We start from the raw sequence: 57,671 nt of genomic DNA on the forward strand, positions 1-57,671 counted from the left end.
AATTCAACTTTAAAGCCTAAAATTAAAGTTGAGGTTAAAGATGCGGTATATATATATACTACAGATTTAGAATATTATTCATACCTAGGTGCCTATAAGATAAAAGTTAAGGTATCTTCAGAAATATATAGTGTGACTTTAAATGGCAAAAAAATGAATTATGAAGGTGATAATATTTATAGTTTAACTACGATACTATCACAAGGAAGTAAGATTAGTATAAAGGCCTATAATATCAATAATACTTTAATTGATACAAGTGAACGAAAAATTAATTAGTTTAAGATAAGGAGGGACAAGGTATGTTAAGGAGATATTACAGCAGTGTAATAGGAAAATTTATTATAAGTTTAATCTTTCTACTATCCTTTGTAACCATTCAGGCTGTTGCTTTTTCATCAGTAGCTAAAGCAGCGGTGCCTTATACGTATACTTTGAATAAGACAAGTGATGGAAATATAATAACGCTTACTTTTGACAGTGGAATGACTGTAAATTCTGTTGAAGCTTCTCAAATTCCAATCAAAGCAGCAATAAGAACAACAGATGATGTTGAGTTAATGAAGCCGCTTGCTATTAAAAATATAGTTAAAGTAGATTCAAATACAGTTGCAATTACTGTTGGTGATTTAGATCCAAAGATGATAAATTATGAAATGAAATTAGAACCAGGAGTTATAAACTTTGCCAGCTATATACAACTTGTAACTTTTACAATCCCATTTTCATCAAGTGAATTTGGATACAGCTTTGGGGATGTATTTTTAACTCGAAGTAATGAAGACTATATTAATGACAATATACTTGAATATAATGAAACAGAGGATGTAAATGTATATATTCCTAAGAAGTATATAACTAAAATAGAGACAACTCATAAATATCAAGGAGGATTAAGTTCTGGCAAGGATAACCTCCCTGAACTTGCAGGTATAAATATACTGACAACTGTTGATGTTAAGAAGCTAATAGTAGACATAACTGATAAGGACGGAAACTCGATTATGTCAGCTAAAGTCCTAGTTCCTAGAAGTGATATTAAGGGATTCAATTTTGGACAAACTGGCTTAAATATTAAAAAATCAATAGAGTATAATGTGAATATCAAAGCATATGATTTTTATGGGAAGTTGTTAGAACAAACATCCATAATCCCTAGAGTCAAGGACAAAGATAAGGATTTTATCATAAACGATTATATAAATTCAAAGGCAACAAGCTTTAAAGCAGATAAAAGTATTGCATTATATGATCTTATGAAAAGCAAAAGTACTTTAAGCTCTATTTTAGAAAGCTTTATCGATAACCCTAATTCAATAAAGATTTTATGTAATAACACAATAGATTATCGTGTAATAAGTGTTGATGATTATGATGATACAGATGACATAAAAGGTGCATTAAATGACCTAATAGATGCATTAAATGACTATGAAGTTAAATATATTAAGTTTGAGAAAAGAGTGCCATTAGAGGCGCCATATCAAGGTTTGAACATAACAGGAAGAAATATTAAAATTGAAGGTAACGGCTCCAAAATAAAGGGCAATATAACAGTTGGCAGGGGTGCTAGTGATACAAATGTTTATGATATAAGGAATATCAAAGTAGACGGAGATTTAATTATAAGAAAATCAACTGCTGGTGGAGAGTGCAGGCTTGTAGATGTAGAAGCCACTAATATCATAATGGAAGATTAGAGGGTCAGGCACTTGGTTGGAAATTCCAGGCGCCTGCCCTCTAGGTTTATAAGGAAATTGCTTCGCTATTCACTTATAATTATGATATAATAAAACAAAATAATACATAGCGGCAAAGTGTAATATTGTTTATAGGGGGGATTACCAATGAAGAAGAAAAATTTAAGAACTATTTTAGGAGTTACTTTAGCAGGACTTATAATAGGAACTTCCTTTAACTTTTTGGGAGTAAAGGCTGCCAGCGTAGTTAGAGTAGGTGGTACCGATAGATATTCAACAGCCCAGGACTTAGCTAAGCAAACCTTTGGTACAAGCAGTAACGTAATACTTGTAAATGGAGAAGGATTTGCAGATGCAGTTAGTGCAACACCTCTTGCAAAACAGTTAAATGCTCCGGTGCTTTTAACTGAAGCAAAGACTCTATCCAGCGGAGTGCTTGATACTATAAAAACTCTGAAAGCTACGAATGTATGCATAGTAGGAGGAAATGGCGTTGTAAGTCCAGATATAGAAGATGAATTAAAAAAGCAAGGCCTTAATGTGGTTCGTTATGGCAGTGCTACAGGAACAAGATATACTACAAATGCTATTGTGGCAAAGGAAGTTATTAAAATAGCAGAAGTTAAAAAGGCGTTTCTTGTAAATGGAGCATTAGGCTATGCAGATGCTTTAAGCGTCTCTTCAATTGCTGCAACTATGAACATACCAGTACTTATAACAAGTTCATCTTCACTAGATCCTGAAGTTAAAAAGGTTATAACAGATAATAATCTTGAAATAATCGGAGTTGGAGGCAGTGGAGTACTGCCAGATGCTATATTAAAATCTGTAAATGGTACAAGAGCTGCTCAAGGGAAAAATAGGTTTGAAACAAATATAAATGTATTGACTAAATATAAATCCACAATGTCTCTTACTAAAATGTATGTAGCTGCTGGAGGCGCAGATTCAAAAGCGCAATTTGCCGATGCATTAGTATCATCAGCAGCGGCTGCAAAGGACGGATCAATGGTAGTTTTATCAGGACTTGGTGCAGGAAGTGAGGATATTACAAGAGCAAATTCATTCATAGGCAGTACAGTAGCTCAAGATACTCAAGTGAAAATAGTTGGAGGTACAGGAGTTATCACTAAGGATATCGAAACTCAAGTAAATACAGCAGTAGCAGAAGCAACAGGTGACTTAGAGGTAATTTCAATAGAGTAATGTAAAGTTTGATGAAATTATTTAAAATGTAATTGAAAATTACAAATTTTTGGAGGATTAACATGCAGGATAAAAATGCACTAGATATAAAACTTTCATTAGCACCAGAGGCGGAAATCGTAATGTCCGAAGTACAAAAGGATTACTTAGAAGAAGAAATGTCAGAAACAATTCCTCAAATAGAAAATGGGCAAGTCAATGTTTCAGGGGTGTATGCCTACAAGGATGGGGATAAGTGGGAAGTTAAATTTTATATAGTAAATGGATTAAATCAAGAAATTAATCTTGAAAAAGTGCCTTTTAAAATTATAAATTCAGCAGGAGAAGAAATAGCATATCAGGTATTTGACTTAAAAGAAATGGGGAATATTCCAGCTTGCTCAGCAAGACCAGGAAAAGTTTACTTTAATAATTGGAATGTATTTGTTGAGGAGATAAAGCATGATGATTGGAAACTTGTGTTTGACGAAAATATAAAACCTATAACTTATGAAGAATTTGAAATTGAAAATTTCTCTGAAGAGATGACAGAAAAAGATAAAAATGCATTCAATGAATTTTTAAGTAATATTCCTAAGATAAAAAAAGGACAGTTTTCAGCTGATGTATTTACAATGCTTCAATATAAAAATGGAGATATACTTATAACTTTAGTTTTTAGAAATGGAACAGACAAAGAAGCCTGTATTGAAAAACTTCCTCTTATATTAAAGGATGAAAATGGAGATATGATATTTTCAGCAGTTTATACACTGGAAGATTTCAAGGTAAGTTCACAAAAGGCAAAAATTTTAAGTATAGTAGTAAAGAAAGATATTTTATTGAAGCAAGAAATAGACTTAAAAAGGACAAAATTAATATTTGGCAATTAGTAATATATAGTTAAAAAATAGTTAATGAGTGATGAGATAATCGTAAGTATTAATGGATATTTCTAAAATTAAGATGCATCTTAAGGTAAGATGCATCCTTTTTTGGTGGCATCCGAGAAGTAAACCTATTAAATGGACCATCTATGAGGGGTTGCCATAAACTAAAAGGAGCATAAATTTATGAAAAAGTTTAAGAAGTTTTATATTGAAATTACAAATGTGTGTAATCTTGCTTGCAGTTTTTGCCCGCAAACCCAGCGTAAATCAGAGTTTATGAGTATAAAAACCTTTGAAAAGATACTAGATCAAATAAGACCATATACAGATTATATATATCTTCATGTAAAAGGAGAGCCGCTTCTTCATCCTGAAATAGATAAGTTTTTAGATTTAAGTCATGAAAAGGGACTGAAGGTGAATATAACAACAAATGGAACTATGATAAATAAAACCAAGGACAAACTCATAACAAAACCTGCACTAAGACAAATTAACTTTTCTCTTCACAGCTTTGATGGAAATGAGGGCGGGGAAGATAAGGATTCTTATATTAATAATATTATTTCATTTACAAAGGAAGCCTTAAATAGTACTAATATGTTAGTATCCCTTAGATTATGGAATTTGGATCAGGATAATGTAACCAATGTTCAAAGACAAAGAAATCGCCACATACTTCAATTGATTGAAAATGAATTTAATCTTCCATATAAAATTGAAGAAAAAATTACTCCAGGAAGAGGAGTGAAAATTGGTGATAGGTTATATTTAAATCAAGATTATGAATTTACGTGGCCAAGCTTAGATGAAGATGAAGATACCGGCAGTGGATTTTGCCATGGACTTAGAAATCAAGTAGCTGTGCTTGTAGATGGCACTGTAGTCCCATGCTGTCTTGATGGAGAAGGAGTAATCAATCTTGGCAATATAAACAACACTGATTTTTCTGAAATAATAGAAGGGGAAAGAGCAAGTAACCTTTTCGATGGATTCTCAAGGGGAAAAGTAGTAGAAGAATTATGTAGAAAGTGCGGATATAGAAAAAGGTTTAGTTAAACGGGAAATCATGAGTAAAACTATTTTGAGGACTTGACATTGGAGCGGTGACTAAAGCTTTAAAGAAGTATAACAGGTAGAGGGGAACGGGGTCAATGAAAAGTATTAAAAAAATAAAGAAACTTTTATCAGCGATACTTATTTTTTCGTTTGTAATTTTTAATTCAAATACAATTTACGCTGCAGAAACCATAAGGGATTTAACGAACTATAAAATATTAGAAACTCAATATGATGTGCCGCTTCAAAAGGCTTGGACGGTAAAAGTTACATATCCTTTAGATGGGACTTCGGTAAATAGCACAAATATAGAGCTTGTAAGCAAATCTACCAAGGAAGCTATACCTTTAACTTTTGAATATAGTACAAATGATAAGTTTTTTAAGGTAACTCCAAACTATACAAAGATTAAGTATGGAGAAACCTACACATTATACATTCATGATTTGAAAACTAATAAAGGTACGGCTTTAAATATTCCAGCTAAGATGGATTTTGTAGTAGAAAATGCTCCAGGTGCTGCTCAGAATGTCTTTAATGCAATAGAGCAGGCAACCTATGAGCTTACATATGATATTAGGTTTAAATATAACTCCCTTTCCACTATACGTAATGATTATAGAGTAGCAATTAACTTAGGAAAAATTAATGGAACCTTCCAAAAGTATATAAGCTCGAGGTCTACAGATTTTAAGTTAAAAGAAGATGATACAAGCATAACTTCATTGGCTTTAGGTACAGTTAATGGGGGAGTGCAAAAATCCTTTAAAGTATCAAAAACCTACACTGTAAATAATATAAAGGCCACATTGGATTTATCAAAGACCAAGGGTGATTACTCAAAAATAACAAGTGATATAAGTTATTATTTAAAGCCAACCTATCATGTGGAAAGCAATGAAAAGGAAATTATAAATTTGGCAAACAGTCTTTTTAAAGGGATAACAAATCCTTATTTAAAAGCAAAGAAGGCCTTTGAGTATGTGGTTCTAAATATGAAATATGACTTAAATAGCCCTAACGCTAATCAAGGGGCATTATCTGCTGTTAGAACTAAAGTAGGAGTATGCGAAGATTATGCTGCACTTATGACAGCACTTTTAAGAGCTGGAAACGTGCCAGCTAGAGTAAATACAGGATTTTGTTTTTATGACAGTGAACTTATAGCTGCAAATAATGATGGGAATTACTTCAGACATGCTTGGGTGGAATTTTATCTTCCGGAATACGGATGGATTCCAGCAGATCCAACCCATGAGTATACAAGAAATGGTGTAAAGTACGTAGATTATGATTTCTTTACAAGATTCCCACAGGGAAGAAGATATCTTAAAATTCAAGAAAGCATAGAGCAATATGATGACGACAGCATGGTACTTCAAACCTTCTCAAAATACTCGCCTCAATTTAATATAGATGCAAGAATCGTTAGAAAATAGGGGAGGGTTAACAACTATTTGAGCAAAGGCAAAGAGTTGTTAACCATTTTAAGATTTCATTATCTTAACAAATATATCTACTATTTCTGGATCGAACTGGGTACCTTTATGGGAGCATATCTCCTGAAGAGCATCTTTTTCAGACATAAGCTCTCGGTATACTCTTTTTACTGTCATGGCAGAAAAGGCATCTGCAATTTGAAGTATTTTTGCTTCAATGGGGGTATCTTGTCCTTTTATTTCAAAGGGGTAGCCCTTTCCATCATATCTTGCATGATGATATTTTATTGCATTTATTACTACATCGGATAGCGGAAACCTTTCAAGTATATTTAGTCCATCCAGTACATGCCTTTTTATTAGATTGTATTCTTCATTTGTTAAGGTGCTCTTCTTTCTCAAAATATCATTTGGAATTAAAATTTTTCCAATATCATGAAACCAACCAGCTAAGGATATTTCTTCAATGGTGTTACTTGGAAGATTTAAAGCCTTTGCAAGGGTTACTGCATAATAAACAACATATTGTGAATGCACATAGCTATACATATCCTTTTCAGCTAGTGAAATGAGAAGACTTTTATATTTATCCTGAACTAAGTCAGTAGAGGTCAATTTCACTGAAGGACCGCAACTCTTTTGTTTATTGTAGTACATATTCATATCTGCTAAATGCAAAAGCTCCTGAAGCCTTATAATAGAGCCCTTTTCTGCATAAGACATTCCAACGGAACAGGAAATAGTAATAGGGCCTAGTGCAGGATCGCACTTAAACTCTTTACTTATCAAAGATTTATTTAGTTTTAAAAACATATCATGGGCTTCATCTTTGCATAAATCTTCAACCAGCGCCACGTATTCATCTCCACCAAGACGGCCTACAATTCCCTGGACATCCATCAATTCATCCTCAAGTGTTCTCCCCATTTGTACTAAAACATTATTTCCAACGAGATGACCGTAGGTATCATTAAATTGCTTGAAATTATCTATATCTATAATGAAAATAGTGATGCTGGAATGTCTGTTATACATTTTTTCCCCTAAGTTAATAAGATAACTTAAATTTGGAAGACCTGTTAGAGAATCAATAATACTGAGCTCCTTATATTTGTCGCGTTCTTTAACAAGTTGTCTTATGAGATAGCCAATTGTTGTAAAAAGTATTGAACATAAAACAAGTGCAAGCATAATTTTATATATCATTATATCTAAAAAAGGTCGCAGGCTTTGTGATGACTCAAAATATCTGTACCTAAAAAATAATAGGCTAAGCACTACGCCGGCAAAGTTTGGGAATATTACACTTGGCACGATATAAACATAAATAATTGGTACATAAAATATAATTGAAGCATAATTTGTAAAGCTTATGCCGAACAAAACTACTTGGGTGACTAAAACTATAAGGGAAATTACGCATAAAATATATTTAAAAGTGATTTCCTCGATATATATTGCTGTGATTAATGCAACAGCAAAGGCTAAAGAACATATAAGTGAAGGAAACACCACTTCAGATAAAAGCCCAGTAGCTAAAGAAAGTACAAAAATAAATAAAGAAAATATGAAGGTAGCAGGAAACTTTTTTAAGTTTTCTAGCACAAATATCACCTCAATTCAATATATGAGAAAATTACAATTGGGGTGAAAGGAAAAAATGTAAGTACCCTAGGGATACGGCACTAGGGAAAATTAAATTTTGGTAAAGTCTTTTATTATGGTAAAAAGTTGAATATAATAGATAATGTATTTAAAAAGGAGTGATAACATGGATTTTTATTCGTTGCTGTTAATTGCACTAGCATTATCACTAGATGCCTTTGGGGTAACACTTTGTGTAGGGCTTAATAGAGGGGCAAACGTAAAATATAAGATGCTGTGTGTAATATCTTCGGCATTTTTTCAATTTTTATTTGCACTAATTGGAGCTTATGCGGGATTTTTATTTAATACATATATAGCATCAATTCCTGAAATACTAGGCGGAATCATAATTGGTATAGTGGGAATTTTAATGCTTAAAGAAGGTATGGAAGAAAAGGAAGAGTGTGCGCTATTAAGACCGGGGACTGCAATAGTACTTGGAATCTCCGTAAGTATAGATGCTATGGTAGTAGGCTTTACTGCCCTCCATGAGGTACAGGGCCTTGCAGCAATATTTGAAAGCACATTGCTTGTAGGAGTTGTAACCTTAATTATGTGTTTTATAGCTCTTGCCATAGCAAAGTATTTAAGTAAAATAGAGATTATAAGTAAATATGCAGATTATATAGGTGGAATAATACTTATATTATTTGGACTTAAGATGATTTTTTTATAAGGAAGAACCTGATAGAGTATATGAATACAGTAATAAAAAATGTTAATGAAGTAAATATAAAGGTTGGCAGGTATGGCCAATCTTTTTGATTTTTTTGGACATTATCTCTTATAACCTTTGATTTATTTAAGCTTAAATTACCTATATATTATAAGGCAGTAAAGCAAATGATAGCCATAAATTACCTAAGGAATATATGGATTCTATATAGTATAATAATCTAAGTATAAATGGGAGAGACTGATTATACGAACTTTAAAGTTAAATTATATTTTTGATAATTAACCATATAATTCCACAAAATATAATTTGATTAAGTGCTAACATAAGTCATAAGGGAGGTCTTTAAATGAAGAAAACAATAAGTAAGGCATTAGCAAGTGCTGCGCTTACTGCACTTATTGCTGGAATTGTTTCAGTAGGGCAAGTATCAGCGGCAATAGTAAATCCCGATAGTGAAAGACTATCTGGTAAGGATAGATACCTAACAGCTGTAGAGGTTTCTAAGATTGGATGGACAAACAGTGCAGACTACGCTGTAATTGTAAATGGAGAGGATTATGCAGATGCATTGTCTGCAGCACCTTTTGCAAAGAAAAATAATGCACCAATACTTTTAACCAGTTCAAAGGGAATCACGAATGAAACTTTAAATGAGCTAAAAAGGCTGAAGCCTAAAAAAGTATACGTTATTGGAGGAATTGGTGTAGCTCCAAATAGCATATTAGAAACAATTAAAAAGAATGTAACAGCTGACGTAGAAAGAATAGGTGGACAAGATAGATATGCTACTTCCACAAAGATAGCTGAAAAGCTTGGAACAGTTAATGAAGCTATGCTTGCTTCAGGAGAGGGGTATGCAGATGCATTATCTGCAGCACCGGTAGCGGCAGTAAAAGGAATACCTGTACTTTTAACTAAGGCAGGAGAACTTCCAAAGGCAACTTCTGATTACATAAAAGCTCAAGGAATAAAGAAAACTTTTGTAGTTGGTGGAGCAGCTTCCATAAGTGATAAGGTTAAAACAGTAGTTCCTAATGCTATAAGAATTGGTGGGAAAAATAGATGGGAAACTAACTCGGAAATAATAAGGAACTTTGCTCTTGATTTCAACTTTGACGGAGCATATATGGCGTTAGCAAATGGAATGACAGGAAAGGAATTTGCAGATGCTTTAACAGCTTCAGCTATAGCTGCTAAAGATGGACGTCCTGTAATAATATCAAACAAAACAGCAGATGTTGCTACAAATGCCATTATATCAGAAAAATTATCTCCAACAGCTAAAATAACAGCTATTGGTGGAACAGCTAACCTATCTGATGCATTGATAAAAACATATCAGCTAAAGGGAGAAGTTATAGAAGCTTCCAAGGATGTAACTGGAAATGCTGTGGTTTCAAAAGATAACTTAAGCTTAAGCAACATGAAAGTTAAAGGAAATCTTTACATAGAAGGAAATAATGCTGCAGTTACTAATGTAGAAGTTTCTGGAACAGTATTTGTAAATCCAGGAAAAGAAGGAAATGCAGTATTAAACAATGTTACTGCAGACAAAATAATAGTATTGTCTGGAGCTAATAATGGTATAAGTTTTAAAAACGTAAATTGTAATACTTTATATGTTACAAGCAAAATTCAAACAAGAGTTGTTTTAGAAGGAACAAATATTAAAAATGTAGAAATATTTTCATCAGCAATATTAGATGTCAAAGACGAATTTAAAGGAGTAATTACAGTACTTAATAATTTATACATGAAGAATGTTGAATTTTTAGGAAAATACTCAGGAACTATTACTGTGAAAAGTGACAATGATAACATAAAAATGCCAGGAGATGATGCTCAACATCAGTATAGTTTAAGTATAGCTAGTAAAATACCTGGATTTCCAGTGCGTACTATATCATTAGGTTCAAATGATACTCTTGCAAATGTATATGATGAAGTTATATATGCTATGAAGCCTCAAGACAATGCTTATGAAGCATTAGTAACACTTGGGAATATTGCATTAAATAAGATGGAAAATACTACAGCAGGAGAGTATACAGTTAGAGAATATATAGCTAATAAATTATTAGCTAAGAATTCCAACAGTATAATAGGACATATCTTAAAAACTGGCGGAGATACAGAAATGCCAGATAGCAATGAAATTGCAAATTACATTGCAAGTAAAGATTTTAATACAGCATATAATCTTTTAAATGATAAAACAGGCGGAACTATAACTATTCCTAAATTAATGGGTGATACTAGAACAGTAGATAATATAACCATAACTATTGATGGTAAAGAAAATATAATTGATAACGAAGCCAATATATCAGAAATTTTATCTTTACTCGGAATAAATCCTCTAGAAACAACATTAAGTGAAATACAGAAAAAAGATTTTACAATACATATTAATTTTGGGGATACAAATCCATATATAATAACTGCTGAAGATGGAATTTTAACAATTGACTTAAATAGCACATATACCATAACGCTTCAGTAATTGAAACAAGGCTCGGGTGATAGCATCACCTGAGTCTTGTTTTGTAGTAGCAAAGAATTAATTGGATAAATAGCAATACATTAATATTAAGTAATTTATAGAATTGAAATGTGTAATTAAAAATTTTACAATAACAACAATTACCTTTGTAAAATTCGACAAATTATACTAAAAAAGATTGCAAGTATAATGTATAATACATACTGTATGTAGTAAATTTTTAAGCGGATATAGAATTTTGATTAAAGTTTTGAATATTAGTAATTAAAACTAATAATTAAAAATGGATAACTAAAGGTGGGATGTAATGATGAAAAAGACACTAAAAACCTTGTTTTTAACATTGATAATAATAATGCTATTAATTGCAGGGTCTACGATTCTTGCTTTTAATAAACAAGGATATACTCTAACAAATTCTCCAACAGAAAATATTTTAAATAAAATAACTACTGCTGAAAAGGATGGCAAAACTATAAGTTTAACAAGTGAAGAAATAAATTCTCTGCTTTCAGTGGTCTATAAAAATCCTAAGCAAAAGGGAAATATAATAGTAAAAACTCCTCAAATAGAGTTGGAAGGGGACAAGGTGATAGCAAAGGTACCTGTAACTTACAATTCTATTCAAGTGGTATTATGGACAAAAGGAAGTATAGAACAAAATGGAGATCATATCATTTACTCGCCAGATAGCTTTAAGATTGGAAAACTTCCAATTCCTAAATCTATGGGACTAAATAAGCTTGAAGCTTATACTACTGACGAGAGATTTACAATAGAAAATTCTAAAATACTTATGCCCCAAAAATTAGTACCTTTTTCTATAAGTGATATAAATGTAAAAGGTAACATAATGGTTATAAAAATTAGTAAAGTTACCATAAATTCATTGTTTGATGGGGAAAAAGGTGTTAAAATTGAATTGGACAAATTAAAGGAACAATTAAGTTCATTAAGGCAAAAGGGATTAACAGCGGAGCAAGACCGAAAAATACAGGAAATAATGAGTAAAATTGACAAAAATTCAAACTTTAATTCCCGGGAAATGTTGCAGAATATTGTAAAGGAAATAGATAATATATCGAAAAATATACAAGATAGTAATACAAAAAAAGAAGTAGAAAAAATAAAGGAAGAAGCAAACAAAAAGCAAGAAGAAGTAAGCAAAAATGAGCAGCAGGCAAAAGCTTCACTTGTAAGACTTAGTGGGCAGTTATCAGCGGCCCAATCATCTGTAAGTTCACCAAAAGGAAAGCAAGTTATAGGTGCAATGGTATCTACCATAAGCAAAATGGCTTCAAACCCGAGTTACAATTATGAAGGAGATACAGCAGCTGCAAGAAGTTTATACAACAAATTAATTACAAGAGAAAAAAATGAAGTGAAAACGGCCATATTTTCAAATATAAATATGAGTGATGTAGGTCAAATAAGGCAGTTACTAGGAATATAATAAGATCAATGGGAGGTTTAGGATGAACAGCAGAAAAATATCTCTAGCACTAGCAGTATCGTTACTACTTATGCCAATATCGGCAAAAGCTGCGGGAGATGGAGAGGATTTCAAGAGACTAAGCGGAAGTAATAGATATGGAACTGCAAAGGCAATTTCAAATTATGGATGGACAACTTCAGATTATGTAATAATAGCACAAGGAGATAACTTCCCAGATGCACTTTGTTCAGTGCCCCTTGCAAAAAGATATGATGCACCAATACTCTTAACTTCAAAGGACGCTTTAACCAAAGAAGCAGAAGAGGAAATAATAAGATTAAGTCCTAAAAATATAATACTTATAGGTGGAGAAGGATCCATATCTTCGAAAGCTGAAAAATATATGCAAGATAAATTTAACGGTGCAGCAATAGAAAGAATAGGTGGGAAAGATAGATTCGAAACCTCTGCTAAAATTGCAGAAAAACTAGGATTTAATGGAGAAGTGGCGCTGACTTCCTCAGTAAGCTTTGCAGATGCACTTTCTCTGGCTCCAATAGCTGCAGTTAAAGAAATGCCTATACTTTTAACTCCAAAAGATAATTTATCTAGTCACACATCAAACTACCTTAAAGGAAAGACAATAGACAAGGCATATATAATAGGTGGAACTGGAGTTGTAAGTGACAACTTAAAAAGTTCCATATCAAATTCTAAAAGAATATACGGACAAAATAGATTTGCAACCAACGTAGCAATTTTAAAAGAATTTAGCAATGAATTAAATGAAGAAAATGTATTTACGGCTTTAGGAGTAGGACCTAAAGGAAACGAATTTGCAGATGCGTTATCAGGAGCAGCGCTGGCTGCAAAGATGAATGCACCTATGATTTTAACAGATAAAACTTTACCTTCAGAAATAAAGAACTATGTTTTATCTGATCTCTCAAAGGAAGCAGGAGTATTTGTACTTGGAGGGGAAGCTGTAGTATCCAATAGTATTGCAAATTATGTAAACATAAATAAGGGACAAGGGACGGAAGTACCATCCCAAGCAATAAAGGTTGAGTCTGCTTATTTAAAAACTAGTGACGGAAAAGTCGTAAATGGAACAATAGAAAGTGGGAAAATAACACTAGAACTTCCAAAAGGTTTTACTGGAAAGTTTACTGAAGTAATTATATCTTGCTCGAAGGATATAAGTAGTGCAGTGGTTGCTGGTAAAACAATAGACAACAGTATCATAGAAGAACTTTATGGGGATAACAAAAAAGATATGGACTTAATAAAATATTTAAGAAGCTATGGCTTGGATCCAGAAAATGATGGATTGTCAGCTGAAAGTGTTAAATATCTTAATGGTAATTCTGTAACATTAAAAGATGATAGTAATAGCAGTGTAACTTATACTTTAATAATAAAGTAATTTAAACTGAATGTGCTGGATTATCCGGCTTTATTTAAGGAGGAATAAATTAATGGAAGAGGAAATAACCTTAGATCTTAGGGATTTCTACATAATACTTAGAAAAAGACTTAAATTAATAGCATCTATAACCATAGCGTGTACTTTTCTTGCTGCTATAATAAGCTTTTTTATAATAAAACCTACATATGAAGCAAGAACAAGTATAATAGTTGGGAAACCACAAGCAGCAGAAGGAAATCTACAAAATAGTGATATTACCATGTACCAAAATCTTATAAAAACCTATGCGGAAATTGCAAAATCTGAAAGAGTTGCTCAAAATGCATCAGATAAACTAAATTTAAAATATACTCCAAAGCAAATTGTAAACATGATAAGCGTAACACCAAAGCAAGGAACACAAATTCTTGAAATAAAAGCAGAAAATAAGGATTCAAAAGAAGCCGCAGCACTAATTGATGCAGTAACTTCAGCCTTTGTACAAGAATCTAAAGCAGCTTTCCCAACTGGAGGAACTATCGAAGTATTAGATAGAGCAAGAGTGCCGGAAAAACCAATAGCTCCAAACAAATCTCTTAATGTGGCAATAGCTTTAATTTTAGGACTTATGATATCAGTAGGACTTGCTTTTATACTTGAATATATGGATAAAACTATAAAAACAGAGGAAGATGTTGAAAAATATTTAGGGCTTCCTGTTATAGGGCTGATTCCAAACCAGATGCAAGAAAATGAAAAGAAGCAATCCACTGTTAGAATGGGAAAAATCATATCAAAGCAGGTAGAAGGCTAAAAGAGGTGATACTCTATGTTTGATATACATAGCCATATAATCCATGGCGTAGATGATGGAGCAAAAACTTTAGAGGAATCATTGGGGATGTTAGAGATAGCAGAAAAGGAAGGGCATGAGTATATCGTTGCAACTCCTCACTATGCTAGAGAATATTATGAAAATCCCTATGAAACCATAGTAGAAAAGGTAAAAGAACTTAATACTATTGTAAAAGAAAAAAATATAAATATAAAGATACTGCCTGGTCAGGAAGTATACTTAGATGATCAAACATTAAGAGATCATAAAAACGGACTTTTAGGCACAATCAATAATACAAGCTATATGCTTGTGGAATTTCCTATGAATACCTTACCTAAGAACATTCTAGATATCCTATATGAGTTAAGAGTTAGAGGAGTAAATCCTATTATAGCTCATCCTGAAAGGTATAAGTATTTTATAGAAAAGCCTTCCTTAATAAATAGTTTTTTAGAAGAAGAATATCTTTTTCAAATAAATTCAGCTAGCTTAAAGGGAGTGTTTGGAAAGAAAACTCAGGAGACTGCAGTAAGGCTTGTACAACATGGAGTAGTAAACTTTATAGGCTCAGACTGTCATAGTTTAAACAAGAGATGTCCAGGTATAGCAAAAGCAATTAATACAATAAATGAAATTTCACCTAGTATTGTAGAAGATATAAAAGAAAATTGCAAATGTTTACTAGACGATAAACCTATAGAAGTTAATTATAGTTTAATTAAAGAAAAGAAAAGTATATTTAGTTTTTTTATAAAAAGCAAGACTTAAATTAATTGGAGTGAAGAAGATGAAAGTTTCAGAACTTATTACTATAACAAAGCCGCTATCACCTATGTCAGAAACATATAGAACTCTTAGAACTAACATAAAATTCTCTTCTGTAGATAAGGATATAAAAGTAATAATGGTTACAAGCTCAGGACCTGGAGAAGGAAAATCTACTACAGCATCAAATCTTGCTGTAGTTATGGCGCAGGCAGGTAATAAAACTGTAATTATAGATTGCGACCAAAGAAAGCCGAGACTTCATAAAGTGTTTGGATTATCCAATGAAAAAGGAATATCAGATATTTTAGCAAAGGAAATAAAGTTTGAAGCTGCAGTTCAAAATACTGATCAGGAAAACTTAAGTATAATAACATCAGGAACAAAGCCTCCAAACCCTGCAGAACTGCTATCTTCTATAACTATGAAGGAGTTTTTAGACTTTATTAAAAAGGAGTATGACTGTATTATAATAGATACTCCTCCAATAGTTGCAGTAACAGATGCTCAATTATTATCAAGACATGCAGATGGATGTATACTTGTTGTTGCATCAGGTCAGGCAGACAGAGATGCAGCTATGAAAGCAAAGGAACTTTTAGAAAAGGTTGATGCCCATATGCTTGGAGTAGTACTAAATAAAGTAGATGTAAGCAGCAAGGGATATTATGGAGCTTATTACAGCTACTATGAAGAAGAAGATAACAATCATAAAAAATAAAATAAAAGGCATTTAAGAAATTCTGCAAGATGCATTTTAAAGTTCTTGCAGAATTTTTATTAAAGTATTATTTTGCAGAAAAATGTCGTACGATTTTTTTAAAATTTGTAAGTTTTATATTTCGTGAGTAGTATTATTATATAATAATGTAAATATTATGGATTATTTTGGTAAATTAATTTTTTTAGAAGAAATATGGAATTAAATATAAACTTAATATACCAAATTACGATACTATTAATATAATGATAAATAAATTCTTCTGTGTTTGTACATATAGAAAATAAAAATATCTATATATCTTTAATCTTATCTTCAATGATATTAAATAAAACCTATAAACGCTTTTTTTAGGAAATAGTGGAAGTCAAGTGGAGAATATGGAAGATATTTTAAGATAAAGAGAGTATTTTAAACGTATCTCTAGAAGAGTATAAAAAATGACATTTAAAAGGTAATAGCAAATTGTTATATAATAACTATGCTGTTAACTATTTATTAATGAATCGTTAACAAATTTAAATGTATAATAAGGTGGGGGAGTAAGAATGCAGGAGGTAAGGTTAGAAAACAAGGTTGAAGCAAATCAAGACATAGTGTTTCCCAAAGAAATAGAACTAGTACAAGATTATTTAAAGAAATACAACAAAAGTAAAACTTATTTTTTTACAAAAAGAATAATAGACATAATTGGTGCCTTAGCTGGATTAGTTCTTATGTCTCCTATAATGCTAATTATTGCAATTTGTATCAAGGTTGAATCCAAAGGGCCTATAATATTTTCTCAAGAAAGAGTAGGGGAAAAGGGCAAAATATTTAAAATGTACAAGTTTCGCTCTATGGTCACAAATGCGGAGAAACTTTTGGACAATCTTCAAGAAAAAAATGAAATGACAGGGCCAATGTTTAAAATTAAAGAAGATCCAAGAATTACAAAAATGGGAAGGTTTATAAGAAAAACAAGCATAGACGAGCTTCCTCAGCTATTTAACATATTAAAAGGGGACATGTCTTTAGTGGGTCCAAGACCAAGCCTTCCAAAGGAAGTTATGGAGTTTACTGGCCGCCAAAGGCTGAGGCTTATAGCTAAGCCGGGATTAACCTGTTACTGGCAGGTCAGTGGAAGAAACAAAATAGGATTTGAAGAATGGATGGAACTAGATATTAAATACATAGAAGAAAGAAACACCTTAACTGATGTTAAGTTGATACTTAAAACTTTTGGGGTGCTGTTTGGAGATGAAAATGCAAGCTAGGGAGGAAATTATGCTTTATCCATTGAAATTTAAACCTATATATAAGGATTATATATGGGGAGGAAGAAACTTAGAAAAATTGAATAAGAAACTTCCAGATGGCAATATAGCAGAAAGCTGGGAAATAAGCTGTCATAAAGATGGGATGAGCATAGTTGAAAATGGAGAACTTGCAGGAAAAACTCTTGAAGAAATTATTAAAGAGTATGGTGAAAAAATACTTGGTACATCCATTAAAAAAAGATTTGGAGATAACTTTCCATTACTTATAAAATTAATTGATGCTAATAAGGATTTATCAGTGCAAGTTCATCCAAATGATGAATATGCAAGAATTTATGAAAATGGTGAAAATGGTAAAAATGAAATCTGGTATATAATATCTAGCAGACCTGGTGCTAAGATAGTTTATGGATTGAAAAAAGATATAACTAAAGAAGAATTTTTAAACAGTATTAAAGAAAATAAAATTAAAGATTGTTTAAATTACAGAGAAGTATCAGCAGGAGATTTTATATATATTCCAGCAGGAACAATTCATGCCATAGGAGAAGGGATTGTAATAGCAGAAATTCAACAAAGTTCTAATTTAACTTATAGAATTTATGATTATGATAGAGTAGATAAGAATGGCAATAAAAGAGAACTTCATATAGATAAAGCTATGGAAGTTATAAATTTTAATCCTATAAAAAGTGATGAACAAGAAGAAGGTAAAATACATATAGGGAAAAGTTCTACAAAACAATGTAAGATTAAAAGTGAATATTTTAATGTAGATTTATATGACATTAATGAAGAAATAAATGAAGTGTCGGATGAAAATACATTATATATATATGTAGTAATAGAAGGTAAGGGGAAAATTAGCTATGCTGATAAATCCATAAATATAGCTGTTGGAGAGAGTGTGCTACTTCCAGCAGGACTTGGAAAGTATAGTATAGAGGGGCAAGCTAGAATTTTAAAAACATACGTGGCATAGTTATTGAGTTATATATGGTATTAGAGATAGGAGAGATTTTAAGTGTTATGTGCGCTAATCATGGCAGGTGGAAAAGGAACTAGATTTTGGCCTCTTTCCACAGAAGAAAAACCAAAGCAATTTTTAAAACTTTTAAGCGAAGATACAATGATACAGATGACAGTAAAAAGGCTAGAAAAATTAATGCCAATTGAAAGAATATTTGTGGTAACAGCAAAGCAATATGTAAGTTTAGTGAAAGATCAGTTACCAAGTCTTCCAAAGAGAAATATAATAGTAGAGCCTGTAGGGAAAAATACAGCTCCATGTATTGCACTTTCAGCTTTTATAATAGATAAATACTATAAAGATGCTACTATTGCAGTACTTCCTTCAGATCATTTAATACCTAATGAAGATAAATTTAGGGAAACACTTAAGTCTGGTTATGAGTTTGTTAAGAATCAAGAAGATGCTATAGTAACATTAGGTATGAAGCCGGATAGACCTGAAACAGGTTATGGGTATATAAAATGCATAGATAAGGTTTGTGATGTAAGTGGTTTTGAAATAAGAAGTGTGGAGCAGTTTGTAGAAAAGCCTAATTTAGAAAGAGCAGAGCATTACTTAAAGCAGGGTAACTATCTTTGGAATGGTGGAATGTTTATATGGAAAACAAGTACTGTATTAAAACTTACAAATGAATATTTAAATAATACATATAACGTGCTAAGTGAAATTGCAACTACTAGTGAGGAAGAGTTTGATGCGGTATTAGAAGAAAAATATCCCGAAGTAGATAGTGTATCTGTAGATTATGGAATAATGGAAAATGCAAAAAATATATATGTTATTCCAAGTGATTTTGGCTGGGATGATGTGGGAACTTGGTATGCATTAGAAAGATATAGGGAAAAGGACGAAAATAACAATATATGTGTTGGCGATGTAAAACAAATTGACAGCACTAATAATATTGTAGTAGGAAATAATAAGCCTATAATCATTACTGGAATGAAAGATGTCTTTGTAGTTGAAAGTGATGATGTGATTTTTATTGGAAAGAAAGAAAATATTGAGAATATAAAAGAGATTAGAAGTAAATTTTGTTAAAAGGAAAGGTGAATATATAGTGAAAAAAGCGCTTATAACAGGAATAACAGGACAAGATGGTTCATATTTAACGGAATTATTATTAGAAAAGGGCTACGAAGTACATGGAATTATAAGAAGATCAAGCAGTTTTAATACTGGCAGAATAGATCATTTGTTTGAAAATCCTAAAATAGGAAATAAAACATTATTTCTTCACCATGGAGATTTAACAGATTCAAGTAATTTAAATAGATTAATAGAAAAAATTCAACCAGATGAAATATATAATTTAGCAGCACAAAGTCATGTCCAAGTATCCTTTGAAGTACCTGAATATACTGCTGATGTTACAGGAGTAGGTACATTAAGATTACTAGATGCTATAAGAGAGTCAGGAATAAAGTGTAAGTTCTATCAAGCATCTACTTCAGAGCTATTTGGAGGATTACCAGGAACAGCACCACAAAGTGAAAAGACTCCTTTTTACCCAAAGAGCCCATATGGAGTGGCAAAATTATATTCTTATTGGATAACAGTAAATTATAGAGAATCCTATGATTTGTTTGCATGTAACGGAATATTATTTAATCACGAATCCCCAAGAAGAGGAGAAACTTTCGTTACTAGAAAAATTACAAGAGCTGTAGCTAGCATAATGGCAGGAAAGCAAGAAAAGCTATCTCTTGGTAATTTAGATGCTAAAAGAGACTGGGGTTTTGCAGGAGATTATGTAGAAGGAATGTGGAGAATACTTCAGCAGGATAAACCAGGAGATTATGTTTTAGCAACTAATGAAACTCATACAGTAAGAGAATTTGTTGAACTTTCATTTAAAGAAGTCGGTATAGAAATTCAGTGGAAAGGTACTGGAGTTGATAAAAAGGGATATAATAAAGCTAATGGAAAACTTCTTGTAGATGTAAATCCTAGATACTTCAGACCAGCAGAAGTTGAGCTTTTATGGGGGGATTCTTCAAAAGCTGAAAAAGAACTAGGATGGGAAAGAAAAGTTGATTTCCCTGGCTTAGTAAAAATGATGGTAGATGGGGATATGAGAGGAATTGCGGGAATAAGTACTGAAGAATTTTTATCACAAAATGAAGCTGCCATATCAGAATAATGAAGACTATAGCATTTTATATATCTAATCATGGTTTTGGGCATGCATCTAGAAATATACCAATTATAGAGTCATTATTAACTAAATGTAAAGATATAAAGGTTATTATAAAATGTGGTAAAAATCAAATAGATTTTATGAAACAGCTTTTGGGGAAGTATTTTCCAAGAGTTGCTTTCTATGAAGAAGATATAGATTTAGGACTAGTATTAAAACAAGGTAGAATAGAAGTAGATAAGAGTAGACTTCAGCAAAAATTAGAGAAGTTTATAAGTTCATGGGATGAAAAAATAAAAAAGGGAAATAGTTTTCTATTAGAAAATAGAGTGGATTTAGTAATTTCTGATATAGTTCCTTGGATATTTAAGTGTTGTAAAGAACAAAGTATTAAATCTATACTTATATCTAACTTTACCTGGGTGGAAATATATAACGAACTATTTAATAATGATATATATAATACATATTTACAATGTTATAAGATGGCTGAACAAGTTTGGTTTTATCCTTTATATGGATATATAAGGGATTATATAAAGAATCCCAAATATATAGGATTATGCTGCAGAAAATTTAATGATGAAAATGTGGAATCTATAAAAGAAGCACATAAGCAGCCTATAGTTTTTGTAAGTGTGGGTAGATCAGTAAACTTAAAAGATGATATAAATGTAGAAGAATTACCCTATGATTTTATTTATACAGAAGGTATAAATTTAAAAGGGGAAAATACATATAAGCTGCCCATAGATACATTAAATACACAAGATTATATTAAGGCAGCAGATTATGTCATAACTAAAGCAGGATGGACAACAGCCTCAGAAGCTATTTGTGCTAAGAAACTAATGCTCGTTATAGAAAGAAATGAAATTGCTGAGGATAGAGCAACATTAGAAAATTTGATAAAACTGGACATAGCTTTGCCTATTAAACATGATGAATTCAATAACGATAATATCAGTAGGTTACTTATAAAGCTGAAAGAAAAAGCTTCAAGTTATAATAATTTACCTAGTATATATAATAATTCAGTAGATGAAATAGCTAACGATATATTAAAGTCCTTGACTTATTTTAAGGAGTGAAGAAAGTGAATAAAGACAGTAAAATATATGTAGCAGGGCATAAAGGATTGGTTGGTTCTGCTATAGTTAGAAAATTAAAAAAAAAGGGTTATACAAATATAATTGGAAAAACTCACAGTGAACTTGATTTAACAAATCAAAAAGCAGTAAGAAGATTTTTTGAAGAAGAAAACCCAGAGTATGTATTTTTAGCAGCAGCAAAGGTTGGTGGAATACATGCTAATAATACATATCCGGCAGATTTTATATATGAAAACTTACAAATACAAAACAATGTTATAGGAATGGCATATAAATACGAAGTTAAAAAATTAATGTTTCTTGGAAGTTCATGTATTTATCCTAAAATGTGTTCTCAACCAATAAAGGAAGAATACTTGCTTTCTGGATATTTGGAAGAAACAAATGAAGCATATGCATTAGCTAAAATATCTGGACTTAAAATGTGTCAATTTTTTAATAAGCAATATGGGACAAACTATATAAGTGTAATGCCTACTAATCTTTATGGGCCTTATGATAATTTTCATCCAGAAAATTCTCATGTAATGCCAGCATTAATTAGAAGATTTCATGAAGCAAAGGTTAATAATGCACCTGAGGTTGTAGTATGGGGAAGCGGAACTCCACTTAGAGAATTCTTATATTCTGAGGATATGGCAGATGCTTGCATTTACTTAATGGAAGCATATGAGGGAAATGATTTCTTTAACATAGGTACAGGTAAAGAAATCACTATAAGAGGGCTTGCAGAACTTGTTAAAGAAGTTGTAGGATATGAAGGGAAATTGGTATTTGATACTACTAAACCAGATGGAACACCTAGAAAGCTTCTTGATGTAAGTAGACTTGAAAAGGCGGGATGGTCTTATAAGACTAAACTTAGAGATGGAATTGAAAAGGCTTATGAATGGTTTGAAAATAATTATATCGTATAATTTTCTTGTATATATAGATTAATTCACTGTATGTTAAAGAGAGTGGTATTAAAAGCTAATCTAAAGAAATTAAAATGAAGTTAAGTATAATTAAATAGGAGGTTTATTGAGTAGCAATAGTAATAGTAATAATTAATTACAGAAGGGATTTTTATATGAGAGTAGCAATTGATTGTTATGAATTAGTTAAGGGACATGGTAAAAGTATAGGTATTTATAATTATTCTAAAAATTTGCTTGATGAGCTTTCAAAAAAGTTAAGTGATAAACATGAAGTTATTATTTTTGCAAATAAGTTTAATAAAGTTGATTTTGAATACGAAAATGTGAATACAGTTATAATACAGCGATCTCCATTAAAAACTAGTAATAAAGTTATATGGGAGATGTTGTTAATAAATACATATATAAAAAAATATAATATAGATGTGTTATTTTCTCCAAGAGGATATGTGCCACCCATTAACTCATGCAAGACATGTATAACCGTGCATGACTTAATTCCATTTTATTATTATGAAAATTATAAGGACAGTATAAAGTATTTGGAAAACCTCTATATACGCTTTAGATTGAAACAATCAGTATTAAAATCTGATAAGATTATTACAATATCACAGTATTCCAAAAATGATATTATTAAGAGATTCAATATTAAACACAATAATATAACTGTTATTCATAATGGAATTAAAAAAAAGCTAAAAAAGCATAATCAGGCAATTAAAATATGTGATAACTATATTTTTGCGATTTCATCTGATCTGCCTCATAAAAACTATATAGGTCTTTTAAAAAGTTATGCTATATATTATAAAAATTCAAAACACCCATTAAAATTAGTTGTTTGTGGAGTGAAAAAATATAGAGATTTTAGTAATCTCATAGAGAAAAATATATTTGAAAATATATTGCACCTAGAATACATTAGTGATGAAGAATTACAAAACTATTATGAAAAATGCTCCTTTTTTGTATTTTTATCTAAGATTGAAGGGTTTGGATTTCCGCCTTTAGAAGCTTTAATGTATAATAAGAATGTTATTTGTTCTAACACAAGTTGTTTTACAGAAGTATTAGGGGATTCAGTAGTTTATGTAAATCCCGATGATTATAGGGAAATATCAAAAGAGATGATAAATGTTGAAAATAATATTTATAATATTGACAATTCGTACAAAGAAGCGATTATTAAAAAATACGACTGGGAATCCTGTGCAAATGAGGTTTTTAATGTATTAAATACTTTTTTAAGTGAGGATAAATAATGAACAAATGTGATATATTAGGTGTTAAGATAAATGCACTAAGTTTACAGGAAGTTTTAGAACGTATAGAACAAAATCTTAATAACATTAAAGGAAAATATATATGTGTTTGCAACGTACATACTACGGTAATGTCATATGAGAACGTGTCATATAAGAATATACAAAGTAATTCTTATATATCGGTGCCAGATGGTAAGCCCTTAGCTCTAATATGTAAAAGAAAGTTTAAATATACAGATAGGATTACCGGTCCGGATTTAATGGATGAAGTATTTAAGATATCAGAAGAAAAGGGGTATACCCATTATTTTTATGGAAGTACCGAACAAACTCTTAAAAAACTTAAAGATAATTTAATCAAGAAATATCCAAAACTGAAAATAGTGGGTATGTACTCTCCGCCATTTAGAGAACTTAAAAATCATGAGGATGCTGATATTGTTAATAATATTAATAACTTAAGGCCTGATTTTTTATGGGTTGGATTAGGTGCACCTAAACAAGAAATATGGATGTATAATCATAGAATAATTATTAAGTCTTTAATGATTGGAGTAGGTGCTGGATTTGATTATTTTGCAGGGAATATAAAAAGGGCACCTAAATGGATGCAAAAATTTTCTTTAGAATGGCTATATAGATTATTGCAGGATCCTAAAAGATTATGGAGAAGATATTTAATTACTAACTCTAAATTTATTTACTATATGATTAGATCAAATAAGAGAAATACCTCCGTGTGATAGAATTGTGTTAAATTATATAAAGCATTTACAAAGTTTTCAAAGTGTCTAAATAATAAAATATCTATGAAAATATGTATTATAAAAAGAACATAACAAGCAATGATTTTATACTAACCTTTATGAAAGGATTAAGTTTATGAAGTTTTCAAAAAGTAATTTTTTATATGCTATCCTATTTGTTGCTATATTTTTGAGCAGAATTTTTGAGCATGGAATAGGTAAGTATATAATATTGGGATTTGCTTCAATATTTTTTATAATTATTAGTATTAAAAATAAAAGAATAGTTGACAATAGATTTTTCATTAAAACAATGTTAGTACCGCTATTTTGTATCGGATATTCCTTATTTATTGCTATATTTAATGGACTTGAACATGGGATGTATATGATAAAGTATTTTATATTTTTATTATATCCAGTTGTTATAGGATATTTATTTTCATATAGTTTAATCGATAAAAGAAAAATGATTAATATAACATTTATATCATTACTTTTATATACATTTATTGAAGATTCCCAAGTTTTATTAAACATGATACTTAATAGAAATTTTAAATTTTTAATGTTAGATACACATTTCAGTGTACTGGAATCATATAGTTCACATGTGTTTGGACTATATTTCATATATTTCTTAATAAATAAGGAAAAAAAGTCATATGTACTCGTATCGCTTTTGCTTATGATAATAGGAAATAAAAGGATAGTTGTCGCAGCTGCATTACTAAGCGTATTTTTATACTACTTCTTAAAGAGAATTAAAACACATAAGAAATTATATATTCTTATAATAATTACGTGCTTAGTAATCAGTCAGCTAATATTTGTTTATTTAATATATAGTAATAAGTTAGACATTATAATGAGTCATTATAATATTAATGGTATGGGAAGAATGAGTATATATAGAAATTTGGATGGATATTATAATTTCTCTTTAGCATATACAGGAAGAGGACTAGGTTTTTCTATGTATGTTTTAGATCAACATGAATACTTTACTAATAATTTGCATAGCGATATATTACTATATTATATTGAATTAGGATTTATGGGACTAATAATATATAATATTTTATTATATAACTTAACATATTATATAAGCAAAAGATATAAGAATATTACATTATTAAGTTTTATACTTATAACTTTCACTATGCTAATCAACTATTTTGATTTTATATCAATTAATATAAATTATACTGTAATTTTATATTCTATATTATTTAGTGAAGTTAATGATAATAGACGAAAGATAATAACTTCTAATTTATAATTGTTAAAAGATTGTTTAATACAAATAGCATATAAATTTTATGACATTAAATTTATAAATAGGGTTATTATAAATTATCACGTAATACTATGTATTGTTATAGAATATTTATAATGTAGTATTTTTCAATAGTTTATGATTATAACGGGTTATGTAATAGCAACATTATTATACTTATATATCACATGACTATAGTATCAAACAACAAAAGTAAATTAAGTAAATATTTAAAATGTAATATCATACATAGGTATTTTCTTATTATTAATAATTAAAGAATGTACTAAAAAAGCTTTTATTTAACATAAATACAAATTTTAATTTATAGGGTGAATATATATGAAAATTTTAATTATAAATGATTTGCTCATTTATGGCGGAGCAGAGATGCAAGGAAGAAGAGAAAAAGAAATATTAGAAAAAAATGGGCATGAGGTCTATTTACTAACTTTTGATGAAAAGTTCCCTGTTAATCATGAACTCTACAATTGTGAAAATAAATTTATAAATATAAAAATAAAAAATAAGGGTTTAATTGCAATATATAGAAAAATATTCAAAGATTATCAATTAATTAACAAGATAAAGCAAGTTATTGAAAAAATTGAGCCAAATATAATTCATATTAATAATTTATATTTGGCTCCATTTTCTCAATATAATGCTTTAGAACAATATAAGTGTGTACAAACTATAAGAGATTATTCAGCAGTATGTCCATTAGGAACTTGTATTTATAATAACTATAAAATTTGTAAAGGTATTAAATTTAATAAATGCAATATTAGTTGTAATTTTAGTCTTAAATCTAAGCTAAAGCTTTATAGATATAAGCAGGTGGACAAATTGAGGAAAAGTGTAGTAAATAAATTTATATGCCCTAGTGAAATGCTTACTGAATATTGTGAACAGCATGATTTTAATATTCAATGTATAAATAATTCTTTTGATTCAAATAAGATTAAGAGATTTAATAAAAAAGTTGATTTAAATAAGAAGAAGTATCTATATTTCGGTGTTATAAATGAAAATAAAGGAGTTTTTAAATTATTAGAGGCTTTTGAAGAGTTTTCAAAAGATAAAAATGTAGAGTTATTATTAGCAGGAAAAGTTGAAGATGAATTTAAAGATAAATTTAATAGCTATCTGAAAAACAATAAAAGATTAAGGTATTTAGGATATCAAGATTATGAAAAAATGTTATCAGTCTTAGAAGAAGTATATTCAGTAGTTATACCATCTCTATGGATGGAGAATTACCCCAATACTGTTTTAGAGGGAATGGTGACTGAATGTTTAGTACTAGGAAGTAATAGGGGTGGAATTCCAGGTATGTTGTCATATGATAGAGGGGTTTTATTTGATGTTATGAATAAAGATGATATTATAGACAAATTAAATATAAGCTATAATTTATCAAAAGAAAAGTATTTAGATATAGTTAATAGAGCTAAAGAATATGTTATAAGTAATAATAATACTGAAAAATATTATGAAAGGTTAATAAAAGTATTTAACAAAGTATTAATAGACCAATAAATTTATATTTTAAATTCATAATTTACAGATTTAAATGATCATAATTTTTAAATTTATTAGGAGTTTAGTAAAATGAAAGAACGTATAGACATAATTATAAATGTTTTACACGGAGGAGGTGCAGAGAAAGTATGTGTTAATTTGTCTAATAAGCTAATTGAAAAGAAATATGATGTAAGATTAATAGTAATGGATTTAAGTGATGCTGTATATAAAGATTACTTGGATAAAAATATAAAAGTTATTCATTTAAATAAAAAAAGTATCAAAAAATCAATTAGGTCTATTTTAACTTATTTAATAAGAGAAAAGCCTAAAAGGATATTAACATTTAATTATAGTTTTGCAATAATATTAGTTATTTTAAGGAAGATATTTCATTTGGAGTTTCAAATAATAGCAAGGAATATGAATACCCTCTCTAAGCAAGGTAATAGAAGTAGGATAGCTGAATTTCTTATAAAAAGGTTATATAAAAATGTGGATTTATTAATTTCTCAATCACAAAACATGGCTGAAGATTTAATCAAAAATTACGGGTTTGCAGGTAATCAAATAAAGGTAATAAATAATCCTATATCCTTAATTATTGAAGAAAAGGTTAAATCTCTTAATTATTCAAAGAAAATGCCTAAGAATAATAAAGAAGTTTTGTATATGGGAAGATTGGTACCACAAAAAGGTTTGGAATTTTTATTGAGTGCATTTAATATGTGTCTAAAAATCAAATCAGATTTGAAATTAAAAATCGTAGGGGAAGGTCCCTTAAGGAAAGAACTAGAAAAAAAGGCTAAGGAGCTTGGTATATCGGATAGAGTTATTTTTAAAAATTTTACTCATGATGTAGTCGAATGTTATAAAGATGCTAGTGTTACAGTTCTTAGTTCATATTATGAGGGTTTTCCCAATGTACTAATTGAATCTATTGCAGTAGGAACACCCATAGTAGCGTTTGATTGTCCATCTGGTCCACGAGAAATTATTGAAAATGGTATTAATGGATTTTTAGTTGAATATCAGAATATAGAAGATTTATGTAAAAAAATTTTAATGGCTTTAGATTATGAATGGGATTTAAAATTAATTCAAAAAACTTCACAAAGATTTACAAGTGAAAAAATAATTGATGAATACATAGATGCTATTTTTGGTTTATAAATATGAATGTCATAAAAAGTATGTTGACAAAAATATTTATAAATAAGGATAATGGTAAAGTTTATTTAGTATATCTATATAAAGATTAGCAAAGCCATTATAAAAAGTTTAACGAGAGGTGAAAAATGAGTTCTTCAATTAAGAATCTACTGAAAAAAAGTAATAGTACAGTTAGTTTATATAATTTGTTAATGCAAATATATTATAAACATTGCGTTAGCGATATTGATTTTATTAAAAAAATGTATAAAAAAAAGTTCAATAAAGAGTTCAACTTAGAAAACCCACAAACTTTTAATGAAAAACTTCAGTGGTTAAAATTATACGATAGAAATCCATTATACACTAAATTGGTAGACAAGCATGAAGTTCGAAAATACATAGCTAAAACTATAGGTAAAGAATATCTTATTCCTTTAATAGGAGTGTGGGATAGATTTAATGATATTGATTTTTCTAAATTGCCAAATCAGTTTGTATTGAAATGCACTCATGACTCAGGTGGACTTATAATATGTAAGGATAAAAACAAACTAAACATCGATGTAGCAAAAGAGAAAATAAACAAAAGTTTAAGAAGAAACTATTATTATCATTCTAGAGAATGGCCATATAAAAATGTAAAGCCGAGAATTATATGTGAGAAGTATATGGTAGATGAATCATGTGTAGAGCTTAAAGATTATAAATTCATGTGTTTTAATGGTGAAGTAAAATGCTCATTTGTCTGTTTAAATAGAAATTCACCAAATGGATTAAATGTTGATTTTTATGATATGAATTGGAAGCCTATGCCTTTTGAAAGGCATTATTCAAGTAGTGGAGTTTTAATACCTAAGCCAAAGAATTTTAATAAGATGGTTCAATTTGCAGAAAGATTATCTAAAGACATACCATTTGTAAGAGTAGATTTTTATGAAACAAATGGGCTATTGTACTTTGGAGAATTAACTTTTTATCCTGGTGCAGGATTTGAAGAATTTACTCCAGAGTTCTATGATTACTTATTAGGTAGTTGGATAGAACTACCTGATAAATATTTAGATATAAATAATAAAAGAGGTTTATAAAGATGTTTGATTTTAATAGGATATATGAAAAAGCAATATATAAAAACCTTAAAAGATATAAAAGAGGAAAATTAAATAGAATACTATCAAAAATATGGGGATTTATATTACGTTTTATATTTAATTGTGATATTTGTTTGGGAGCTATTATTGAAGAAAATGTTAAAATTCCACATGCTGTAGGAATTGTAATTGGCAGTACTGCTGTTATTGAAGAAGGAGTAGTTATAATGCCTAATGTTGTTATAGGGGCTAGTAAGTTTCCACCTGAAAAAAATGGTGAAGGAAAACGTCATGCTACAATCAAGAGGAATTGTTTGATAGGAGCAAATGCTGTTATTATAGGGAATATTGTAATTGATCAAAATTCAACTATTGCTGCTGGAGCGGTTATAACAAAGGATATCCCACCCAATTCAATTGTAATTGGAAACAATAATATTTTACAAAAATATAAGTGAATCTTATTATACTAAGTTAGATAAAAGTACATGAATAATATAATAGTTGGCTAAATGATATTTTATGAGTGATTATTACTAAAATATATATGCATAATAAAGTAATCTTATAGAAATGTAGGTGTTTATTATTAATATAAAATTACATGGAATGTTAAGAATATAGGAAACTAGTTTTCAATAGCTTAAAGGAGAAAATCACAGTGAAAGAAGAGAATCTTAAAAGTAAATTTGTAAATGCAACTAAATGGTCAACCGTTACAGAAATAGCTGCAAAATTAGTTAGTCCTATTACAAATATGATTTTAGCTAGAATTATTTCACCAGAAGCCTTTGGTGTAGTTGCCACTGTAACTATGATTATGAGCTTTGCAGATATGTTTACCGATGCAGGGTTTCAAAAATATTTAGTGCAAAATGAATTTAAGGATGAAAGTGAAAAATTTAAAAATGCCAATGTAGCATTTTGGACTAACTTGGGAATATCAATTTTTTTATGGATAATTATTATAATATTTCGTGAAAAAATCGCAATATCAGTTGGAAATCCTGGATTAGGTAATGTTATTGCTATAGCTTGTGTTCAGTTATTACTTACATCTTTTTCAAGTATACAGATGGCACTTTATAGGAGAGATTTTGATTTTAAAACTCTCTTTTTAGTCAGAATGGTTTCAGTTTGTATACCTTTTATTATAACAATACCACTAGCTTTTTTAGGATTAAGTTATTGGGCACTTATTATTGGGACTATTTTCATTCAGATTTCAAACGCCATTATATTAACTATTAAATCAAAATGGAAGCCATACTTATTTTATAATGTCGAAATATTAAAAGAAATGCTGACATTTAGTATTTGGTCATTGATTGAAGCTATTTCAATTTGGTTTGCTACTTGGGTAGATATGTTTATTATCGGAACTTCTTTGAGTCAGTATTATTTAGGAATATATAAGACATCAATTGCCATGGTAAATACTCTTATGTCATTGATAACTGCATCAATAGTACCTGTGCTTTTTTCAGCTTTATCTCGTTTACAAAATGATACTACAAAATTTAATAAAATGTATTTTGATACTCAAAAAATCGTGTCTATTTTTATATTTCCACTTGGTATAGGAGTTTATTTATATAGCGATTTAGCTACCAAAATACTTCTAGGAGGCAAATGGGAAGAAGCTAGGGAAGTAATAGGTATATGGGCTTTAACAAGTGCAATAGCTATAGTTTTTGGACACTTTTGTAGTGAAGTATATAGAGCTAAAGGTAGGCCTAAACTATCATTTTTAGCTCAAATATTACATTTAGTTATTCTTGTTCCAGTTTGTATAATAAGTTCTAAGTACGGATTTTGGGTACTAGTTTATGCAAGATCGTGGATACGTATAGAGGGGATTTTAGTTCATTTTATTATAATGAAGTTTGTAATAGGAATTTCAGTAGTAAACACCTTTAGAAATGTAATGCCAACAGCAATTTCATCAGTCGTTATGGGAGTATTAGGTTGTTTTTTACAACAAATAAGTAAAGATTTGTTATGGAGCTTTATATCAATTATAATATGTTCTATATTTTATTTTGGAGTTTTATATTTATTCTCAGATATGCGAAAAGAAATAAATAGAGTAATAATAACATTAAAAGGAAAATTGATGAGAGATAAATATAAGGTTGCTTGTAATAAAGAGAATTAAAATACAGTTTATATACAACAAATTATGATGTTAAGGATTGATTGTAACTTAAGTAATTTTGAGGAGGGACATGCTGGTGAGTGCAGCAGTAAATAGCAAAAGGGCTTATGTTAATAAGTATATAAATAACAAGACAGAGCTTAAAGAATTTTTAGAATATGAAAGTATCAAATATGGTAGAAAAAATACTAGAATGCCTTTTATATGTTTGACTGAACAATCATATCTTTATAAATATAACGTATTTTTACGTAAGACTGAATACTATATAAATACTGGGAAAAAATTTAGAGGACTTTTGTACAAAGCATTATTGTATAGATATGGAAATGATCATCAGATACATATTCCAATTAATACATTTGATAGAGGATTAAAATTAATGCATTTAGGTCCAATTCTAGTAAATGGAAGAGTTAAAGGTGGGAAGGATATATCTTTGCATATAAATACAAGTATAGTTGCAGGAGGAACTAATGATGGTACACCTATATTAGAAGATGGTGTGATAGTAGGTGTGGGAGCTGTAATTGTTGGCGATATTAAGCTTGCAAAGAATATCGCAGTAGGCGCTAATTCAGTAGTTAATAAAACCTTTGAAGAAGAAAATATTGCTATAGCAGGTGTGCCTGCTAAGAAAATAAGCAATAATGGAAGATTAGAGTGGAATAAAAAATAAGTATTTAATAATAAGTAGTATTGTAATTGCAAAGAATATGAAGATTTCACCAAGAGATTATTTGTAATTTTAAAATATATTATTTTGTATACCATTAAATAATTGAAATTAAGTTAGCTATAAATTTCAAAAAATATAACTAAAGGAAGGTAATGCATTATGTACAAAATAGCAGTAGCAGGAACAGGTTATGTAGGCCTTGTGGCAGGGGTTTGTTTTGCTGAAGTAGGCCATCAAGTTACTTGCGTAGATATTGATGAGAATAAAGTGGAATTAATGGAGAGTGGAGTATCTCCAATTTATGAAGCAGATTTAGAAGGACTAATGAAAAAAAATTATGCAGAAGGTAGACTTCATTATACCACTGACTATAAATCAGCTTATAGAGATGCAGATGCTGTATTTATAGGGGTTGGAACTCCAGAGCAGCCAGACGGTTCTGCAAATTTAAGCTACATAGCAACTGTTGCAAGACAAATTGCTGAAACTATAGAGAAAGATTGCCTTGTGGTAGTAAAATCTACAGTACCTGTAGGAACAAATGATAAGGTAGAGCAGTTTATTAAGGACTTCTTAGTTAATGATGTAAAGGTAGAAGTAGCTTCTAATCCAGAGTTCTTAGCTCAAGGAACAGCAGTGCATGATACCCTTAAAGCAGCAAGAATTATCATTGGGACAGAAAGTAAATGGGCTAAAGATATTTTAATGAAAATATATGAGCCATTTAGCCTTCCTATAGTATCTGTAAGCAGAAGATCAGCGGAGATGATAAAATATGCATCCAATGATTTCTTAGCATTAAAGATATCCTATATGAATGATATAGCTAACCTTTGTGAACTTGTAGGAGCTAATATTCAAGATGTAGCTAAAGGTATGAGTTTTGATGAGCGTATTGGAAGTAAGTTTTTAAATGCTGGTATTGGTTATGGCGGTTTATGTTTCCCTAAGGATACAAAAGCTCTTGAATATTTAGCAAGACAAAATGGCTATGAGCTTAGAACCATAAAAGCAGCTATTGATGTTAATAAAGATCAAAAGACTATGTTATATAAAAAGGCTTCTAGACGTCTTATCACATTTAACGGACTTAAGGTGGCAGTACTTGGTCTTACATTTAAGCCAGGGACAGATGACTTAAGAGAAGCGCCATCCCTTGAAAATGTACCGCTACTATTACAATGTGGAGCAGAAATTTATGCTTATGATCCTGTAGGTGAAGATAACTTTAAAAAGGTATATTCAGAAGGAAAACATGGACAAGGTTCTATAAGATATGTGCATAGTGCTGAAGAAGCTTTAAAAAATGCTAATGTATGCTTTATCTTTACTGAATGGGGAGAAATTAAAGCTGTAAAACCAGAGGATTATAAAAAGCTTATGAGAACACCTTTGGTATATGATGGAAGAAATATCCATAGTGGCGAAAAAATGAGACAATCAGGAGTGGAATACTATTCCATAGGAAGACCAAATATGGAAGCTTCTCAGGCTATTGTTGAAGCAGCGGCAACTAAGAACTAATATTATATAACTTAAGAATTATGTGATTTGTAACAAATAAATAAATTTAGATAAGTGTGCTATTTATGATAAAATAGTACACTTATTTTTAAGGAGGAAGAAATATGAACTATAAAACCTTAGATACAAGCAAAACATACCTTGTAACTGGAACTGCAGGTTTTATTGGATTTTACTTATCTAAAAAGCTTTTAGAACAAGGCTGTACAGTAATTGGTGTTGACAATATAAATGACTATTATGATGTAAATCTTAAATATGCAAGATTAGAAAAACTTAAACCTTTTGAAAAGTTTACATTCATCAAAGGAGACATCTCAGATAAGGCTATGATAATGAAAACATTTGAAGAGCATAAGCCTAATATTGTAGTAAATTTAGCTGCACAAGCTGGAGTTAGATATTCCATCGAGAATCCAGATGTATACATTGGAAGTAATATAATAGGCTTTTTTAACATTCTTGAAGCCTGTAGATATAATCCGGTAGATCACCTTGTATATGCATCTTCAAGTTCTGTATATGGCTCTAATAAAAAAGTACCTTTTGAAGAATCAGACTTTGTAGATCATCCTGTATCTTTATATGCTGCTACAAAGAAATCAAATGAATTAATGGCTCATACTTATAGCCATCTATATAACATACCAGCTACAGGATTAAGATTCTTTACGGTCTATGGGCCGATGGGAAGACCTGATATGGCTTACTTTGGATTTGCAGATAAGTATTTTAAAGGAGAGCCTATTAAGATATTTAACAACGGTGATTTTGAAAATGACTTATATAGAGACTTTACATATGTAGATGATATTGTAGAAGGAATAGAAAGACTTCTTAGCAATCCTCCTACTACTATAGCAGATGGGAAGGGTATTAAGGAAGCTGTACACAGAGTATTTAATATCGGAAACAATAGCCCTGAAAAACTAATGGCATTTATAAGGGCTTTAGAGAAAGCTTTAAGCAATACATTAGGTAGAGCAGTAGAATTTGAAAAAATATTTGAACCTTTAAAAGCTGGGGATGTACCTGCAACCTATGCTTCTACAGATAAACTTCAGGAAGCTGTAGGATTTAAACCATCTACATCTATTGATGAAGGACTAAAAAGATTTGCGGATTGGTATGTAGAGTATTATGGGGTAAATTAAATATATTTGTGCATTATATCTTAATTTAATTATAAGAGAACTTATGAGGGGGAGTTACACATGAAAATTAGAAAAGCCGTCATTCCAGCCGCAGGTCTAGGTACTAGATTCCTGCCTGCAACTAAAGCCCAACCAAAGGAGATGCTTCCTATAGTAGACAAGCCTACTATTCAATACATTATAGAGGAAGCAGTGGAGTCTGGAATAGAGGAAATACTTATAATTACAGGTAGAAACAAAAGAAGTATCGAAGATCATTTTGACAAATCTGTGGAATTAGAATTAGAACTTGAGCAAAAAAATAAACAGGATTTGCTTAAGCTTGTTCAAGATATAAGTAACTTAGTAAACATACATTTCATAAGACAAAAGGAACCTAAAGGTCTTGGTCATGCCATACACTGTGCTAAGAGCTTTGTAGGCAATGAGCCCTTTGCTGTAATGCTTGGAGATGATGTGGTGGATAATGAAGTACCTTGCTTAAAGCAGCTTATAGATTGTTTTAGTGAATATAAGACATCAGTGCTTGGAGTTCAGCGTGTGGCACAAAGTGAAGTTTCTAAATATGGTATTGTTAAAGATTTAAAAATAGAAGATAGAGTTTGCAAGGTTAAAGACTTAATAGAAAAGCCAAGCATAGAAGAAGCTCCATCAAACATAGCAATTCTAGGAAGATATATACTAATGCCAGAGATATTTAGTATATTAGAAGACACAAAGCCAGGTAAGGGTGGAGAAATTCAGTTAACAGATGCATTAAAAACACTTCTATCCCTTCAAGCAATTTATGCCTATGAATTTGAAGGCAGAAGACATGATGTTGGTGATAAATTAGGATACCTTCAAGCAACAGTAGAAATGGCTTTAAAGAGAGAAGACTTAAGAAAGCCTTTTATGGAATACTTACTAAATATAATTAAATCAGAGGAAATTAAAACCTTTACTGAAGCTTCTAACGAAGCAGCGGCAACCGAATAAATTACAGTTAAACTCAGGGGTCAGGCACCTGGATTTAACTTTAAGAAAGTGTAACTCAGTAGAATTAAGAGATATGGCATATTCTTGATTCTACTGGTTTTTTTTATTATTGTAAATCATCATAATACCTACAAAATTAATTTTCACCATTAACCCTATAGTTATTCTCCTTTCCTTGTATTTCTATGGTGTTGCCCCTGCACATTTCAAGTATTCGGCTTCCTACTGCTTCGTCAAGTTCTAGAAGCTTTTCCATGGTGTATTCGCTAGATATTATCATGGGAAGGTTATTTAAATATCTGTAATTAATTATTTCAAACATAATGTTTATATCTGATTCGGTGATTTTGCCTTTAAATAAGTCATCTATTACTATAAGCTCTGAGGTTTTGTATTTTCCAAGAATTAAGCTGTAGCATTCACCATCCAGCATATTTTGCTTGATTTTAGTTATAACATCCCTATAGGGCATGTAAATAACCTTTACTCCCTTGTCTATTAAATTAAGGGCTATAGCAGTGCACAGGTGAGTTTTCCCACTTCCAACTTGTCCAAGAAAAGTTATGCTGTTATTTTTTGTGTGTTTTATTTCATTAAAACTTTTAAGGTAGTTTAAAGCTGCCATTTTGCATTTTCTGCTTACAGCATTATATATCTTATAGTTTTTTAAATTAAGCTGTGAGCTATCCACATTTAGCCCTGCAAGTTTCCATTTTGACTTAATATTACTTTTCATGGTGCAGCTGCAGGGAGTAATAATATCTTGATATCTGTCATCACTTTTTACAATAAAGCCAACCCCTCTGCATATAGGACAAACATCATAAAAATTCTGCGAAGTCCTCATCTGTAAACTCTGGAAGCTCTGGTTCATCTGGTCTAAATCCTGCATATTTTCCTTGGACTTCTCCCTGAGTCTTTTTATTATAGTTTGAATGTTGTCTGGCTCCCCAGTTTGAACATTTCTTTGTTCCATGATTATCATCCTTTCCTTCTTTTATTGCCTTAGGGGCAGAACCTTTACTTTCTAGGTGTATCTTCTGATTTTTATGGGATTCTTTATAGTTTTGCATATATTCCTCAGCTTCACTTAAGGTATGCAAATTAAGATCTATCCAGTTATACAAGATAGACTCTATGTATCTAAAGGTTCTAACCCTGTTTTCCACAGCAATTTCCATGGCTTTTATAATTAAATCTCCGCCTTTTAAATCCTCATACAAAAGCCTTAATTTTTCACGCTCATGGGGAGTTGGCAGGTGAATGTTTGAGCTGAAAAAGTTAATAACAGCATCAAGGTCCCTAGGGTTGAAACAAGCATTCTTGTCATTATTCCCATGGACATTTGGTCTTACAATTTTCCCTGTCTTCTCTGCTTTGTAATCTGCGCTCAGGGGCCTATTCTCAACTTCTACTACAACATCCTTGAGGTTAGTCTCTGGAGTAATCTCTGGTATTGGTTTAGTGAAATTAACTTCATCCACTGCTAAGTTTGAGCAGCTGGTCTCGTGAGTGGGTTCATCCATTTGCTCTTTATTAGCATAGATTAAGCTATCACTTTTTTCTTGAAGCTTGTCTAAGGCATCATAATCTATGCTGTACCACTTAGTTTTATCCATCTTACATTTGTTGAAATTTCCAGATAGGATTATTCCCATGTCTTCAAGTTTTTTTATAAGTCTTCTTATGGTGCTTTCACAAAAGAAGGGCAGCTGTTTTTGCCAATTTGTATAGCTGTTAAATATCCAGGGTCTTTCCTCTATGATATGAGTGGATTTTTCAAGCCAATAACTCATTTGCTGAAGGATTATACTCTCAGACACTCCAAGTACTACTGCTAGATTTACATCAATAACAACACATTTTTTATCCATTATACTTTTCTCCTTTGTTTTTTCTTCTTTTGGGGCCAGACCCCTGGGGTTAAATTCCAGGGGTCTGGCCCCAAAGAAATCCTCTCTCTATACATAAACAAATCATCTTCCTCAAAAAAGACAGGAAAGTAAAAAAACTTTTTTTACTTTCCTGTCTTTTTTGGAGAGACTTATTTGTTTTATATAATATACAGGGATAAATTATCCTAATGTGTAAATATAAGTATTATACAAGGGGGAGTGTTATAAGATGACAGATTATGAAGCTAAAAGATTATTAGATGAAATGAAGTATGTGTTTGGGGAAGAAACATCACAGCACTGGAATGATATTGAAAGATGTATAATTTCATATGCTAAAGGATGCTGTAATAGCAAATATTTTGCTTGGCAGGACTTAGAGGAGCTTATTTCGCAATCAATTATGGCTCTTTTTGAACTGCATAAAAAAATTGAAAAGGAAAATAAAAAAGTAAATCAGTATTATGTTATAAAAGCAATGAAAAACTTTTTTATAAATATGTTTAGAAAAAGAGAGAAAAGGAGAAAAATCAGGAAGGAAGATAAATATTTAAGAGAAACCTATGGCGAAGATGGGTACCTTGATATGCTTGCTGAAGAATCTAGTCAAGTAATGCTTCACACTGTAGAAGATGAACTTGTATATAGTCCTTTAATTAGTACTATTGAAGATAGGTTAAGTGATCAAAGTAAAGATGTGCTGGAATTTATTTTAAAAAATCAAGATATTACTGCTGAGGCCTATGCAAGGTATAGAGGGTTAACATATCATACAGCTTTAAAAAGGATTGAAAGGTTTCAAAGACAAGCAAAGGAGCAAATGTATATGTGGGGGAAAGAACATAAAGATGAGGCACAGCTTATGGCGGAGGTATTTAAGTATATATCTGCTTAATTTTAATATCCACTGACAGTACTATTGGAAGGAGAAACTTTTTGAATATGAATGACTTTAAGAAAGAAAACTCTATGCATTTAGAAGAATTAGCTCTTAAAGCTCAAAGTGGAGATAAAAAATCTTTAGAAGACTTAATTAAGTATTTTAAGCCCTATATAGTAAAGCAAGCTCGCTGTACCTATGTAAAGGGCCATGAAATTCAGGATTTAGTTCAAATGGGATATGTAAGCCTTATAAAAGCAATAAAAATGTACAAGCCTAGTAATAAGAATTTTAATTATTATGCGCTGGCATCAATTAAGAGAAACTTTTACTACCTTATAAGGCAGGAATCCCGGCACAATGGGGAATACAGCATGGAATTTGAAACAGGGGAAGGACTGACACTGCAAGACGGACTAGAGGGTAACTCTGATTTAGAGGAGGAGTATTTAAAGAAGGAGACTTATAAAAGACTTAGACAGGGCATTGAAAAATTAAGTAAAGAAGAAAAGGAAATGATTAAATGGGTGTATATTGATAGGAAAAGGCTTAAGGAATACGCAGTGATGAAGGGGGTTAGTTATAATCAGGGGCGGTATAGGATGCAGCAGATACTAAAAAAACTTAGAGAGGGCCTTGAGTAACCAGCTGTTATAGTTCCTAGTACATAATCCCTTAATCTTAATAAAAATTATCTCTCAAATTTTCGTCACTTTCCTTTTTATTGCATATTAAATAGTGAAACATCTTAATGAATTGGGATGTGATAATGAAAGGAGTTGATAGTATGGCTGTTACAGCTGACATGGTTAAAAAGTCTTTAATTCTTGAATATGTGGTGGGAACAGATGATGAGGGCAAAGACGTTCTTGGAAGTCAAAGATTCTCCAAAATCAAGACTGCTGCAACTGATGATGCCTTAAATGCTGTGGCACAGGCAATTGCACCTGTACTTAAAAATGGACTTTTGTATGTTAAAAAAGAAGAAGATAGCGTGCTTGGTTAATTAAAAAGGAGGAATGATTTATGGCTAAGAGTTTAGTTTTATCCTTTGTGAATGTTGGAGGAAAAAAAACAAGCATCACTGTAAATAATATAAAGGATGCAGTAACTGCTGCAGAAGCTAATAACCTTATGGACACCATAGTTGATCAAAATGTATTTGAAACTAAGAATGGGGATTTAGTAAGCAAGAGCGGTGCTTATATGGTAGATAGAGAAAAAACTGAAATAGAAATATAGAGGCTGGGGCCAGGCCAATGGGAATAAATCTCGGGGCCCTGACCATTTGGATAAGTTTTAAGCAAGTTTTGTTTAAATGTGATATAATATAAATTGAGGCAAATTTAGTTGGGGACCATAATGCTAATAGAAGTCATTATGGTCTCTATATTATTTGATTAAAAACTTTTATTTATAGAAACTATAAACCTTTAAAGGAGTTGATTTTTATTATGAAAAAGCCAAATAAGGGTAAGGCATTAACCCAGGAACAGGCAGAGCAGAGAATACTAGAGATTATGTCAGAACCACAAGCAGTACCTGCATCAAAAGGAGCAGGAAAGGTAAACAAGCCTCTAAATTAAGAATGGCAATGTTTTATGTCACGTAAGATCAGGCTATTATCTTCAGGCACAGCCTGAATTCTAACACTCTTGTAATAAGGAAGATCCTAGATAATTTCTAGTTTAATAAAAACTGCCCTTATCATTAAAAGTAAGGGCAGTTTCTTATTTACTCATAATACTTTTGCACTAATAACAGATAGGTTCTTCCCACCATCCAAAAGCAACTCTACCTGAAGCTGATAGCTGCGGCATTTCTGGATTAGATAAGAAAATGAGAAAGGAGCCGCCAGGTGGGAAAATAAATTTTCCTTGTTCATCATCTACCAAAGTGGTCTCTGGCTGACCTCTTCTTACGAAAGCTTTAATTCCTCCAGTAGGTTCTCCCTCCACATTATTTGCATATTGAAGTTTTACTCTAGGCTCTGGCAATGGACAAAGCGCTTGGTTAGAAGGAGTTACCAATGATGATGTCTGAGGTGTTCCAGGTGGCTCAGCGTTAAACCAAATTTGAGCTCTAAATGGAGACTCAGATACATCACTTACAGTCCAAACAGTTACATGCAAGTTTACTCCTGAATTAATTGGATTATATAATCTAGCCCAAGCACTTGTCCCCATACCAAAGGAAAGATTATCGGCATAACCTACAAAATACTTTCCTTCTAGAGACTTGGCCAAGTTAATGGGAACCGAAACAGTGTATTCTAAAGATGGTTTATATATAGATGGCCTTGGACAATTACAATATGGATAACATCCATAGTATTGCTGAGGATAGTTCATCATATTGTAGCAAGGACAGCTAGATTCATTTTGACATTGTCCAGGGTAATTAGCATTAGGATAGTTATTCATAACTTACAACTCCTTTTAAATAGGGTTCAATTTATTATATGAGTCAAAATGTAAGTGGTGAATAACTTGAATGGGGCCAGACCTTGGATATTTTCACCCAGGGGTCTCGCTCCTAGGAAAAAATGTATTTTTATCTTAAATGATTTGATATAATAATATCAACAGAATACACATTAATATCATTAGATATGTGATATACGGGGGAGAACTTTATGAAGTTATTTAACATGAAAAAAACAAAAACTAAAACCATAGGAATTATTGCATCTTTAGTAATATTTATAAGCGGCTTTAATTATTCATATGTCAATGCAGCAGAAGGAAGTGTTTTATCAGAAGCTAGAAATATAATTCAAAATTATTATTTAAATGATGTTTCTGATGAGGTTTTAAATTCTACTTCTATAGAAGACATGGTAAAGCAGCTTAATGACCCTTACTCTAGTTATTTTACCAAAGAAGAATATGAAAGCTTCACCGGTAGTATAGATAATAAGTTTACGGGTATTGGGATACAGGTACTTACGGATGAAGAGGGAATAAAGATAACGAGTGTTTTTAACACTTCTCCAGCTGAAGAAGCAGGATTAAAGGCAGGAGATATTATTATAAAAGCAGATGATGTTACTTTAAAGGGATTGTCTTCAGAACAGGCTATAAGTTACATAAAGGGAGAAGAAGGAACAAGTGTACATCTTGTTATACAAAGAGGTATAAGCACTTTTGAGGTTAATGTAATAAGAAAGCAAATATCTCTTCCTACAGTAGAGGGTGAGGTTTTAAATAATCATATAGGATACATAGAAATTAATTCATTTGGAGAAAATACCCCAGATGAATTTAGACAAAACCTAGATAAGTTGGAAAAGGCTAATGTAGAGTCATATATAGTAGATTTAAGATATAATTCAGGTGGATATGTAGAGGCAGCTAGAGATATTGGGGGATATTTTATAGGAGACAAATCTCTTATGGTAATAAAAAATAGAACAGGAGCTTCAGCAAGTTTTAAAGCTTATAAGCATGACATGATAATAGAAAAACCTGTGATTTTTTTAATCAATCAGTATAGTGCCAGTGCCTCTGAACTTTTATCAGCAGCGGTAAAGGATTATAAGAAAGCTATTTTTATTGGGAAAACTACTTATGGAAAGGGAGTTGCTCAAGGTATATTTCCTTTAAGTGATGGAAGTTTTATTAAGCTCACTACCTATGAATTTTTATCTCCATATAAAAATACTATTAATCACGTGGGAGTAAGTCCAGATTTTCAGGTGGATGATAAGGATATTGATTCATTATATTTATCAGATCTTCTTTTAAGTGAAGCAGATAATAGTAAGAATATAGAGTCATTAGATAATAAACAAGGCTATATAAAGGTTTTAATTAATAATAAAAGCTTTTATATAAATATTAATGAAGCTAGAAAAGATGAAAATTGGGAAACTTATAAATATCTTATAGAGAATACAGATACTGATAACTTGTTCTTAGGTAAGGGAAGTGGATGGACAAGTTTTGCTAGTGAAGGTTTAGATGGAAACTTGGAAGATAAAACAAATCTTTTATATCCTAACGATAAGGTTTTAAAAAGCTTAACTAAAAATAGTAAAGATAAAACATTTACCATAAAGTTTAATAAGGCAGTAGACCCTAAAACTGCAAATAATGAAACTATTGAACTAATAAATGGAGATACTGGACAGCGTATATCAGCAAATATAGAAGTAACACAGGGTAGTAAAGCTACCATAAGCTTAAAAGATGAATTACAACAGGGCTCGTACTATCTTGTAGTAAGTGACAAGGTAAAGGATGAAGAGGGCAAGAAGTTAAGAAAGGAAACAGTAACAAAGGTTCAAGTAATAAATTAGGGGCCAGACCCCCGGGTAATTTAACCAGGGGTCTGGCTCTTATTGTAGACAGCAACATTTCCATTAATAATTATGATATACTTAAATTGTTGTTGTATAATTTTAAGAGAATTGAAATAAAGGATGGGGAAGTTTTATTATGAAATGGAATAAAACATATTTTAAATGGATATTGGTACTAGCTTGGATGATAGTCATATTTTTATTTTCCAATGATCCTGCAGCTGTATCAGATGAAAAAAGTGGATTTGTATTAAGAACCTTAAATGCTTTAGGCATAGATTTAAACAGTTACTTTGGAGAGCTGGCTAATTTTATAGTTAGAAAAGCTGGTCACTTTACGGAATATTTTATATTATATGCATTATTATTTAATGCTCTACAAGACACATCTTCTTTAAAGCAAAGCTTAATTATATCTTTGGGAATAACATTTTTATATGCATGCTCAGATGAGTTTCATCAAATTTTCATTCCAGGAAGGGAAGGAAGATTTAAAGACGTTTTAATTGATACTTCAGGTGGAATTTTTGCAGGCATACTGATGAAAATTAAAAGTGCCACCCACGTGGCAAGTGGCAAGTTGATGTAAAAAAGGGTCCAGACTCCTGGGGGCAAATCCCAGGGGTCTGGCCCCTTTTTTAGTAAATTTATATTTCACAGGCTACTGTAAATCCTTCTTCCACAGCATCCATGATTCTTCTTGCTTTCTTTGCATCACCTATAGTATATACTTCTTTGAAGTTATTTTTAATGTCCTCAGCAATTTCATCATTAGGCTTATATCCAGCGGCAATAATTACATTGTCAGCTTTGATTTCACCATCTTCAAGAATAACTCCGCTTTCAGTTATTTCTTTTACTTTAGCATTAACGTGCTGCTCAACACCATTTTTATTTAAAACTTCAAATAAGTGTCCTACAAAGGTAGCACCGATATCCTTTGCTATTGCATCCATCATTTCTATAATGTGAACTTTAATGCCTTGAGTAGCAAGGTATTTTGCAGTTTCAGTTCCTACAAGTCCTCCGCCTATGATTGCAACGGTGGAGCCAACCTTAGCATCTCCATTTAGCACATCTTCAGCAAGCACTACATTTTTAGATTCGATTCCCTTTATTGGAGGAACAGTTTGTGAAGCACCAGTTGCTATAATTACTGCATCTGGGTTTAAGTCTTTTATATCCTCATGGGATTTAACATCTTGCTGTACAAATTTAATTCCAAGTCTTACATATTGATTATATAAGTAATCTCTAAAGAATAGGAATGTATCTTTTTCAGGTGGAGTAGATAATATTTCCATCTTACCGCCAACCTTATTTACTTTATCTACAATTGTTACATTGTGGCCTCTAAGTCTTGATACTCTAGCAGCTTCAAGTCCAGCAGGGCCTGCACCAATGATTATGACGTTCTTAACTTCAGATGATTTTTCAATTTTTCTTTCTCTATCGTATCCAGCACGAGCATTAACTAAGCAGTTTATGCCTTGACCTAAAAATACTTTGTCAATGCATCCTTGGTTACAAGCAACGCAGTAACGTATGTCTTCATAATCTTTATTTTTCATCTTAACTACAAGTTCTTCATCTGCAATAAGTCCTCTTCCAATGGCAACCATGTCAGCTTTGTCTTCTTCAACTATGCTTTCAATTAACTCTGCACTGTTAAGTCTTCCAGCTACTATAATTGGAACATTAACTTCTTTTTTAAGCTGCTCACCAAATGGTATTAAAAATCCTTGATTAATAAACATTGGCTGAATTGTATATTCAACAGCATCATAGCTTCCAGCAGTTAAGCTTATAGCATCAATTCCAGCATTTACAGCTTCTTTACATATTGTTTTTACTTCTTCAAATTTTAAGCCGTCTTCTAGATACTCATCAGCACTTATTCTTATGATTACAGGGACTTTTCCTTTAGAAACTTCTACAACTTCATTTAAAACTTCCATAGGAAAACGCATTCTATTTTCTAAAGAGCCGCCGTATTCATCATCTCTCTTATTGCTGTGAGGGGATAGGAAGCTGTGAAGTAAGTAGCCATGAGCAAAGTGAACTTCTATTAAGTCAAAGCCAGCTTCTATAGATCTTTCTGCAGCCTTTTTAAATTTTTCTTTTATTTCTATAATATCTTCATTAGTCATTTCACGAGGGTTATTTCCAAGTATTGCACATGGAATAGCGCTAGGGGCTATTGGCTGGATTCCGGTTACAGCTTCACTAGCCTGTCTGCCAGCGTGATATATTTGAGCGCCTATCTTAGCACAAGCTTCATGTACTGCATCAGTCATTTTTTTAAGTCCTGGAATGAATTTGTCATCATATATGCTTAATTGAGTAGGAAGTCCTCGTCCTTCAGGAGAGATTCCAACAGATCCTGAGATTATGATAGCAACTTCATTTTTAGCTCTTTCAACAAAGAAATCAATTATTCTTTGATTAACTTCTCCGCCAAGGTCTGCTAAACCATTTTCCATAGGGGCAAGCATAAATCTGTTTTTTAATTCTAGGTTACCAATTTTAATAGGTGTAAAAAGTTTTGACATGATAAATACCTCCTAATTTCTATGATAGTATGACAAATTTAATATTTTTTTATGATCAGCATTAAGACAGTGACATTCGTTGACGAATTTTGTTGATAAAAAAATAAAAAGCTCGTTTAAGATGTTAGGTTTAATAAAATGGTGTTAAGTTTACAAGAAATATAGTGTAAATTAATAACATTTGCGCACGAATTTTATCTCTATATGTAATATTATATAGAGATAAATAAAAAAATCAAGAGAGATATGTTATTTTTCTAACAGTTTTTCTGAGGAAGATTCTAGAAACTTCTGAAAATCAGTTAAGTCCCAAGTGCCAACCATGTCGGAAATTTTTTGCAGGGTTTTTAGAAAGGACTCAATTTCGTCATGTTCAAAATGCTCAAAAAGTCCCATAAATTGAAAAGCAGACTTAGTTCCTACACTTTTTTCTAGAGCTTCTTTGCCTGTTTCAGTTATGTAAATTTTGATAGTTCTGCTGTTATTTAAAAACTTTTGCTTTTCTATATAACCTTTTTTTTCCAATCTGCTTATGAGGGCAGATGTGGTGGATTTATTCCAAAGGGCAATATTTCCAAGCTCCTCTAAAGTTAAACCATCATCAAGATGTAATATCCAAAGGGCATGCATTTGTGCATGGGTTAGACCAGCTTCCACTGCGAGGTTTTCCCAATCCTTTTCTAAATTCATGTAGGTAGCTCTAATTAGGTTTAAAAATATATTAAAATAATAATCTTTAAGTGGTTTATCCATAAATATGCTCCTTTAAGAGGGCTAAGCCCTGTAATAAACAATAGTATTATAACAGAAATATTCTGTCTAGACCAGACCCTATGGTGTTTTTTTCCAGGGGTCTAGCTCGGGTTTAAAATTTGGTTATATGTTAATAATCATAGATAAAAATGAAAAATGATGTGAGAAATAAGGGATTTGTTGAAAGTGTGATATAATTGAATAAAGGGGCCAGACCCCTGGGAATATCATCCAGGGGTCTGGCCCTTAAGGAAAATGGAGGTAAAAATTTGAAGAAGATTATATCTATAATATTATGCTTAGCATGGATGGGATTTATATTTTACAATTCCTCTCAAAATGGAGTGGAGTCAAATGCAAGAAGTGAAGAATTTTTAAAGAGTATAAAAAAATATTATATAGAGATGAAGAATACTGTGAAAAAACCTAAGAGAGTGGAAAGTTTTAATGTAGACAAGGAAGCTAAGAAAGCAGAAGCTTCTGGAGACAAAAATAATAATATTGTAAATAAGAATAATAATACTGAAATCACTAAAAAAAATACCAATACATCTATAAAAAGTAATAATTCAAGTACTGTAAAAAAAGCTAACAATGCAGCAAAGGATAAAAAGCTTAAGTTTCAAAACTACCTGGTAAGAAGAGGTGCGCATGCACTTGAGTATATAGTACTTGCCATTTTAATTGCAAATGTATTTTGGCAGTTTGGTATAAGAAACAAAAATGTTATAATATATGTTTTATTTATAGCCTTATTTTATGCGGTATTAGATGAGTTTCATCAAAGTTTTGTGAAAGGTAGAACCTCTGAGGTAGGTGACGTGCTGTTAGATTTTTCGGGAGCCATTTTTGGAACAATCACCTGGTGTTTTTGGGAAAAACTTAAAACCACCATTAAAAGACGATTTTCTAAAACTCAAAACAATGGAATATAAGGGGCCAGACCCCTGGGTGTTTTTCCCAGGGGTCTGGCCCCTATAATAAAATCTATTTTAACCATTTTTCTAACTGTTTGCAGTTATCTTTTTCCATTGCCGCAACGCCATCCAGATTATACGGAATTCCAAGCTTTTTGTATTTATTTACTCCCAAAGTGTGGTAGGGTAGAAGTTCTACTTTTTCTATGTTTTTAAACTGAGATATAAACTTTTTAAGCTCAGTCATGTGTTCCTGACTATCAGTAATTCCAGGAACTACTACATGTCTAATCCAAAGAGGAACATTTGCTTTAATGACACTTTCAGCAAATTCATTAAATTTGTCCATGCTATGCTTAGTGATTTGTTCATAACCGTCCCTAGCATAATGTTTCACATCTAAAAGAACAAGATCCACATATTTAAGAATTTCATCGTAATTTCCTAGGCCAACTCCTGAAGTATCAAGGGTTGTGTGAATATTATTTTCCTTGCAAAGCTTCAAAAATTCCAGTAAAAACTTTGGCTGCATTAGGGGGTCTCCCCCAGAGCATGTAACGCCGCCACCGGATTTTTCAAAGTAGGGCCTAAAGCGAAGAACCTTCTTTAAAAGCTCCTCAGGGGATATTTCCTGTCCGCCTTCAAAGCTCCATGTGTCAGGATTATGACAATAAGCACATCTAAGTGCACATCCCTGAAAAAACACCACAGTTCTAATGCCTGGTCCATCAACTAAGCCCATAGTTTCAGTAGAGTGAATATATCCTTTTATCATATTGAATTCTCATCTCCTGTATCTAAATCTCTAATCACTAATTACATAAATTTAGAGGAACTTTCGCCAAAGCGAAAGTTATCCTTACAGCAGTTCGCATGAATACATTTTTCAATGTTGAACATAGCATGAGATTTGCATCGTAGAAATCATTGAATAAACTTTAGAACGGCTTTATTTCCAACTTTAAAGAACCGTTAAGAGCCTTCTACTGTTTGAGCGATAGCGAGTTTAGAAGGCTTAGGTGCTTTAAAAGGAAGAAATACTAGCCGTTCTTAGTGAGATGAACGATTTCCTAGATGCAAATCTCAGGCTTCTAGTTCAACATTAAAAATACGTATTACACTCTTTCGTGGAAAGTTCTCTTAATAACTTCTAGCTGATGCTCCTTTGAAAGTTTCACAAAGTTTACTGCATAACCAGATACTCTTATAGTAAGAGTAGGATAATTATGAGGATTTTCCATAGCATCCAGTAGAGTTTCACGATTAAGCACATTTACATTTAAATGATGAGATCCTTGTGCAAAATATCCATCAAGTATGGAAACTAAATTATCAATTCTTGCGTTCTCATCTTTTCCTAATGCATCAGGAATTATAGAGAAGGTATTTGATACACCGTCCTGGCAAACATCTCTATAAGGTATTTTTGCTACAGAATTAAGTGATGCAAGAGCTCCATTTACATCTCTTCCATGCATAGGGTTTGCACCAGGAGCAAGAGCTTCACCTACTTTTCTTCCATCTGGAGTTGAACCAGTCTTTTTACCATACATAACATTTGAAGTTATAGTAAGAGCAGATAATGTGTGTTCTGCATTTCTATAAGTAGGATTTTTTCTAAGTTCCTTTATAAATCTCTTAACTATTTCTACAGCAATGTCATCAACTCTATCATCATCATTTCCGTATTTAGGGAAATCTCCTTCTGTTTCAAAATCTACAGCTATTCCATCTTTTCTTATAGGTTTAACTTTAGCATGTTTTATAGCACTTAATGAATCTGCTGCAACGGATAATCCAGCTACGCCACAGGCTAAAAATCTATGAACTACTGTATCGTGAAGGGCCATAAGTCCTGCTTCATAAGCATATTTATCATGCATAAAGTGAATTATATTTAAAGCATCTATATAAATAGTGGCCACATATTCTAATACTTTAAAGTAGTTTTCTTTAACTTTTTCATAATCGAGTATTTCATCCTCTATCTTAGAAATTCCAGGTACAACTAATGTGCCTTTCTTTTCATCTACACCGCCATTTATAGCGTAAAGTAGGGATTTTGCCAAGTTACATCTTGCTCCAAAGAATTGCATTTGCTTTCCAAGCTGCATAGCAGATACGCAGCAAGCTATAGCATAATCATCTCCATATAAAGGGCGCATAATATCGTCATTTTCATATTGAAGTGAGTCTGTTTCTATAGACATCTTTGCACAATATTTTTTAAATCCTTCAGGAAGCTTTTCTGACCATAAAACTGTGATATTTGGTTCTGGTGCTGGGCTTAAATTTGTAAGAGTATTTATGAATCTGAAGGCAGTCTTTGTAACTAAAGTTTTTCCGTTTAGTCCCATTCCGCCTATGGATTCTGTTACCCAGTTTGGATCTCCTGCAAATATCTGATTATACTCAGGAGTTCTTAAGTGTCTTACAAGTCTAAGCTTTAGTACAAACTGATCTATAAGCTCTTGAGCTTCAATTTCAGTTAATAGTCCATTTTTTAAATCTCTCTCAATATATATATCTATAAATGTAGTATTTCTTCCAATGGACATAGCTGCACCATTATTTTCTTTTACGCCTGCAAGATATCCCAAGTATAAAAATTGAATTGCTTCTTTAGCATCTTTAGCAGGATTAGATATATCAATGCCATAGGACATGGCCATGTTTTTCATTTCTTCTAGGGCTTTAATTTGTTCACTTACTTCTTCTCTAAGTCTTATTGTTTCCTCAACTAGTGGACCCTTAATTTTGGATAAGTCAATCTTCTTTTGTCCAATTAAGAAATCTATTCCATAAAGAGCTATTCTTCTGAAATCACCTATGATACGTCCTCTGCCGTAAGCATCAGGAAGTCCAGTTAAAAGTCCTGCACTACGAGCTTTTTTAATTTCATCTGTATAAGCATCAAAAACTCCTTGATTGTGAGTTCTTCTATACTGCGTAAATGTCTCATGCATTTCAGGGTCAACTTCATAACCGTATTCATTTAAAGATTGTTCGGCCATTCTTATTCCACCAAAAGGGTTAACCATTCTCTTAAGTGGAGCATCAGTTTGAAGACCTACAATAAGTTCATTTTCTTTATCAATGTATCCAGGGGCAAAATTATTTATTCCAGCTACGGTTTTTGTGTCTACATCTAATAGTCCCTTTTCGATTTCTTCTATTAATAGCTTTTCAACTTTTGACCAAAGCTCTTTTGTTCTATCTGTTGGATTAGCTAAAAAGCTATCATCTCCAGCATAGGCCTTATAGTTCTTTTGAATGAAGTTTCTAACATTTATTTCGCCTGTCCATAATCCTTCATTAAATCCCATCCATTCATTTTTCAATAACAACAACCTCCTAACGATATATATAAAATTTATGATCAATGTACGTTATATTACAAACAATATATGTTAAATATAAATTAATGTACTGAAGTATTACTACAATATAAAACTACCATATAAAAATATATATGTCAATTTTAAAAATATAAATAAAATGGGAGATATGAGCAGTTGATGAAGCTTATTTATTGAATTTAGACTAAAATGGTATAAAATACTTGAGAATTAAATATGTGTAAGTAACAAATAATATATATAATTATGAATTAGTGAGGGGTTTTAAAATGATAGAAATAATAGCTCAATATGCTATAATTATAATTTCAATAATTGTATATGGATTGAAAAGAAGCAAATTTAAGAAGTGTATATATATGAAGTATTTCGTCATAGTATATTCAGGAACCTGGGCTTGGACAGCAAAGACTCTTAATTTATGGACTTATTCAGCACGAATAATAAATATGCCAATTATTTCAGTAGCATTTAACTTTTTCTTAATACCAGTTTTAGCTTTATTATGGCTTGGATATTCACCAAAAGGGTTAAAGGCAAAGGCTATTAAGGCACTGAAGTGGACTACTATTTTAATAGTATTTGAATTTTTTGCAGAGAGGTATACTAATTTGATAAGTTATGGGCCCAGATATAATATATTTTATTCGTATATTATTTGGTATATCAGTTGGTTTATTTGGTCGGGATATTATTATTGGTTTCATCTGCAAGCCAAGGATGAACCAAAGTATATTGAGAAGCTAGTTATAAAGCCTGATACTTGTATTATAAGACCTAATAGCGGGGGTAAGGTTAAAGCTCAAATTATATCTTCATTAATTGGTTTTGGAGCTGGGTACATTTATAAAAGTTTACATTTACGAGATAGGATTTAATAAAGGCCCATCTTTAAGTTTTATATGAAATTATTTAATTGAATAGCATGATATAATAAAAAGTATCGTATTAATAAAGTGAAAATATATGTACAGAGGTGGTACTAATGAAACGTATAATAAAAGTTATCTTTTCAATTATTTTAATATTAATTTTAGCAGTAGGGATATCTATAGGCTTAGCTTTTAATAAATCAGGATATACTTTAGAGGAACCTTCCTTTAAGGCACTAGATAGAGTTATAGCTGCAGAAAAAACAGGAGGAACAGCTGCATTTACTGAAAAAGAGGTAAATGAACTTCTTGCAGCAGTGTATAAGTCTCCGGAGGAAGTAGGAAGTATTACAATAAAAACTCCTCAATTTAAATTTAATGATGATAAATTAACTGTGGGGATACCTGGAATATATAAAGGGGTAAGTGTAGTAGTTTGGAGTACCGGGAGCATAGGGTATGATGAAGGGAATATAATATATAATCCTACAAATTTCAAAGTAGGTAAATTTCCTATTCCTAAAGCTGTGGTTTTAAATAGACTTAAGAGTAATAAAGCTCAGGGCTTAGAGGTAAGGAATGAGAAGATATATATAAATAAGGATATAGTACCTGTGGACATAAGCTCTGTTGTGCTACATAATAGCATATTAACTCTTAAAATAGATAAATTTGATCCATCAAAGTTATTTAATAATAATGAAATAAAAAGCCAGCTGGAAGCTTTGAAAAATAAGCTTAATGATTTAAGAAAAAAGGCCTTAAGCAGCGAAGAGAAAAAACAAATTGAGGAACTTTTAAATAGGCTTCAACAAGGAATTAAAAACCCATCGCAAAATATATTAAATGAGATATCAAATGGATTAAAAGATATTTCAAAAAATATTAAAAGTACAGAGGGTAAAAAGCAAGCAGAAGATATAGCAAGTGGTATAGATAAAACAATTGAAGATAATAAAAATAATCAGGGAAATAATAATGCAGATCAAGAAAAAATAAATCTTCTTACAAAGGCAAGAAATCAACTTTCAGGAGTTAAAAATAATACAGGATCTGAAGAAGGAAATAAAGTAATATCACTTATGATACAGACATTAAATAAGCTTATAGCTAATCCATCCTATAATTATAGTAATGATGCCGCAGTGGTAAAGGGAATATATAGGGGGCTTAGTCAAAATGAAAAGAATGCTTTAATAAATGCAATAATGACAAATACGGACACAGCTGTGTTAATGCAAATTGCAAACATATTTAATTTGCTCTAAACTTAACTTGCGGGTTAAAAAATATCTGCTATTATGTTAACTAATAATAAGAAGTATATTTGTCCATAATAATAGTAGGAAACTGGGAAGTAAAATCAGTAGCCAGTAGTCAGTAACCAGTAAATTTAGTTTTTGTCTTGCAAAACATCCATACTGACTACTGGTAACTAGCATGCTGGTTACTAAAAAAGAAGGATGTGATACATATGAAAAGTGTTTTTATAAAGGACATAGCCCCAGGAAAAACTATAGAATCTACATTTATGATAAAAAAGATAGTCAGCAAAGGAGAAACAAGCATCACCGCATATGTAGGAGATATTACAGGGGATATTAAAGTTACTTTGCTTGATGGGAAGCAAAAGCTAAAGGTAGGGGATGTATTAAATATTAAAGGTACTCAAGGAAATTTTTTTGATGTACAAAGTGCAAATAGGGTAGATTCCTATGATATTTATGATTATATTCCTAAAGTGCAGCGTCCTATAGAGGATATTATGAAGGATATAGAGGATATATCGAAAGAGGAATTTTTAAGCAGAGAAACCAAAGCTTTAGATGATTATTTCTTTAAGAATGAGAAGTTTTTAGATAAGTTTAAAAGAGGAATAGGTGGAGTAAGCCAACATCATAATTACTTAGGTGGGTTAGCAGAACATACTCTAAATGTTATGTATCTTGCTAGGGTATTTGCCCATAGGTATGATATTAGAAATAAGGAAATTGCAATTTTAGCAGCAAAGCTTCATGATATAGGAAAAACAGAGGAGCTATATTATGATGGACCTTTTTCCTATACTTTAAGAGGTGATATGGAAGGTCATATTGTAATTGGGGTATCCATGCTTGAAGAGGCTTTTAATGCAGATCCTAAATGCTATAGTGAGGATTTTAAAACTAGGATGAAAGCTTGTATAATTCAGCATCATGGAAAGCAGGAATATGGTTCTCCAAAATCACCAAACACACAGGAGGCCTATGTAGTACACTTAGCTGATTATACGGATGCAATTTTTAATAAGTTAGATATAATTACAAAGGATTTAGAACCTAATACATGGACTGCTTATGAAAGAAGAATAGAGGGAAGACTTTACTTTTAACATCATTGAAAATTATACTATTTAATGATAAAATTAATTAAAGATTTTATGATTAAATTGAAAGCAGTGAAATGATTATGGAGAAAATTTTAAAAGAGCATAAAATAAAGATAACTCAAGGAAGGCTAATCTTAATAAGTATTTTAAGCAATAGTGAAAATGCTCTCTCTGTGGACGAGATAAATGAACAGCTTAAAAATAGAGGAGAGTCTTTAGACCTTTCTACAATATATAGAAACCTTGAACTTTTCACGAACAAAGGAATAATAAACAAGTTTGATCTAGGTGATGGCAGGTATAATTATGTAATTAATCATGAAGAACATAAGCATATTTTAGAGTGTGCTGTATGCCATAAGGAAGTAGAAATAGATTGTCCAATGCAGCAAGTAGAGCAGCTTATAAGAAATAAAACTGGATTTACTTTAACTGAAGACACACATTTGGATTTAAAATTTCAAGGTGTTTGTAAGGATTGCACTGTAAAAAAGCATAAATAATCAAAACCGCTAGTTTCTAAAAGTGTAGGTACTAGCGGTTTTTTAGTATTATTCCAGTATAGGATATAGTTTTTTAACTTTCCATACTCCTCTCGAGGTTCTTTCAAGAAATACATTATAAAGTGCTTTTCGATGTGATTTGTTTTTTTCAACCCCTTCAACTCTTACTACTGCAATGTTACCATCTGAATAAGACATTTCAAGATTGTTTACACTGTAAAGTTTATAGCGATTAAATATTCCATGGGTAAGGTTATACTCTACTGCATAGTTAATTTCTTGAGATTTGTAGCTAATAATTCGAGTACGTAATACTATAGAAAGAATTGAAACCACCGATAATAAAATTACATACTTTAAAATCTTTTTATTTCTCAATAACATCACCTTTAAGCTTTTTACTATAAATATATTATATATTAATCAAGATTATAATTAAATATTAGAAAAGGATATGAAAGAATATAAAATTTTTTCAATTTTCAAGTTAAACTTAAGTTTTACTTGAAACTACTAAGCTGTTTATTGAACTTTGCTGAAAATTCAATAAAATAGAGAGGAAAGTATTCTATTTATTTGACACCTGTGGTATTATTTACTTGAGATAGCATAAAATATGAGGAAAATTAAGGAGTATTGCTATGAGACTGGAGTTTATTAATAGAGTTAAAGAGCAAGAAGTTTTAGGTAAAAGTATTTTATCAAGTGATGGAAAAATTCTTTTACGTGCAGGTATGAAGCTCACTGACTCGTATATAAAGAAGCTTAGGGAACTAGGAGTATTTTATATTTATGTGGAAGATGAAAGATTAGATGATGTACAAGTAGAAGATGAACATTTATCAGAACTTAAGCAAATTACCATGAAAACTATGGGCAGTCTTATAAAGAATGTAAATAACGTAAATAAGAAAGAGTTAAAAGAATGTTTAAATGTTGTAGAAAATCTAATCGAATACATTATAGACCTAGGCGATGTAAATAAAAGCTTAAATGATATAAAAACTTTTGATAACTATACATATGTACATTCATTAGACACTTGCATTATGACTTCATTTTTAGGCCTTAGCTCAGGATTTAATGAGGCAGGTTTAAAGAATTTAGGAATAGGTGCAATTTTACATGATGTAGGAAAAACTAAAATTCCTAGCAAGATATTAAATAAAGAAGGAAAGCTTACAGATGAAGAATTTAAAGAAATAAAGAAGCACCCTGTGTATGGGGCCGAAATTTTAAAGAAAAATATAAGTATTCCAGATTCCATAGTAAATATGGTAGAGCAGCACCATGAAAGAGTAGATGGAAAAGGATACCCGTACGGGCTTTCTGGTAATGGGATATCTAAGTCAGCTAAGATAATTTGCATTTGTGATGTGTACGATGCTATAAGTAATGATAGATGCTATAGAAGAAAGTTTAGTCCAAATGATGCATATGAACTTATACTTTCAGGTGCAGGAACAAGTTTTGATATGAACGTTGTTCAAAAGTTTAAAGATACTTTTGCTATATATCCTTTAGGATGTAGAGTGAGAATTTCTAATGGTGAGGAAGGATATGTTATAAGACAAAATAGGGGATTTCCAGATAGACCTGTAATTAGAATGTTTTATGACGTAGAACAGAATTCACCAATACCTTTTTATGAAATAGATTTGCTGAAAAATCCTAGTTTGGTTGTTGAAATGGTTATTTAAATCTGATTTAGGACATAGAGACTATAAGTTAGGAAAACATTAACTATGAACTAGTAAAAAGTTATAGATTATAAATTAATAAGTTACTAGCCTCTAATTTTTAATCACCGCGTAGTGTTATAACTTTAACGCGGTGATTAGATATAGGGGCTAGTGTTTTTTATTATCTGACACTAATTCCGTTTGGTTCAGCACCAACCTTTATTGTCTTAGTTACATCATCTTTATTTATATCAATTACGCTAACTGTATCTTCATACATATTTGTTACAAGTATGTATTTGTTATCTGCACTAGTAACGATTCCATGAGCACCTTTACCAACTTCAATGTTAGCAATTACTTTTTTCTGTTCTAAATCGACTTTAGATACGGTATTTGAAGGCTTTCCTTCGGTACCTTGATTTGCAACAAAAGCAATTTTATCATTAGGATCAATATAAAGCTGTGCAGGACCATCTCCCACAGCTACTTTATCCACTTTATCAGTATCTAAATTTACAATAGCAACTGCATCCTCAGCATTTAAAGTAACAGCTAAAATCGAACCATCTCTAGTTATGCCAGTAGTTACTGGATTTTTTCCAACTTTAATCTTTTTAAGTTCCTTGGCATTTGCAATATCTATAACGCTTACTGTATCTTCAGCCATGTTAGCAATATAAGCATACTTGCTATCTGCTGATATTCTAAAGCCATGAGGACCTTTTCCAGTTGAAACGTTTTTCACTAATTTATAATCCTTAGTATCTATTATAGATACGTTATTATCGTCATTATTTGTAACCAATACATACTTACCATCTTCAGTAAATACTATATGAGCTGGGTGTACACCCACTTCAACTTTTTTTATTAATTTGTCAGTTTCTACATCATAAAATAATGCGGAACCTTTCATGTTCATAGAGCCATGCTCTGTTTTACCTTCTTCCATTTTCACCGCAGAAGTAAAGGCTACAACTCTTCCATCTGGAGAAATTTGAACGTTATGAGGAGAACCTTCATTTTTAATTGTACTAAGTACTTCATAGGTGGTGCCATCTATTTTAGATACAGTTCCACCTTCGTTAGCGGTATAAACAACAGGAGATAGCTTTTTTTCTACCTGTGATTGTTTTTGATCATTATTTGGAGTTTGCTCCTTAGTTTCTTTAACTGTGCTGCCGCAAGCTGTTAGTGATAAAGTAAGCAGTGTTGATAGGGTGATGAATTTTAAATATTTTAGTTTTTTCATTGATGAAACCTCCTAATAAATATAAAGTATACCTGAATGG

At 31.2% G+C, this 57,671-nt stretch carries 54 protein-coding genes (1 of these 54 cut by a window edge); 44 read left to right on the forward strand and 10 right to left on the reverse strand.

Annotated elements, in window-relative coordinates:
- The 6 genes from BSD9I1_RS18250 to BSD9I1_RS18275 form a co-directional block, all read left to right on the forward strand.
- Positions 1 to 279 carry the final stretch of an Ig-like domain-containing protein gene (locus BSD9I1_RS18250; RefSeq protein ID WP_186431519.1) on the forward strand. Its footprint begins 588 nt before the window's first position, so 279 of the gene's 867 nt are visible here — the last part of the coding sequence; the start codon falls outside the window, past its left edge; the stop codon is at positions 277 to 279.
- A gap of 23 nt (positions 280 to 302) precedes the next feature.
- On the forward strand, positions 303 to 1,700 hold the full coding sequence (locus BSD9I1_RS18255; RefSeq protein WP_186431520.1) for a hypothetical protein: 1,398 nt from the start codon (positions 303 to 305) through the stop codon (positions 1,698 to 1,700).
- Positions 1,701 to 1,847: 147 nt separating this feature from the next.
- Positions 1,848 to 2,906 (forward strand): cell wall-binding repeat-containing protein, encoded by a 1,059-nt coding sequence (locus tag BSD9I1_RS18260; protein WP_186431521.1) that lies wholly within the window; start codon positions 1,848 to 1,850, stop codon positions 2,904 to 2,906.
- A 62-nt stretch (positions 2,907 to 2,968) separates the two neighbouring features.
- Positions 2,969 to 3,778, forward strand: a complete 810-nt coding sequence (locus tag BSD9I1_RS18265; protein WP_186431522.1) for an SLAP domain-containing protein — start codon at positions 2,969 to 2,971, stop codon at positions 3,776 to 3,778.
- 180 nt (positions 3,779 to 3,958) lie between these two features.
- Positions 3,959 to 4,834, forward strand: coding sequence for a radical SAM/SPASM domain-containing protein (locus BSD9I1_RS18270; protein WP_186431523.1), 876 nt, complete (start codon positions 3,959 to 3,961; stop codon positions 4,832 to 4,834).
- A 95-nt stretch (positions 4,835 to 4,929) separates the two neighbouring features.
- A complete protein-coding gene (locus tag BSD9I1_RS18275) occupies positions 4,930 to 6,273 on the forward strand; it encodes a transglutaminase family protein (protein WP_186431524.1) in 1,344 nt (447 codons plus the stop codon).
- Between the two features lie 48 nt (positions 6,274 to 6,321).
- Here the strand turns inward: BSD9I1_RS18275 and BSD9I1_RS18280 are convergent, their stop codons facing one another.
- Entirely contained in the window at positions 6,322 to 7,878 is a 1,557-nt protein-coding gene (locus BSD9I1_RS18280; RefSeq protein WP_186431525.1) for an HD domain-containing phosphohydrolase, read from the reverse strand.
- Between the two features lie 166 nt (positions 7,879 to 8,044).
- Here BSD9I1_RS18280 and BSD9I1_RS18285 point away from each other — a divergent pair, with 166 nt between their 5' ends.
- The 25 genes from BSD9I1_RS18285 (at position 8,045) to galU (ending at position 36,292) form a co-directional block, all read left to right on the forward strand.
- Entirely contained in the window at positions 8,045 to 8,596 is a 552-nt protein-coding gene (locus tag BSD9I1_RS18285; protein WP_186431526.1) for a manganese efflux pump, read from the forward strand.
- Positions 8,597 to 8,945: 349 nt separating this feature from the next.
- Positions 8,946 to 11,102 carry a cell wall-binding repeat-containing protein gene (locus tag BSD9I1_RS18290; protein ID WP_186431527.1) on the forward strand — a complete coding sequence of 719 codons (2,157 nt, stop codon included), beginning with the start codon at positions 8,946 to 8,948 and terminating at the stop codon, positions 11,100 to 11,102.
- Positions 11,103 to 11,409: 307 nt separating this feature from the next.
- Positions 11,410 to 12,555 carry a hypothetical protein gene (locus BSD9I1_RS18295; protein ID WP_186431528.1) on the forward strand — a complete coding sequence of 382 codons (1,146 nt, stop codon included), beginning with the start codon at positions 11,410 to 11,412 and terminating at the stop codon, positions 12,553 to 12,555.
- Between the two features lie 22 nt (positions 12,556 to 12,577).
- Positions 12,578 to 13,963, forward strand: coding sequence for a cell wall-binding repeat-containing protein (locus BSD9I1_RS18300; protein WP_186431529.1), 1,386 nt, complete (start codon positions 12,578 to 12,580; stop codon positions 13,961 to 13,963).
- Between the two features lie 52 nt (positions 13,964 to 14,015).
- Complete coding sequence (locus BSD9I1_RS18305; RefSeq protein ID WP_186431530.1) at positions 14,016 to 14,759, forward strand: YveK family protein; 744 nt, start codon at positions 14,016 to 14,018, stop codon at positions 14,757 to 14,759.
- Between the two features lie 15 nt (positions 14,760 to 14,774).
- The gene (locus BSD9I1_RS18310) at positions 14,775 to 15,551 is read left to right on the forward strand and encodes a tyrosine-protein phosphatase (protein WP_186431531.1); all 777 of its coding nucleotides are present in this window, start codon (positions 14,775 to 14,777) and stop codon (positions 15,549 to 15,551) included.
- Positions 15,552 to 15,570: 19 nt separating this feature from the next.
- On the forward strand, positions 15,571 to 16,269 hold the full coding sequence (locus tag BSD9I1_RS18315) for a CpsD/CapB family tyrosine-protein kinase (RefSeq protein WP_186431532.1): 699 nt from the start codon (positions 15,571 to 15,573) through the stop codon (positions 16,267 to 16,269).
- 548 nt (positions 16,270 to 16,817) lie between these two features.
- On the forward strand, positions 16,818 to 17,525 hold the full coding sequence (locus BSD9I1_RS18320; protein ID WP_186431533.1) for a sugar transferase: 708 nt from the start codon (positions 16,818 to 16,820) through the stop codon (positions 17,523 to 17,525).
- A gap of 10 nt (positions 17,526 to 17,535) precedes the next feature.
- Complete coding sequence (gene manA / locus BSD9I1_RS18325) at positions 17,536 to 18,510, forward strand: mannose-6-phosphate isomerase, class I (RefSeq protein WP_186431534.1); 975 nt, start codon at positions 17,536 to 17,538, stop codon at positions 18,508 to 18,510.
- Positions 18,511 to 18,552: 42 nt separating this feature from the next.
- Positions 18,553 to 19,602 carry a mannose-1-phosphate guanylyltransferase gene (locus BSD9I1_RS18330; RefSeq protein WP_186431535.1) on the forward strand — a complete coding sequence of 350 codons (1,050 nt, stop codon included), beginning with the start codon at positions 18,553 to 18,555 and terminating at the stop codon, positions 19,600 to 19,602.
- Positions 19,603 to 19,618: 16 nt separating this feature from the next.
- Positions 19,619 to 20,704: a GDP-mannose 4,6-dehydratase gene (gmd, locus tag BSD9I1_RS18335; RefSeq protein WP_186431631.1), complete on the forward strand. Its 1,086-nt coding sequence runs from the start codon at positions 19,619 to 19,621 to the stop codon at positions 20,702 to 20,704.
- A complete protein-coding gene (locus BSD9I1_RS18340; protein ID WP_186431536.1) occupies positions 20,704 to 21,792 on the forward strand; it encodes a glycosyltransferase family protein in 1,089 nt (362 codons plus the stop codon). Before gmd ends, BSD9I1_RS18340 begins: the two co-directional genes overlap by 1 nt.
- A 5-nt stretch (positions 21,793 to 21,797) precedes the next feature.
- A complete protein-coding gene (locus BSD9I1_RS18345) occupies positions 21,798 to 22,730 on the forward strand; it encodes a GDP-L-fucose synthase (RefSeq protein ID WP_186431537.1) in 933 nt (310 codons plus the stop codon).
- A gap of 155 nt (positions 22,731 to 22,885) precedes the next feature.
- A complete protein-coding gene (locus tag BSD9I1_RS18350) occupies positions 22,886 to 23,998 on the forward strand; it encodes a glycosyltransferase family 1 protein (RefSeq protein ID WP_186431538.1) in 1,113 nt (370 codons plus the stop codon).
- Entirely contained in the window at positions 23,998 to 24,744 is a 747-nt protein-coding gene (locus BSD9I1_RS18355; RefSeq protein ID WP_186431539.1) for a WecB/TagA/CpsF family glycosyltransferase, read from the forward strand. The genes BSD9I1_RS18350 and BSD9I1_RS18355 overlap by 1 nt, the downstream gene beginning before the upstream one ends.
- 139 nt (positions 24,745 to 24,883) lie before the next feature.
- Positions 24,884 to 26,029 (forward strand): hypothetical protein, encoded by a 1,146-nt coding sequence (locus BSD9I1_RS18360; RefSeq protein WP_186431540.1) that lies wholly within the window; start codon positions 24,884 to 24,886, stop codon positions 26,027 to 26,029.
- 339 nt (positions 26,030 to 26,368) lie between these two features.
- Positions 26,369 to 27,568, forward strand: coding sequence for a glycosyltransferase (locus BSD9I1_RS18365; RefSeq protein WP_186431541.1), 1,200 nt, complete (start codon positions 26,369 to 26,371; stop codon positions 27,566 to 27,568).
- Positions 27,569 to 27,640: 72 nt separating this feature from the next.
- Positions 27,641 to 28,726 (forward strand): glycosyltransferase, encoded by a 1,086-nt coding sequence (locus tag BSD9I1_RS18370; RefSeq protein WP_186431542.1) that lies wholly within the window; start codon positions 27,641 to 27,643, stop codon positions 28,724 to 28,726.
- Between the two features lie 125 nt (positions 28,727 to 28,851).
- Positions 28,852 to 29,796: an ATP-grasp fold amidoligase family protein gene (locus BSD9I1_RS18375; protein WP_186431543.1), complete on the forward strand. Its 945-nt coding sequence runs from the start codon at positions 28,852 to 28,854 to the stop codon at positions 29,794 to 29,796.
- Between the two features lie 2 nt (positions 29,797 to 29,798).
- Positions 29,799 to 30,257 carry a serine O-acetyltransferase gene (locus tag BSD9I1_RS18380; protein WP_186431544.1) on the forward strand — a complete coding sequence of 153 codons (459 nt, stop codon included), beginning with the start codon at positions 29,799 to 29,801 and terminating at the stop codon, positions 30,255 to 30,257.
- Positions 30,258 to 30,460: 203 nt separating this feature from the next.
- The gene (locus BSD9I1_RS18385) at positions 30,461 to 31,957 is read left to right on the forward strand and encodes a lipopolysaccharide biosynthesis protein (protein ID WP_186431545.1); all 1,497 of its coding nucleotides are present in this window, start codon (positions 30,461 to 30,463) and stop codon (positions 31,955 to 31,957) included.
- Positions 31,958 to 32,033: 76 nt separating this feature from the next.
- On the forward strand, positions 32,034 to 32,636 hold the full coding sequence (locus BSD9I1_RS18390) for a serine acetyltransferase (RefSeq protein ID WP_186431546.1): 603 nt from the start codon (positions 32,034 to 32,036) through the stop codon (positions 32,634 to 32,636).
- 159 nt (positions 32,637 to 32,795) lie between these two features.
- Positions 32,796 to 34,160, forward strand: a complete 1,365-nt coding sequence (locus BSD9I1_RS18395) for a UDP-glucose/GDP-mannose dehydrogenase family protein (RefSeq protein ID WP_186431547.1) — start codon at positions 32,796 to 32,798, stop codon at positions 34,158 to 34,160.
- A gap of 104 nt (positions 34,161 to 34,264) precedes the next feature.
- On the forward strand, positions 34,265 to 35,314 hold the full coding sequence (locus tag BSD9I1_RS18400) for a GDP-mannose 4,6-dehydratase (RefSeq protein WP_186431548.1): 1,050 nt from the start codon (positions 34,265 to 34,267) through the stop codon (positions 35,312 to 35,314).
- A gap of 60 nt (positions 35,315 to 35,374) precedes the next feature.
- Positions 35,375 to 36,292, forward strand: coding sequence for a UTP--glucose-1-phosphate uridylyltransferase GalU (gene galU / locus BSD9I1_RS18405; RefSeq protein WP_186431549.1), 918 nt, complete (start codon positions 35,375 to 35,377; stop codon positions 36,290 to 36,292).
- 136 nt (positions 36,293 to 36,428) lie between these two features.
- On the opposite strand, the gene BSD9I1_RS18410 is transcribed toward galU, so the two are convergent.
- Positions 36,429 to 37,139 (reverse strand): ATP-binding protein, encoded by a 711-nt coding sequence (locus BSD9I1_RS18410; protein ID WP_242966556.1) that lies wholly within the window; start codon positions 37,137 to 37,139, stop codon positions 36,429 to 36,431.
- Complete coding sequence (locus BSD9I1_RS18415) at positions 37,114 to 38,166, reverse strand: DnaD domain-containing protein (RefSeq protein WP_186431551.1); 1,053 nt, start codon at positions 38,164 to 38,166, stop codon at positions 37,114 to 37,116. Before BSD9I1_RS18415 ends, BSD9I1_RS18410 begins: the two co-directional genes overlap by 26 nt.
- A gap of 250 nt (positions 38,167 to 38,416) precedes the next feature.
- Here BSD9I1_RS18415 and BSD9I1_RS18420 point away from each other — a divergent pair, with 250 nt between their 5' ends.
- The 5 genes from BSD9I1_RS18420 (at position 38,417) to BSD9I1_RS19055 (ending at position 40,653) form a co-directional block, all read left to right on the forward strand.
- Entirely contained in the window at positions 38,417 to 39,082 is a 666-nt protein-coding gene (locus BSD9I1_RS18420; RefSeq protein ID WP_186431552.1) for a hypothetical protein, read from the forward strand.
- A 47-nt stretch (positions 39,083 to 39,129) separates the two neighbouring features.
- Entirely contained in the window at positions 39,130 to 39,711 is a 582-nt protein-coding gene (locus tag BSD9I1_RS18425) for a sigma-70 family RNA polymerase sigma factor (RefSeq protein ID WP_186431553.1), read from the forward strand.
- Positions 39,712 to 39,836: 125 nt separating this feature from the next.
- A complete protein-coding gene (locus BSD9I1_RS18430) occupies positions 39,837 to 40,073 on the forward strand; it encodes a DUF1659 domain-containing protein (protein ID WP_186431554.1) in 237 nt (78 codons plus the stop codon).
- A 20-nt stretch (positions 40,074 to 40,093) separates the two neighbouring features.
- Positions 40,094 to 40,309, forward strand: coding sequence for a DUF2922 domain-containing protein (locus BSD9I1_RS18435; protein WP_186431555.1), 216 nt, complete (start codon positions 40,094 to 40,096; stop codon positions 40,307 to 40,309).
- Positions 40,310 to 40,521: 212 nt separating this feature from the next.
- On the forward strand, positions 40,522 to 40,653 hold the full coding sequence (locus tag BSD9I1_RS19055; protein ID WP_278281265.1) for a hypothetical protein: 132 nt from the start codon (positions 40,522 to 40,524) through the stop codon (positions 40,651 to 40,653).
- Positions 40,654 to 40,821: 168 nt separating this feature from the next.
- Here BSD9I1_RS19055 and BSD9I1_RS18440 read toward each other — a convergent pair whose 3' ends face one another.
- Positions 40,822 to 41,490, reverse strand: a complete 669-nt coding sequence (locus tag BSD9I1_RS18440) for a DUF6143 family protein (protein WP_242966557.1) — start codon at positions 41,488 to 41,490, stop codon at positions 40,822 to 40,824.
- 212 nt (positions 41,491 to 41,702) lie between these two features.
- On the opposite strand from BSD9I1_RS18440, the gene BSD9I1_RS18445 reads away from it, so the two are divergent.
- Both BSD9I1_RS18445 and BSD9I1_RS18450 read left to right on the forward strand, forming a co-directional pair.
- Positions 41,703 to 43,367 (forward strand): S41 family peptidase, encoded by a 1,665-nt coding sequence (locus BSD9I1_RS18445; protein WP_186431556.1) that lies wholly within the window; start codon positions 41,703 to 41,705, stop codon positions 43,365 to 43,367.
- A gap of 139 nt (positions 43,368 to 43,506) precedes the next feature.
- Positions 43,507 to 43,959 (forward strand): VanZ family protein, encoded by a 453-nt coding sequence (locus BSD9I1_RS18450; protein WP_186431557.1) that lies wholly within the window; start codon positions 43,507 to 43,509, stop codon positions 43,957 to 43,959.
- A 58-nt stretch (positions 43,960 to 44,017) separates the two neighbouring features.
- Here the strand turns inward: BSD9I1_RS18450 and BSD9I1_RS18455 are convergent, their stop codons facing one another.
- Positions 44,018 to 45,922, reverse strand: coding sequence for an NAD(P)/FAD-dependent oxidoreductase (locus BSD9I1_RS18455; RefSeq protein WP_186431558.1), 1,905 nt, complete (start codon positions 45,920 to 45,922; stop codon positions 44,018 to 44,020).
- Positions 45,923 to 46,171: 249 nt separating this feature from the next.
- On the reverse strand, positions 46,172 to 46,675 hold the full coding sequence (locus BSD9I1_RS18460) for a MarR family winged helix-turn-helix transcriptional regulator (RefSeq protein ID WP_186431559.1): 504 nt from the start codon (positions 46,673 to 46,675) through the stop codon (positions 46,172 to 46,174).
- A gap of 269 nt (positions 46,676 to 46,944) precedes the next feature.
- Between BSD9I1_RS18460 and BSD9I1_RS18465 the strand changes: the two genes are divergently transcribed.
- On the forward strand, positions 46,945 to 47,610 hold the full coding sequence (locus BSD9I1_RS18465) for a VanZ family protein (protein ID WP_186431560.1): 666 nt from the start codon (positions 46,945 to 46,947) through the stop codon (positions 47,608 to 47,610).
- 52 nt (positions 47,611 to 47,662) lie between these two features.
- On the opposite strand, the gene pflA is transcribed toward BSD9I1_RS18465, so the two are convergent.
- Both pflA and pflB read right to left on the reverse strand, forming a co-directional pair.
- Positions 47,663 to 48,367 carry a pyruvate formate-lyase-activating protein gene (gene pflA, locus BSD9I1_RS18470; RefSeq protein WP_186431561.1) on the reverse strand — a complete coding sequence of 235 codons (705 nt, stop codon included), beginning with the start codon at positions 48,365 to 48,367 and terminating at the stop codon, positions 47,663 to 47,665.
- A gap of 340 nt (positions 48,368 to 48,707) precedes the next feature.
- Positions 48,708 to 50,918, reverse strand: coding sequence for a formate C-acetyltransferase (gene pflB, locus BSD9I1_RS18475; RefSeq protein WP_373419362.1), 2,211 nt, complete (start codon positions 50,916 to 50,918; stop codon positions 48,708 to 48,710).
- Positions 50,919 to 51,220: 302 nt separating this feature from the next.
- Between pflB and BSD9I1_RS18480 the strand changes: the two genes are divergently transcribed.
- The 4 genes from BSD9I1_RS18480 to BSD9I1_RS18495 all read left to right on the forward strand — a co-directional run bounded on the left by BSD9I1_RS18480 (position 51,221) and on the right by BSD9I1_RS18495 (position 54,694).
- Positions 51,221 to 51,829 carry a CBO0543 family protein gene (locus tag BSD9I1_RS18480; protein ID WP_186431563.1) on the forward strand — a complete coding sequence of 203 codons (609 nt, stop codon included), beginning with the start codon at positions 51,221 to 51,223 and terminating at the stop codon, positions 51,827 to 51,829.
- A gap of 107 nt (positions 51,830 to 51,936) precedes the next feature.
- Positions 51,937 to 53,091 carry a hypothetical protein gene (locus BSD9I1_RS18485; protein ID WP_186431564.1) on the forward strand — a complete coding sequence of 385 codons (1,155 nt, stop codon included), beginning with the start codon at positions 51,937 to 51,939 and terminating at the stop codon, positions 53,089 to 53,091.
- A 206-nt stretch (positions 53,092 to 53,297) separates the two neighbouring features.
- Complete coding sequence (locus tag BSD9I1_RS18490; RefSeq protein WP_186431565.1) at positions 53,298 to 54,194, forward strand: HD domain-containing protein; 897 nt, start codon at positions 53,298 to 53,300, stop codon at positions 54,192 to 54,194.
- Positions 54,195 to 54,271: 77 nt separating this feature from the next.
- Positions 54,272 to 54,694 (forward strand): Fur family transcriptional regulator, encoded by a 423-nt coding sequence (locus BSD9I1_RS18495; RefSeq protein WP_306345891.1) that lies wholly within the window; start codon positions 54,272 to 54,274, stop codon positions 54,692 to 54,694.
- A 48-nt stretch (positions 54,695 to 54,742) separates the two neighbouring features.
- Here BSD9I1_RS18495 and BSD9I1_RS18500 read toward each other — a convergent pair whose 3' ends face one another.
- Positions 54,743 to 55,072, reverse strand: a complete 330-nt coding sequence (locus BSD9I1_RS18500) for a hypothetical protein (RefSeq protein ID WP_186431566.1) — start codon at positions 55,070 to 55,072, stop codon at positions 54,743 to 54,745.
- A 263-nt stretch (positions 55,073 to 55,335) separates the two neighbouring features.
- On the opposite strand from BSD9I1_RS18500, the gene BSD9I1_RS18505 reads away from it, so the two are divergent.
- Positions 55,336 to 56,394, forward strand: coding sequence for an HD-GYP domain-containing protein (locus BSD9I1_RS18505; RefSeq protein WP_186431567.1), 1,059 nt, complete (start codon positions 55,336 to 55,338; stop codon positions 56,392 to 56,394).
- 163 nt (positions 56,395 to 56,557) lie between these two features.
- On the opposite strand, the gene BSD9I1_RS18510 is transcribed toward BSD9I1_RS18505, so the two are convergent.
- Complete coding sequence (locus tag BSD9I1_RS18510; RefSeq protein ID WP_186431568.1) at positions 56,558 to 57,631, reverse strand: YncE family protein; 1,074 nt, start codon at positions 57,629 to 57,631, stop codon at positions 56,558 to 56,560.
- Between the last annotated feature and the right edge of the window lie 40 nt (positions 57,632 to 57,671).

Origin of the sequence: Clostridium sp. BSD9I1 (assembly GCF_900185645.1) — a bacterium.
In the GTDB taxonomy this organism is placed as follows: domain Bacteria; phylum Bacillota; class Clostridia; order Clostridiales; family Clostridiaceae; genus Clostridium_AK.

Excerpts from the sequence above, each read along its gene's own strand:
- BSD9I1_RS18255 (WP_186431520.1), top strand. The coding sequence starts at position 303 with ATGTTAAGGAGATATTACAGCAGTGTAATAGGAAAATTTATTATAAGT.
- BSD9I1_RS18260 (WP_186431521.1), top strand. The coding sequence starts at position 1,848 with ATGAAGAAGAAAAATTTAAGAACTATTTTAGGAGTTACTTTAGCAGGA.
- BSD9I1_RS18265 (WP_186431522.1), top strand. The coding sequence starts at position 2,969 with ATGCAGGATAAAAATGCACTAGATATAAAACTTTCATTAGCACCAGAG.
- BSD9I1_RS18270 (WP_186431523.1), top strand. The coding sequence starts at position 3,959 with ATGAAAAAGTTTAAGAAGTTTTATATTGAAATTACAAATGTGTGTAAT.
- BSD9I1_RS18275 (WP_186431524.1), top strand. The coding sequence starts at position 4,930 with ATGAAAAGTATTAAAAAAATAAAGAAACTTTTATCAGCGATACTTATT.
- BSD9I1_RS18285 (WP_186431526.1), top strand. The coding sequence starts at position 8,045 with ATGGATTTTTATTCGTTGCTGTTAATTGCACTAGCATTATCACTAGAT.
- BSD9I1_RS18290 (WP_186431527.1), top strand. The coding sequence starts at position 8,946 with ATGAAGAAAACAATAAGTAAGGCATTAGCAAGTGCTGCGCTTACTGCA.
- BSD9I1_RS18295 (WP_186431528.1), top strand. The coding sequence starts at position 11,410 with ATGATGAAAAAGACACTAAAAACCTTGTTTTTAACATTGATAATAATA.
- BSD9I1_RS18300 (WP_186431529.1), top strand. The coding sequence starts at position 12,578 with ATGAACAGCAGAAAAATATCTCTAGCACTAGCAGTATCGTTACTACTT.
- BSD9I1_RS18305 (WP_186431530.1), top strand. The coding sequence starts at position 14,016 with ATGGAAGAGGAAATAACCTTAGATCTTAGGGATTTCTACATAATACTT.
- BSD9I1_RS18310 (WP_186431531.1), top strand. The coding sequence starts at position 14,775 with ATGTTTGATATACATAGCCATATAATCCATGGCGTAGATGATGGAGCA.
- BSD9I1_RS18315 (WP_186431532.1), top strand. The coding sequence starts at position 15,571 with ATGAAAGTTTCAGAACTTATTACTATAACAAAGCCGCTATCACCTATG.
- BSD9I1_RS18320 (WP_186431533.1), top strand. The coding sequence starts at position 16,818 with ATGCAGGAGGTAAGGTTAGAAAACAAGGTTGAAGCAAATCAAGACATA.
- manA (WP_186431534.1), top strand. The coding sequence starts at position 17,536 with ATGCTTTATCCATTGAAATTTAAACCTATATATAAGGATTATATATGG.
- BSD9I1_RS18340 (WP_186431536.1), top strand. The coding sequence starts at position 20,704 with ATGAAGACTATAGCATTTTATATATCTAATCATGGTTTTGGGCATGCA.
- BSD9I1_RS18350 (WP_186431538.1), top strand. The coding sequence starts at position 22,886 with ATGAGAGTAGCAATTGATTGTTATGAATTAGTTAAGGGACATGGTAAA.
- BSD9I1_RS18355 (WP_186431539.1), top strand. The coding sequence starts at position 23,998 with ATGAACAAATGTGATATATTAGGTGTTAAGATAAATGCACTAAGTTTA.
- BSD9I1_RS18360 (WP_186431540.1), top strand. The coding sequence starts at position 24,884 with ATGAAGTTTTCAAAAAGTAATTTTTTATATGCTATCCTATTTGTTGCT.
- BSD9I1_RS18365 (WP_186431541.1), top strand. The coding sequence starts at position 26,369 with ATGAAAATTTTAATTATAAATGATTTGCTCATTTATGGCGGAGCAGAG.
- BSD9I1_RS18370 (WP_186431542.1), top strand. The coding sequence starts at position 27,641 with ATGAAAGAACGTATAGACATAATTATAAATGTTTTACACGGAGGAGGT.
- BSD9I1_RS18375 (WP_186431543.1), top strand. The coding sequence starts at position 28,852 with ATGAGTTCTTCAATTAAGAATCTACTGAAAAAAAGTAATAGTACAGTT.
- BSD9I1_RS18380 (WP_186431544.1), top strand. The coding sequence starts at position 29,799 with ATGTTTGATTTTAATAGGATATATGAAAAAGCAATATATAAAAACCTT.
- BSD9I1_RS18395 (WP_186431547.1), top strand. The coding sequence starts at position 32,796 with ATGTACAAAATAGCAGTAGCAGGAACAGGTTATGTAGGCCTTGTGGCA.
- BSD9I1_RS18400 (WP_186431548.1), top strand. The coding sequence starts at position 34,265 with ATGAACTATAAAACCTTAGATACAAGCAAAACATACCTTGTAACTGGA.
- galU (WP_186431549.1), top strand. The coding sequence starts at position 35,375 with ATGAAAATTAGAAAAGCCGTCATTCCAGCCGCAGGTCTAGGTACTAGA.
- BSD9I1_RS18410 (WP_242966556.1), bottom strand. The coding sequence starts at position 37,139 with ATGAGGACTTCGCAGAATTTTTATGATGTTTGTCCTATATGCAGAGGG.
- BSD9I1_RS18415 (WP_186431551.1), bottom strand. The coding sequence starts at position 38,166 with ATGGATAAAAAATGTGTTGTTATTGATGTAAATCTAGCAGTAGTACTT.
- BSD9I1_RS18420 (WP_186431552.1), top strand. The coding sequence starts at position 38,417 with ATGACAGATTATGAAGCTAAAAGATTATTAGATGAAATGAAGTATGTG.
- BSD9I1_RS18425 (WP_186431553.1), top strand. The coding sequence starts at position 39,130 with ATGAATGACTTTAAGAAAGAAAACTCTATGCATTTAGAAGAATTAGCT.
- BSD9I1_RS18430 (WP_186431554.1), top strand. The coding sequence starts at position 39,837 with ATGAAAGGAGTTGATAGTATGGCTGTTACAGCTGACATGGTTAAAAAG.
- BSD9I1_RS18435 (WP_186431555.1), top strand. The coding sequence starts at position 40,094 with ATGGCTAAGAGTTTAGTTTTATCCTTTGTGAATGTTGGAGGAAAAAAA.
- BSD9I1_RS19055 (WP_278281265.1), top strand. The coding sequence starts at position 40,522 with ATGAAAAAGCCAAATAAGGGTAAGGCATTAACCCAGGAACAGGCAGAG.
- BSD9I1_RS18440 (WP_242966557.1), bottom strand. The coding sequence starts at position 41,490 with ATGAATAACTATCCTAATGCTAATTACCCTGGACAATGTCAAAATGAA.
- BSD9I1_RS18445 (WP_186431556.1), top strand. The coding sequence starts at position 41,703 with ATGAAGTTATTTAACATGAAAAAAACAAAAACTAAAACCATAGGAATT.
- BSD9I1_RS18450 (WP_186431557.1), top strand. The coding sequence starts at position 43,507 with ATGAAATGGAATAAAACATATTTTAAATGGATATTGGTACTAGCTTGG.
- BSD9I1_RS18455 (WP_186431558.1), bottom strand. The coding sequence starts at position 45,922 with ATGTCAAAACTTTTTACACCTATTAAAATTGGTAACCTAGAATTAAAA.
- BSD9I1_RS18460 (WP_186431559.1), bottom strand. The coding sequence starts at position 46,675 with ATGGATAAACCACTTAAAGATTATTATTTTAATATATTTTTAAACCTA.
- pflA (WP_186431561.1), bottom strand. The coding sequence starts at position 48,367 with ATGATAAAAGGATATATTCACTCTACTGAAACTATGGGCTTAGTTGAT.
- pflB (WP_373419362.1), bottom strand. The coding sequence starts at position 50,918 with ATGGGATTTAATGAAGGATTATGGACAGGCGAAATAAATGTTAGAAAC.
- BSD9I1_RS18480 (WP_186431563.1), top strand. The coding sequence starts at position 51,221 with ATGATAGAAATAATAGCTCAATATGCTATAATTATAATTTCAATAATT.
- BSD9I1_RS18485 (WP_186431564.1), top strand. The coding sequence starts at position 51,937 with ATGAAACGTATAATAAAAGTTATCTTTTCAATTATTTTAATATTAATT.
- BSD9I1_RS18490 (WP_186431565.1), top strand. The coding sequence starts at position 53,298 with ATGAAAAGTGTTTTTATAAAGGACATAGCCCCAGGAAAAACTATAGAA.
- BSD9I1_RS18495 (WP_306345891.1), top strand. The coding sequence starts at position 54,272 with ATGGAGAAAATTTTAAAAGAGCATAAAATAAAGATAACTCAAGGAAGG.
- BSD9I1_RS18505 (WP_186431567.1), top strand. The coding sequence starts at position 55,336 with ATGAGACTGGAGTTTATTAATAGAGTTAAAGAGCAAGAAGTTTTAGGT.
- BSD9I1_RS18510 (WP_186431568.1), bottom strand. The coding sequence starts at position 57,631 with ATGAAAAAACTAAAATATTTAAAATTCATCACCCTATCAACACTGCTT.